Source organism: Aquamicrobium segne (assembly GCF_042656785.1).
In the GTDB taxonomy this organism is placed as follows: Bacteria; Pseudomonadota; Alphaproteobacteria; order Rhizobiales; family Rhizobiaceae; genus Mesorhizobium; species Mesorhizobium segne.
The window spans coordinates 1-51204 of record NZ_JBHSLL010000036.1 but is presented as its reverse complement, the minus strand read 5'-3'; the positions used below and the strand labels follow the sequence as shown (position 1 = coordinate 51204).

General features: G+C 55.5%; 45 protein-coding genes and 5 tRNA genes. 35 read left to right on the top strand and 15 right to left on the bottom strand.

Annotation, left to right across the window (positions count from 1 at the left end):
- Positions 1–128: 128 nt before the first annotated feature.
- Positions 129–350: a head-tail connector protein gene (locus tag ACFPLB_RS11465; protein WP_378229707.1), complete on the bottom strand. Its 222-nt coding sequence runs from the start codon at positions 348–350 to the stop codon at positions 129–131.
- A gap of 2 nt (positions 351–352) precedes the next feature.
- On the opposite strand from ACFPLB_RS11465, the gene ACFPLB_RS11460 reads away from it, so the two are divergent.
- The 9 genes from ACFPLB_RS11460 to ACFPLB_RS11420 all read left to right on the top strand — a co-directional run bounded on the left by ACFPLB_RS11460 (position 353) and on the right by ACFPLB_RS11420 (position 7066).
- Positions 353–853, top strand: a complete 501-nt coding sequence (locus tag ACFPLB_RS11460) for a DUF2924 domain-containing protein (protein ID WP_378229701.1) — start codon at positions 353–355, stop codon at positions 851–853.
- A complete protein-coding gene (locus ACFPLB_RS11455) occupies positions 850–2169 on the top strand; it encodes a recombinase family protein (RefSeq protein ID WP_378229699.1) in 1320 nt (439 codons plus the stop codon). Before ACFPLB_RS11460 ends, ACFPLB_RS11455 begins: the two co-directional genes overlap by 4 nt.
- Positions 2166–2564 (top strand): hypothetical protein, encoded by a 399-nt coding sequence (locus tag ACFPLB_RS11450; RefSeq protein ID WP_378229697.1) that lies wholly within the window; start codon positions 2166–2168, stop codon positions 2562–2564. Before ACFPLB_RS11455 ends, ACFPLB_RS11450 begins: the two co-directional genes overlap by 4 nt.
- A 136-nt stretch (positions 2565–2700) precedes the next feature.
- Positions 2701–3057: an ArsR/SmtB family transcription factor gene (locus tag ACFPLB_RS11445; RefSeq protein ID WP_332714007.1), complete on the top strand. Its 357-nt coding sequence runs from the start codon at positions 2701–2703 to the stop codon at positions 3055–3057.
- Complete coding sequence (locus ACFPLB_RS11440; RefSeq protein WP_332713234.1) at positions 3050–3574, top strand: arsenate reductase ArsC; 525 nt, start codon at positions 3050–3052, stop codon at positions 3572–3574. The genes ACFPLB_RS11445 and ACFPLB_RS11440 overlap by 8 nt, the downstream gene beginning before the upstream one ends.
- A 7-nt stretch (positions 3575–3581) precedes the next feature.
- The gene (gene arsC, locus ACFPLB_RS11435) at positions 3582–4007 is read left to right on the top strand and encodes an arsenate reductase (glutaredoxin) (RefSeq protein WP_332713231.1); all 426 of its coding nucleotides are present in this window, start codon (positions 3582–3584) and stop codon (positions 4005–4007) included.
- A gap of 30 nt (positions 4008–4037) precedes the next feature.
- Entirely contained in the window at positions 4038–5108 is a 1071-nt protein-coding gene (gene arsB, locus ACFPLB_RS11430; protein WP_378229694.1) for an ACR3 family arsenite efflux transporter, read from the top strand.
- Positions 5109–5119: 11 nt separating this feature from the next.
- Positions 5120–5872 carry an arsenical resistance protein ArsH gene (gene arsH, locus ACFPLB_RS11425; RefSeq protein ID WP_332713226.1) on the top strand — a complete coding sequence of 251 codons (753 nt, stop codon included), beginning with the start codon at positions 5120–5122 and terminating at the stop codon, positions 5870–5872.
- Between the two features lie 3 nt (positions 5873–5875).
- Positions 5876–7066, top strand: coding sequence for an MFS transporter (locus ACFPLB_RS11420; protein WP_378229692.1), 1191 nt, complete (start codon positions 5876–5878; stop codon positions 7064–7066).
- A 354-nt stretch (positions 7067–7420) separates the two neighbouring features.
- Here the strand turns inward: ACFPLB_RS11420 and ACFPLB_RS11415 are convergent.
- The 3 genes from ACFPLB_RS11415 to ACFPLB_RS11405 all read right to left on the bottom strand — a co-directional run bounded on the left by ACFPLB_RS11415 (position 7421) and on the right by ACFPLB_RS11405 (position 9718).
- Positions 7421–7510: transfer RNA gene (locus ACFPLB_RS11415), tRNA-Ser, on the bottom strand.
- A gap of 313 nt (positions 7511–7823) precedes the next feature.
- A complete protein-coding gene (gene glnA / locus ACFPLB_RS11410) occupies positions 7824–9233 on the bottom strand; it encodes a type I glutamate--ammonia ligase (protein WP_378229690.1) in 1410 nt (469 codons plus the stop codon).
- A 146-nt stretch (positions 9234–9379) separates the two neighbouring features.
- Positions 9380–9718 carry a P-II family nitrogen regulator gene (locus ACFPLB_RS11405; protein ID WP_378229688.1) on the bottom strand — a complete coding sequence of 113 codons (339 nt, stop codon included), beginning with the start codon at positions 9716–9718 and terminating at the stop codon, positions 9380–9382.
- A 249-nt stretch (positions 9719–9967) separates the two neighbouring features.
- Here ACFPLB_RS11405 and ACFPLB_RS11400 point away from each other — a divergent pair, with 249 nt between their 5' ends.
- The 3 genes from ACFPLB_RS11400 to ACFPLB_RS11390 all read left to right on the top strand — a co-directional run bounded on the left by ACFPLB_RS11400 (position 9968) and on the right by ACFPLB_RS11390 (position 15348).
- Positions 9968–12757 carry a valine--tRNA ligase gene (locus tag ACFPLB_RS11400; protein ID WP_378229686.1) on the top strand — a complete coding sequence of 930 codons (2790 nt, stop codon included), beginning with the start codon at positions 9968–9970 and terminating at the stop codon, positions 12755–12757.
- Between the two features lie 164 nt (positions 12758–12921).
- Positions 12922–14097 (top strand): OmpP1/FadL family transporter, encoded by a 1176-nt coding sequence (locus ACFPLB_RS11395; RefSeq protein ID WP_378229684.1) that lies wholly within the window; start codon positions 12922–12924, stop codon positions 14095–14097.
- Positions 14098–14487: 390 nt separating this feature from the next.
- A complete protein-coding gene (locus tag ACFPLB_RS11390; RefSeq protein WP_378229682.1) occupies positions 14488–15348 on the top strand; it encodes a tetratricopeptide repeat protein in 861 nt (286 codons plus the stop codon).
- 58 nt (positions 15349–15406) lie between these two features.
- Here the strand turns inward: ACFPLB_RS11390 and xth are convergent, their stop codons facing one another.
- Together xth and erpA are read right to left on the bottom strand one after the other, a co-directional pair.
- Positions 15407–16201, bottom strand: a complete 795-nt coding sequence (gene xth, locus ACFPLB_RS11385; protein WP_378229680.1) for an exodeoxyribonuclease III — start codon at positions 16199–16201, stop codon at positions 15407–15409.
- 60 nt (positions 16202–16261) lie between these two features.
- Positions 16262–16609 carry an iron-sulfur cluster insertion protein ErpA gene (gene erpA, locus ACFPLB_RS11380; RefSeq protein ID WP_378229678.1) on the bottom strand — a complete coding sequence of 116 codons (348 nt, stop codon included), beginning with the start codon at positions 16607–16609 and terminating at the stop codon, positions 16262–16264.
- A gap of 123 nt (positions 16610–16732) precedes the next feature.
- On the opposite strand from erpA, the gene ACFPLB_RS11375 reads away from it, so the two are divergent.
- The 10 genes from ACFPLB_RS11375 (at position 16733) to ACFPLB_RS11330 (ending at position 27580) form a co-directional block, all read left to right on the top strand.
- Positions 16733–17977, top strand: a complete 1245-nt coding sequence (locus ACFPLB_RS11375; RefSeq protein WP_378229676.1) for a deoxyguanosinetriphosphate triphosphohydrolase — start codon at positions 16733–16735, stop codon at positions 17975–17977.
- A 78-nt stretch (positions 17978–18055) separates the two neighbouring features.
- A complete protein-coding gene (argS, locus tag ACFPLB_RS11370; RefSeq protein WP_378229674.1) occupies positions 18056–19813 on the top strand; it encodes an arginine--tRNA ligase in 1758 nt (585 codons plus the stop codon).
- A gap of 102 nt (positions 19814–19915) precedes the next feature.
- Positions 19916–22504 (top strand): SPOR domain-containing protein, encoded by a 2589-nt coding sequence (locus ACFPLB_RS11365; RefSeq protein WP_378229672.1) that lies wholly within the window; start codon positions 19916–19918, stop codon positions 22502–22504.
- Between the two features lie 163 nt (positions 22505–22667).
- Positions 22668–23687 (top strand): beta-N-acetylhexosaminidase, encoded by a 1020-nt coding sequence (gene nagZ / locus ACFPLB_RS11360; RefSeq protein WP_378229670.1) that lies wholly within the window; start codon positions 22668–22670, stop codon positions 23685–23687.
- 100 nt (positions 23688–23787) lie between these two features.
- Positions 23788–24579: a segregation and condensation protein A gene (locus ACFPLB_RS11355; protein WP_378229705.1), complete on the top strand. Its 792-nt coding sequence runs from the start codon at positions 23788–23790 to the stop codon at positions 24577–24579.
- A complete protein-coding gene (scpB, locus tag ACFPLB_RS11350) occupies positions 24576–25307 on the top strand; it encodes an SMC-Scp complex subunit ScpB (protein WP_378229668.1) in 732 nt (243 codons plus the stop codon). The genes ACFPLB_RS11355 and scpB overlap by 4 nt, the downstream gene beginning before the upstream one ends.
- A 154-nt stretch (positions 25308–25461) precedes the next feature.
- Positions 25462–25677, top strand: coding sequence for a twin-arginine translocase TatA/TatE family subunit (locus ACFPLB_RS11345; RefSeq protein ID WP_378229666.1), 216 nt, complete (start codon positions 25462–25464; stop codon positions 25675–25677).
- Positions 25678–25706: 29 nt separating this feature from the next.
- Entirely contained in the window at positions 25707–26495 is a 789-nt protein-coding gene (tatB, locus tag ACFPLB_RS11340; RefSeq protein WP_378229664.1) for a Sec-independent protein translocase protein TatB, read from the top strand.
- A 56-nt stretch (positions 26496–26551) separates the two neighbouring features.
- Positions 26552–27361 carry a twin-arginine translocase subunit TatC gene (gene tatC / locus ACFPLB_RS11335; RefSeq protein WP_378229703.1) on the top strand — a complete coding sequence of 270 codons (810 nt, stop codon included), beginning with the start codon at positions 26552–26554 and terminating at the stop codon, positions 27359–27361.
- 144 nt (positions 27362–27505) lie between these two features.
- Positions 27506–27580 (top strand) — tRNA-Val (locus ACFPLB_RS11330).
- A gap of 65 nt (positions 27581–27645) precedes the next feature.
- Here the strand turns inward: ACFPLB_RS11330 and ACFPLB_RS11325 are convergent.
- Positions 27646–28326, bottom strand: a complete 681-nt coding sequence (locus ACFPLB_RS11325) for a phosphoglycolate phosphatase (protein WP_378229662.1) — start codon at positions 28324–28326, stop codon at positions 27646–27648.
- Positions 28327–28417: 91 nt separating this feature from the next.
- Here ACFPLB_RS11325 and rpiA point away from each other — a divergent pair, with 91 nt between their 5' ends.
- From rpiA to gor, 3 genes are all read left to right on the top strand, one after another.
- On the top strand, positions 28418–29116 hold the full coding sequence (rpiA, locus tag ACFPLB_RS11320; RefSeq protein ID WP_378229660.1) for a ribose-5-phosphate isomerase RpiA: 699 nt from the start codon (positions 28418–28420) through the stop codon (positions 29114–29116).
- 22 nt (positions 29117–29138) lie between these two features.
- Positions 29139–29699: a DUF2059 domain-containing protein gene (locus ACFPLB_RS11315; protein WP_378229658.1), complete on the top strand. Its 561-nt coding sequence runs from the start codon at positions 29139–29141 to the stop codon at positions 29697–29699.
- Positions 29700–29826: 127 nt separating this feature from the next.
- Positions 29827–31218 (top strand): glutathione-disulfide reductase, encoded by a 1392-nt coding sequence (gene gor, locus ACFPLB_RS11310; RefSeq protein WP_378229656.1) that lies wholly within the window; start codon positions 29827–29829, stop codon positions 31216–31218.
- A 39-nt stretch (positions 31219–31257) separates the two neighbouring features.
- On the opposite strand, the gene mgtE is transcribed toward gor, so the two are convergent.
- On the bottom strand, positions 31258–32622 hold the full coding sequence (gene mgtE / locus ACFPLB_RS11305; RefSeq protein ID WP_378229654.1) for a magnesium transporter: 1365 nt from the start codon (positions 32620–32622) through the stop codon (positions 31258–31260).
- A 389-nt stretch (positions 32623–33011) separates the two neighbouring features.
- Between mgtE and ACFPLB_RS11300 the strand changes: the two genes are divergently transcribed.
- The 4 genes from ACFPLB_RS11300 to gltX all read left to right on the top strand — a co-directional run bounded on the left by ACFPLB_RS11300 (position 33012) and on the right by gltX (position 38113).
- Positions 33012–34385 carry a class II 3-deoxy-7-phosphoheptulonate synthase gene (locus ACFPLB_RS11300; protein WP_378229652.1) on the top strand — a complete coding sequence of 458 codons (1374 nt, stop codon included), beginning with the start codon at positions 33012–33014 and terminating at the stop codon, positions 34383–34385.
- A gap of 180 nt (positions 34386–34565) precedes the next feature.
- The gene (locus ACFPLB_RS11295) at positions 34566–34925 is read left to right on the top strand and encodes a diacylglycerol kinase (RefSeq protein WP_378229651.1); all 360 of its coding nucleotides are present in this window, start codon (positions 34566–34568) and stop codon (positions 34923–34925) included.
- Between the two features lie 46 nt (positions 34926–34971).
- The gene (locus ACFPLB_RS11290; protein WP_378229649.1) at positions 34972–36654 is read left to right on the top strand and encodes an NAD+ synthase; all 1683 of its coding nucleotides are present in this window, start codon (positions 34972–34974) and stop codon (positions 36652–36654) included.
- Positions 36655–36739: 85 nt separating this feature from the next.
- Positions 36740–38113 (top strand): glutamate--tRNA ligase, encoded by a 1374-nt coding sequence (gltX, locus tag ACFPLB_RS11285; RefSeq protein WP_378229647.1) that lies wholly within the window; start codon positions 36740–36742, stop codon positions 38111–38113.
- Here gltX and ACFPLB_RS11280 read toward each other — a convergent pair.
- The 3 genes from ACFPLB_RS11280 to dgcA all read right to left on the bottom strand — a co-directional run bounded on the left by ACFPLB_RS11280 (position 38076) and on the right by dgcA (position 42808).
- Positions 38076–39089: a DUF2865 domain-containing protein gene (locus tag ACFPLB_RS11280; RefSeq protein ID WP_378229645.1), complete on the bottom strand. Its 1014-nt coding sequence runs from the start codon at positions 39087–39089 to the stop codon at positions 38076–38078. The two genes, gltX and ACFPLB_RS11280, sit on opposite strands and share 38 nt — an antisense overlap.
- A 66-nt stretch (positions 39090–39155) precedes the next feature.
- Complete coding sequence (locus tag ACFPLB_RS11275; protein ID WP_378229643.1) at positions 39156–41474, bottom strand: NADP-dependent malic enzyme; 2319 nt, start codon at positions 41472–41474, stop codon at positions 39156–39158.
- 350 nt (positions 41475–41824) lie between these two features.
- Positions 41825–42808 (bottom strand): N-acetyl-D-Glu racemase DgcA, encoded by a 984-nt coding sequence (gene dgcA / locus ACFPLB_RS11270; protein ID WP_378229641.1) that lies wholly within the window; start codon positions 42806–42808, stop codon positions 41825–41827.
- Positions 42809–42883: 75 nt separating this feature from the next.
- Between dgcA and ACFPLB_RS11265 the strand changes: the two genes are divergently transcribed.
- The 4 genes from ACFPLB_RS11265 to ACFPLB_RS11250 are packed head-to-tail and all read left to right on the top strand — an operon-like array spanning position 42884 to position 46648.
- On the top strand, positions 42884–44071 hold the full coding sequence (locus ACFPLB_RS11265; protein ID WP_378229639.1) for an ABC transporter permease: 1188 nt from the start codon (positions 42884–42886) through the stop codon (positions 44069–44071).
- A 23-nt stretch (positions 44072–44094) separates the two neighbouring features.
- The gene (locus tag ACFPLB_RS11260) at positions 44095–44895 is read left to right on the top strand and encodes an ABC transporter ATP-binding protein (RefSeq protein ID WP_378229637.1); all 801 of its coding nucleotides are present in this window, start codon (positions 44095–44097) and stop codon (positions 44893–44895) included.
- 8 nt (positions 44896–44903) lie between these two features.
- On the top strand, positions 44904–45989 hold the full coding sequence (locus tag ACFPLB_RS11255) for an MlaD family protein (protein WP_378229635.1): 1086 nt from the start codon (positions 44904–44906) through the stop codon (positions 45987–45989).
- Between the two features lie 59 nt (positions 45990–46048).
- Positions 46049–46648, top strand: coding sequence for an ABC-type transport auxiliary lipoprotein family protein (locus ACFPLB_RS11250; RefSeq protein ID WP_378229633.1), 600 nt, complete (start codon positions 46049–46051; stop codon positions 46646–46648).
- A 39-nt stretch (positions 46649–46687) separates the two neighbouring features.
- Here the strand turns inward: ACFPLB_RS11250 and ACFPLB_RS11245 are convergent, their stop codons facing one another.
- The 4 genes from ACFPLB_RS11245 to ACFPLB_RS11230 form a co-directional block, all read right to left on the bottom strand.
- Positions 46688–48199 (bottom strand): DEAD/DEAH box helicase, encoded by a 1512-nt coding sequence (locus ACFPLB_RS11245; protein ID WP_378229631.1) that lies wholly within the window; start codon positions 48197–48199, stop codon positions 46688–46690.
- Between the two features lie 250 nt (positions 48200–48449).
- Entirely contained in the window at positions 48450–49229 is a 780-nt protein-coding gene (locus ACFPLB_RS11240) for an NAD kinase (protein ID WP_378229629.1), read from the bottom strand.
- Positions 49230–49421: 192 nt separating this feature from the next.
- A tRNA-Thr gene (locus tag ACFPLB_RS11235) sits at positions 49422–49497 on the bottom strand.
- Between the two features lie 140 nt (positions 49498–49637).
- Positions 49638–50537, bottom strand: a complete 900-nt coding sequence (locus ACFPLB_RS11230) for a TrmH family RNA methyltransferase (RefSeq protein WP_378229627.1) — start codon at positions 50535–50537, stop codon at positions 49638–49640.
- Positions 50538–50729: 192 nt separating this feature from the next.
- On the opposite strand from ACFPLB_RS11230, the gene ACFPLB_RS11225 reads away from it, so the two are divergent.
- A tRNA-Tyr gene (locus ACFPLB_RS11225) sits at positions 50730–50814 on the top strand.
- 23 nt (positions 50815–50837) lie between these two features.
- Positions 50838–50911: transfer RNA gene (locus ACFPLB_RS11220), tRNA-Gly, on the top strand.
- Positions 50912–51204 lie beyond the last annotated feature (293 nt).

Genomic DNA, 51204 nt, shown 5'->3' with positions numbered 1-51204 from the left:
GAAGGTAATCTTGCCCCAGACCGTAAACTGGTCCTGCCAGTCGGGATCGCCCGGATGACCCGTCCAGTCAGGTTCGGCGACATCGCGCTGGAGGGTGAAGCGATTGTTGAGATCGCCTGCGCCAATCATCAGAGCTGCATCCTGCGATAGGGCGCAATCAGAGCTTCCACGGCAAAGGGCAGTGAAGCCATGCCTGCTGAACTGGTCGCCTCGCGGTTTTGATACCAGTGGCCGACTAGTAGCAGGATCGCGACTTTGAGCGGGTCCGGAACCGTGCTGGTCGAGGGTGGTCCCGGCTTGGTCTCGTACCCAGTGGTCGTCGCAAACCGAGCAACCGAGTTGGAGAGCAGGAATGAATCAAGCAGTCAGGAAACGCACTGGAAGCCGAAATAATCTGCCTGATGCCGACACGTCGGTCCTGGCGCGATTGGCGGCGCTGAAGCGGATGTCAGTCAAGGAGTTGAAACTGAAGTGGGAGGCGCTGTTCGACACGCCGGCACCGAACAACAGCCGCGGCAATCTGGAATTGCGACTTTCCTGGCGCATCCAGGAGCTGGCGCTGGGTGGCCTTTCTCGACAAACCACCAGGATGCTGGATCTGCTGGCCGACGAGATCGACGGCAAGTCCGGCAGCAAGGCGATCATCGCCGATCCGCGCAATCCCGTTGTCGGCACCAGGCTGGTGCGCGAATGGGATGGTGTCGAGCACACGGTGACCGTCCTGCGCGATGGCTTCGAGTGGCAGGGACGCCGCTTCAAGTCCCTATCTGCAGCTGCGCGCGCGATCACCGGCAGCAACTGGAATGGCTATCGGTTCTTTGGTCTTGGCAATGCGCGCAGGAGTGAACGATGAATATTCGACAGCCTCAGCGCCGTTTGCGCTGCGCGATCTACACGCGCAAATCTTCCGAGGAAGGCCTCGACATGGAGTTCAACTCGCTCGATGCCCAGCGTGAGTCCTGTGAGGCCTATATCGCCAGCCAGCGCTCGGAAGGATTTGCTGCCATTCGCGAGCGCTATGATGATGGCGGCCACTCTGGCGGCACGCTGGAACGACCCGCATTGCAGCGGCTGCTGGCTGATGTCGAAGCCGGACTGATCGACGTCATCGTCGTTTACAAGATCGACCGGCTGTCGCGATCGCTGATGGACTTTTCCAAGCTGGTCGAGATTTTTGAACGCAATCAGGTGACGTTCGTCTCCGTCACCCAGTCCTTCAACACCACGACGTCGATGGGACGTCTGACGCTCAACATCCTGCTGTCCTTCGCGCAGTTCGAGCGCGAGGTGATCGGTGAGCGTATTCGCGACAAATTTGCGGCCTCGCGCAAGAAGGGCATGTGGATGGGTGGCTATGTCCCGCTTGGTTATGATGTCCGCGACCGGAAACTGGTGATCAATGAAGAGGAGGCCAAAACGGTCAGGATGATCTTCGAACGCTTCGTGGCAATTGGATCGGCCACCACGATGGCGAAGGCGCTGGCAGCTGAGGGCATCGTCAACAAACGCGGCAGGCTGATCGACAAGGGCTTTCTCTACAAGCTGATCAACAATCGCATCTATATCGGCGAGGCTGTGCATAAGGGAACCAGCTATCCGGGTGAGCATGAGGCGATCATTGATCGTGAGCTATGGGAGGCGGTCCATTCCATTCTGAAGACCAGTCCTCGGCTACGTGCCGCCGCGTCGAGAAACCAGACCCCTGCGATGCTGAAGGGGCTGATTTTTACCGACACCGGCACCGCGATGACGCCGACGGCAACCAAGAAGGGCAGCAAGCTCTATCGCTACTACACTTCGATGGACCTGATCCGGAACCGGACGACGGATGCGGCTGGACCCCAGCGCCTTGCCGCCGGCATGGTCGAGGATGCCGTCATTGGTGAAATCCGCCGGATGGTCGCCACGCCCGAGCTCCGGGCGCGGGCGCTCGCCGCCCTGCAAGCCGACACGCCGGACGCCGACAAGAACGCAGTCATTGCCGCGCTCGGTGAGTTTGATGCGTTGTGGGCGTCGCTGTTTCCGGCCGAGCAGATGCGCATTGTCCAGTTGCTCGTGGCGCGCGTCACGGTTGGTGCATCAGGCCTTGCCGTCGATCTGCGCCATGACGGCATCAAATCACTGGCGCGGCAGATGATGGCGCCGCAGATCGAAAAGGATGCGGCATGACGGAAAACACCATCCGCGTGGTAATCCCGCTCACTGTTCGCAAGAAGAACGGTCGGCCGAAGATCCTGCCGCCAGCAGATCATGTGCCCGCCGAAGCTCGGATGCAGGACGCGCATGTGCTGCGCGCTATAGCTCGCGCCTGGAACTGGCGGCGCAGGCTGGAGCGCGGCGAGGCCTCGACCATTGCCGATATTGCCAAGGCCGACAATGTCAGCGATCGTTACGTCAGCCGAATGGTGCGGCTGGCCTATCTCGCGCCGGACGTGCTGGAGAAGCTCGTCATCCACCGCATTCCGCCCGCGTTGTCGCTCAACGATCTGATGGCCATCGCAGACCTGCCGTGGCCAGAGCAGATGGAGGCGGTATTCGGCACGGCATTAGGTTCTACGCCGTAAGGCAGCTTTCGACCCCCTTGCGGAAATTCCGAGCCAAACGGCTACGATCCGAAAGCGGCCGTAAGCTTCGACCGGGGTTGCCAAGCCTAACAAAGCTGCTTTATATCTCAATGGTCCTTGAAGCATTGAGACGATGATGAACGAGCAACAAGCCCTTACTGCATTTGCTGCACTTTCCCAGGAAACGCGACTGCGCATCGTTCGGCTGCTGGTGACGGCCGGTCCCGATGGTATGGCCGCTGGCGCGATCGGCGAGGCGATGGATGCCTCATCCTCGCGCATGTCGTTTCACTTGAGCCACCTTGAGCATGCCGGACTGATTGGATCACGCCGCGAGGGCCGGTCGATCATTTACAGCGCTACTTATCCGGCGCTTTCCGGACTCGTCGAATTCCTGATGCGGGATTGCTGCCAAGGTCATCCCGAAGTGTGCCAGCCAGCCGTTGCAGCTCTGTCGTGCTGTGACCCAATCACGAGTGATGCCCATGCCTGACCCAATTTATAACGTGCTATTTCTCTGCACCGGCAACTCCGCTCGCTCGATCCTTGCCGAAGCGATCTTGAACCAAATGGGAAATGGCCGTTTCCGAGCCTATTCAGCCGGTAGCCAGCCCAAGGGACAGGTTCACCCACTGGCGATCGAGACGCTTCAACACTTCGATTTTCCGGCCAATGGGCTTCGGTCGAAAAGCTGGGACGAGTTTTCCGGCCCATCGGCACCGGTCATGGATTTCGTCTTTACGGTTTGCGACAACGCCGCCGGCGAAGCGTGCCCGATATGGCCGGGCCATCCAATGACAGCGCATTGGGGCATTGAAGACCCGGCGGCGATTTCCGATCCGGTCGAACAACGGACGGCCTTTGTGACCGCCTTACGCTACCTGATGAACCGGATTTCGGCGTTCACTGCCCTGCCTGTCGCTTCTCTCGATAAGTCGTCCCTCAAGGTGCGGCTGAACGAAATCGGGCGAGCCGAAGGGGCGACCAAGCCCCGAGACAGTGCGGCGTGAGGGCGGCATGGATATTATCATCTACCACAATCCTGACTGCGGCACCTCGCGCAACACGCTCGGCCTGATCCGCAATGCCGGCGTCGAGCCGCACATTATCGAGTATCTGAAATGTCCGCCGACGCGGGCGCGCCTCGCCGACCTCATTAGCCGCATGGGAATAACCCCGCGCGACCTCCTGCGGGAAAAGGGCACGCCCTACGCCGAGTTGGGGCTGGACGATCCAAGCCTTGGCGACGATGCCTTGATCGACGCGATGATGGACCACCCGATCCTGATCAACCGGCCCATCGTCCTAACGCCCGCCGGGGTGCGCCTATGTCGGCCATCCGAAGCGGTCCTCGATCTTTTACCGCCACAGCGCGGGGAGTTCATCAAAGAGGATGGCGAGCGCGTCGTGGATCAACACGGCCGCAGGGTCGCGTCTGCCTGATCCTCATACTTATTGTATTGGAGAGTTCCCATGGCTTCCGTTGAGCCAACTTCACGGCTGTCGTTCCTCGACCGCTACCTGACGGTCTGGATTTTCGCGGCAATGGCCCTCGGCGTCGTCCTCGGCACGCTGTTCACCGATTTGCCGAACACGCTCGATGCCATGTCGGTCGGGTCGACGAATATTCCGATCGCGATCGGCCTCGTCCTCATGATGTATCCGCCGCTCGCCAAGGTGAAGTACGAGGAACTGCATCAGGTGTTTGCCGACAAGAGGGTGCTGATCCTCTCGCTCGTGCAGAACTGGCTGATCGGCCCGACGCTGATGTTCGTCCTCGCGGTCATCTTCCTGCGCGATCATCCGGAATATATGACGGGACTGATCCTGATCGGGCTGGCCCGCTGCATCGCCATGGTACTCGTCTGGAACCAGCTCGCGCGCGGTGACAACCAGTACGTAGCTGGCCTTGTCGCCTTCAACTCGATTTTCCAGATCCTGTTCTTCTCGACCTACGCATGGCTGTTCCTAACGGTTCTGCCGCCGCTCTTTGGCTTAGAAGGCAGCATAGTCGATGTTGGCTTCTGGACCATTACCGAAGCGGTATTGATCTATCTCGGCATACCGTTCCTCGCCGGCTTCCTGACGCGGCGCATACTGATCGCTCGCAAGGGGGAGGGCTGGTACGAACGCGAATTCCTGCCGCGGATCGGCCCGATCACACTGGTGGCACTGCTTTTCACAATCGTAGCAATGTTCAGCCTGAAAGGCGGCGACGTGGTGCGCCTGCCATTCGACGCCGTGATGATCGCGATCCCGCTGACGGTCTATTTCGTGGTCCAGTTCGTCATCAGCTTCGCCATGGGCAGGCTGATCGAGGCCGATTATCCCCGCACGACCGCGATCGCCTTCACCGCCGCCGGAAACAATTTTGAGCTGGCCATTGCCGTTGCCATTGCCGCGTTCGGCCTGGCTTCACCGGTCGCTTTTGCAGCCGTCATCGGTCCTCTGGTCGAAGTGCCTGTGCTGGTGCTGCTCGTTCACGTCGCGCTGCGTCTCGGCCGTCGCTGGTTTCCCGCGACTGCGCCAGCGACAGCCCGATAGGAGAGCTCATCATGCCACTACGAACACTCATCGCTCCCGATTACCTGCCTGCTCTCGATCCGCGTTTCGTAATAGAGCGGCCCGGAATTGGCTTGGGTCTGGCGGATAACCCGCCGCGTATCCTACTGCTCTACGGATCGCTCCGGCCTCGGTCCTTCTCCCGGCTGGCGACGGAAGAAGCCGCGCGACTGCTGCAATTCTTCGGCGCGGAAACCCGAATTTTCGATCCGAGCGAATTGCCGTTTCCCGATCAGGTGACGAAGGATGATCATCCCGCGGTCCATGAGTTGCGCGAGCATGCGCTTTGGTCAGAAGGCATGGTTTGGTGTTCGCCGGAGCGCCATGGTCAGGTCACGGGCCTGATGAAAGCGCAGATCGATCATTTGCCGCTCTCGATCGGCAGTGTTCGGCCGACGCAAGGTCGGACGCTCGCGGTCATGCAGGTATCAGGCGGCTCTCAGAGCTTCAACGCCGTCAACACGCTCAGGCTTCTCGGCCGCTGGATGCGCATGTTTACGATCCCGAACCAGTCGAGCGTCGCCAAGGCATACCAGGAATTCGATGAAAACGACCGTATGAAGCCGTCGAGTTACTATGATCGGATCGTGGACGTGATGGAGGAACTGGTACGTTTCACGATCCTCACGCGTCCGCATGCCGGTCAGCTTGTTGATCGATATTCAGAGCGAAAGGCGGCAGCGCTAAAGCACGATCCAACGACCGACAAAAGCGCAATTAGCGCACCTCAAAAGCAGCCCGCATAGACGATGGTCAGAGCGAATCGGCTGACGGTCCATGCTCTTGGCGTAGTAATGATCTTCACCTGGGGCAGCACCTACTATCTGATCGCCGTTCTTGCCGCGCCGATCGTTAACGATACGGGTTGGCCGCTTGAATGGGTGGTCGGTTCTCTTTCGCTCGGGTTGCTGGTCGCAGGGCTTTCCGCGCCTACAATTGGGGATGCAATATCGAGACACGGCGGACGGCCAATTCTGGCGCTTGGCTGTCTCATTATCGCCGTAGGTCTGGCAATGATTGCGGCCGCGCCAAACCTGGCGATCTTCATGGCCGGGTGGGCGGTTCTCGGCATTGGCATGGCCGCCGGGCTGTACGATGCCGCATTCTCGACCCTCGGCGGGATCTATTGCGAGAAAGCCCGCCCCTCGATCACGACGCTGACATTGTGGGGAGGCTTTGCGAGCACGGTTTGCTGGCCACTTTCAGCCGCTATGGTCGACGCGGTCGGCTGGCGCGGGGCTTGTTTCGCCTATGCGGCTATTCTCGTTGGCGTTTGTCTGCCCTTGATCCTCGCCATGGTGCCGCAAGCCACACGGCCGCTTAAACAGTCCAGTATCGACGCCGATGCAACGCTCGTGCTCTCGCCTCGGGAACGAGCCATGTTCTGGCTATTCGCCTTGATCCAGATCATCGCAGGCCTGTTCGTCACGATCGTCGCGGTACATCTGCTCACGCTCCTGCAAGCCAGAGGCATATCCCTGGCTGAGGCGGTCACACTCGGCGCGCTGATCGGGCCAGCCCAAGTCGGCGCGCGGGTTCTGGAAATGCTCGGTCGCGGTCGCCATCATCCAATGTGGACGCTAAGTGCAGCGGTTGTTTTATGCGCTGGCGGATTGATCGTTCTAGCGGCAGGGCTGCCGATTGTTGGGCTGGCGCTGATCCTCTACGGCGCAGGGAACGGCATCTTTTCGATCGCGCGAGGGGCGCTTCCGCTCAGTCTCTTTGGTCCGGAGCAATATGCACCTATCATCGGACGGCTTGCCCGCCCCGGCCTGATTGCTCAAGCTGCTGCCCCCATGATCGGAGCAATTTTGATTTCCAGGCTTGGTTATGACGCTCTGCTTCACGTCATAGCAGCATTGGCAACGATCAACGTCTTGATCGCCGGCATGCTTTGGCAGGTCGTTCGACAACGTCCGCTTGGAAGGGTTGACTGCTGAAAGCTGTCTTTCCGCTTTCCACCCCGTTGCCGACTTTACCGATATCGCCTCGTTGCACTGCGTCCTATTCCGCTCGGAAACGTCCATCTCGGGTGTCTCTGTTCAGGCTGGCTGGTGGCGGCACCCGTTACAACTCGGGCGTAGTTCTAAAGCCGCAAGACATTGAAATCATGCCACACTTTTCGACCGAACCGAATTGGCCGAGGTTCGCATGGTTTGAGACAAAAGCCGTTCAGAGACTAGAAACCGGCGTTCTGGCAGTCTCTGAGGTTCGGTCGCCCCTGCTAAACCCCTTTGAAATCGAAAGGATTTTGGGCGTTCAGGGCAGCATGTAGGGAGTTTGCAATCTGATAGTGGCGGAGAGAGAGGGATTCGAACCCTCGATAGAGTTACCCCTATACACGCGTTCCAGGCGTGCGCCTTCAACCACTCGGCCACCTCTCCGTAATGTGTGCAAGCACTGGCTGGTTTTGCCATGCTGGTCGGAAATACACACTTTCCCTGGATATGGGCTCAAACCCGTTATTTGCCCCTGACCGAAGGGCGAAATATCCTGCGTACATCGGCAAAACACCGTGTACGGGCTGCATCTAGTCGATCCGCGGCCAAATGCCAAGACATAACCGACAAACAATCTGTTTATGATCAAAATTTTGGTCTGTTGGTCGCCTCAAGCCCTTATGAAGCAGGGATAATGGGAGCGCCCGGCTGCATAAAGGGCGAGCGCTCCCGTTTCAGATGTACTCAGCCATCGGTTTTAGACTGAATAATACATGTCATATTCGACCGGATGTGGCGTCATTTCAAAGCGCATCACCTCGGTCATTTTCAGTTCGATGAAAGAATCAATCAGATCATCGTCAAACACGCCACCGGCCTTGAGGAAACCGCGGTCCTTGTCGAGGCTTTGCAAGGCTTCACGCAAGCTGGCACAAACGGTCGGGATTTCCTTCAGCTCTTTCGGCGGCAGGTCATAAAGATCCTTGTCCATCGGCTGGCCCGGATGAATCCGGTTCCTGATACCGTCAAGACCTGCCATCAACAGTGCGGCAAAAGCCAGATACGGGTTGGCGCCTGGATCGGGGAAACGGATTTCCAGACGTTTTGATCTGGGTGAGGAGCCGTGAGGAATGCGGCAGGAAGCCGAACGGTTGCGCGCTGAATAGGCCAGCAGCACCGGAGCCTCATAGCCGGGAACCAGTCGCTTGTAGGAATTGGTCAGCGGGTTGGTAAAGGCATTGATGGCCTTGGCGTGCTTGATGATGCCACCGGTGAAATACAGGCAGCTTTCAGACAGACCGGCATATTCATTTCCGGCAAAGGTCGGCTTGCCGTCTTTCCAGATCGACATATGCACATGCATGCCTGAGCCATTGTCGCCGAAAATGGGTTTGGGCATGAACGTGGCGGTCTTGCCATAGGCATTGGCAACCTGATGCACGACATATTTGTAAATCTGCATCTTGTCGGCATTGCGCACCATGGTGTCGAACTTGATGCCAAGTTCGTGCTGGGCAGCGGCCACTTCATGATGATGCTTTTCCACACGCACGCCCATTTCGGTGAGCACGGTCAGCATTTCCGAGCGCATATCCTGACAGGAATCGATTGGCGGAACCGGGAAATAACCACCCTTCATGCGGGGGCGGTGGCCCAGATTTCCTGTCTCGTAGCTGGTGTCATCATTGGAGGGAAGTTCGTTCGAATCGAGTCGGAACCCGGTATTGTAGGGATCGGCCTTGTATTTCACGTCGTCGAAAATGAAGAACTCGGCTTCCGGGCCGACAAAGATCGTGTCGCCAATGCCTTCCGACTTCATGAAGGCTTCGGCTTTTTTGGCGATGGAGCGCGGGTCGCGATTGTAGGTTTCGCCAGATATGGGGTCGAGAATATCGCATATGATATTCATGGTCGCCTGGGCAAAAAACGGGTCCATATGCGCCGTTTCGGGGTCGGGCATCAAAACCATGTCGGATTCATTGATCGCCTTCCAGCCGCCAATGGAGGAGCCGTCAAACATGACGCCATCGGCGAACATGTCTTCATCAACCTCGGCAACATCCATGGTGACATGATGCAGCTTGCCTCGCGGATCGGTGAAGCGCAGATCGACAAACTTTACGTCATTGTCCTTAATCTGGTTCATGATGTCGGCGGCTGTGGTCATTTTCGGGTTTTCCCTGGTTGGAGATTATAAAGCCTGTCTCCCGAATTTAAGAACCGGTTTCGGGATAAAGACATGCGTAAAACAAGGACTTAAAGCGTAGAAAGTGAACCTGAATGGTCACAATACGCTTTAGAGGGTAGCAGTTTCTAGATGGCGTCAGCGCCGCTTTCGCCGGTGCGAATACGGATGACATCTTCGATATTGGAGATAAAAATCTTGCCGTCCCCAATGCGTCCGGTCTGGGCGGCCTTGCGGATTGCTTCCACTGCGGCATCGACAGCATCATCATGAACAACAAGCTCTATTTTTACTTTGGGCAGGAAGTCGACGACATATTCCGCACCGCGATAAAGCTCGGTGTGGCCTTTCTGACGCCCAAAACCCTTGGCTTCCGTCACGGTGATGCCTTGCAGGCCGGCATCCTGCAAAGCCTCTTTTACCTCATCGAGTTTGAAGGGTTTTATGATGGCTTCAATCTTTTTCATATGTTGGCCTCCAAGGCGAGAAAAAAATTATCCGGGTAAAATTTTTGTGCAACAAAGCTTGCTAAAGCTCTTTGTCTGACTGTCCAGATGCCATTGCAGAAAATTTAGGACATGTGGTTATTTTATGCGCGCAGGCATCATCTTGCATCCTAGTACCCCGGATTGGTTGACTTGGCACGGCCCATCCGATTTACCGTGGTAATAAATTTACCGTGGTAACAAATTCCTGATATTCCGGGCCTCAACTCCATGCTTGAAAAAACTTACGACGCAAAAACCGTCGAGCCAAAAATTGCCAGAATCTGGGACGAGGCGGACGCCTTCCGTGCCGGAGCGGGTGCGCAAGAAGGGGCTGATCCTTTCACAATCGTCATTCCGCCGCCCAATGTCACCGGTTCGCTGCATATGGGCCATGCGCTCAATAACACCTTGCAGGATATTCTGGTGCGTTTTGAGCGTATGCGCGGCAAGAATGTGCTGTGGCAGCCGGGCATGGACCATGCGGGCATTGCCACCCAGATGGTGGTTGAGCGCCAGCTTGCAGAAAAAGGCATTCACCGCCGTGACCTTGGCCGCGAGCAGTTCATTGACAAGATATGGGAATGGAAAGCCGAATCTGGCGGCTCCATCTTTAACCAGCTCAAGCGGCTGGGGGCTTCCTGCGACTGGTCGCGGGAGCGTTTCACCATGGATGAGGGCCTGTCCAGGGCGGTGCTTGAAGTTTTTGTCACGCTTTACAAGCAAGGGCTGATCTACAAGGACAAGCGCCTTGTGAACTGGGACCCGAAGCTGCTGACCGCCATTTCCGACCTTGAGGTTGAGCAGCGCGAGGTCGATGACAATCTGTGGCATTTCCGCTATCCAATCGAGGGCGAGGTTTACGACCCGGAAAATCCGACCACTTATGTCACCGTGGCGACCACCCGGCCTGAAACCATGCTGGGCGATACGGGCGTGGCCGTTCATCCTGACGATGAGCGCTATGCCGGGCTGGTGGGGCGCAATGTCGTGCTGCCCATCGTTGGCCGCGCCATCCCCATTGTTGCCGATAATTATTCAGACCCTGAAAAAGGTACGGGTGCAGTCAAGATCACCCCGGCGCATGATTTCAATGATTTTGATGTGGGCAAACGCCACAGCTTGCGCGCCATCAATGTGCTGACCACGGAAGCGAAAATCGACATTTTGGACAATGAAGATTTTCTTGAAGGCATTGAGATCACACCATTGCGTGAAAGCGTGTGGGAACAGCTCCATGGCATGGACCGTTTTGAAGCCCGCAAGCTGATTGTGCAGATCATGGAGGAGGGCGGTTTTCTTGGCCGGATCGAGCCGCATCGCCATATGGTGCCGCATGGCGACCGGGGCGGTGTGCCCATCGAGCCTTTTTTAACCGACCAGTGGTATGTCAATGCAGCCGAACTGGCAAAGCCCGCCATTGCCTCGGTGCGGGAGGGGCGCACCAATTTTGTCCCCAAAAACTGGGAAAAAACCTATTTTGACTGGATGGAAAACATCCAGCCCTGGACGATTTCGCGCCAGCTCTGGTGGGGGCATCAGATTCCGGCCTGGTATGGTCCCGATGGCCATATTTTCGTGGAAAAAAGCGAGGAAGAGGCGCTGGAAACCGCCATTCAGCATTATCTGGCGCATGAAGGGCCATGGAAGGCATGGGTGGAAGAGCGGCTGGAAAACTTTGAACCGGGCGCCATTCTCACCCGTGATGAGGATGTGCTCGACACCTGGTTTTCCTCTGCCCTGTGGCCATTTTCAACGCTTGGCTGGCCCGACAAGACCCCTGAACTGAAGACCTATTACCAGACTGATGTTCTGGTGACCGGCTTTGACATTATCTTTTTCTGGGTCGCCCGCATGATGATGATGGGCCTGCACTTCATGGATGAAGAGCCGTTCCACACCGTTTATGTGCACGCCTTGGTGCGCGACAAGAACGGCGCCAAAATGTCGAAGTCGAAGGGCAATGTCATCGATCCACTGGATCTGATCGACGAATATGGGGCGGATGCGCTGCGCTTCACATTGACCATCATGGCTGCGCAGGGGCGCGACGTGAAACTCGATCCGGCCCGTATTGCCGGATATCGCAATTTTGGCACCAAGCTGTGGAACGCCACGCGCTTTGCGCAGATGAATGGCGTGGTGCGCAATGATGATGTGTGGCTGGGCGATGCCAGGCTGGCGGTCAATCGCTGGATATTGACGGAACTGACGCGCACGGCAAATGCCGTGACCGAAGCCATTTCCAGCTATCGTTTCAACGAGGCTGCCGGTGCTGCCTACCGCTTTGTCTGGAATTTCGTCTGTGACTGGTATGTGGAACTGTTAAAGCCGGTCTTTATGGGTGATGACGAGGAAGCCAAGGTTGAAAGCCGTGCCTGTTTCGCCTTCGTTCTGGACGAGATTTACAAGCTCTTGCATCCGATGATGCCGTTCATGACCGAGGAGTTGTGGGCGCAGACGGCAGGCGAGGGGCGCGAGCGTTCAACCTTATTGTGCCATGCAAAATGGCCACAGCCCGAATTTGAAGATGAGGACGCGGCAGCCGACATCAACTGGCTGATTGATCTGGTGTCCGGTATTCGCTCGGTGCGTTCTGAAATGAATGTGCCGCCAGCAGCCATTGCGCCGCTGATTGTGGTTGATGCCAATGCAACCACGCGCGAGCGTCTGACCCGGCATGAGGCGGCCATTCGCCGGCTGGCCCGCATTGGCGATACCACATTGGCAGATGCTGTGCCCAAGGGGGCGGCAGAGCTTCTTTTGGGGGAGGCAACCGTCTGCCTGCCGCTTGGGGAACTGGTTGATCTCAAGGCAGAGGAAGCGCGATTAAAGAAGGATGTCGCCAAGGCCACGCAAGAGATTACGCGTCTTGCCGGAAAACTCTCCAACGAGAAATTTGTCGCCAATGCGCCCGAAGAAGTGGTGGCGGCCGAGCGCGAAAAGCTGGCGGAGTTTGAAGAAACGCAAGCGCGGCTGGCGATGGCGCTGGAGCGGGTGCGCTCTGCTGCGCAAGGCTGATTTGTAAGGTTTCATTTACCTTGATTTGATTTATGTATTCGACAGATTCGGGGTGCGAATGCACCCTTGAATCTGTCGTGTATGGGGATGAAGCGTGCTGTGCCCGACCGGGTGCACAAAATCCATTCTGATTTGCTTTGAATAGTCTCGGGGGAGAAGAATTCATGCGTAATATGGGCTTTGCGGCATGTGCCGGAGTGATGGCGCTTTTCCTTCTGGGCATGACATCGGCGCAGGCTGGCGGATTTACGCTGGGTACTGCCGATACGGATATTTTGTTTCAGGAAGGCAATGCCGCCAGGGCCGGTTTTTCTGTGCTTAAATCCGAGCGCAAGCGGGCCAGTTTTGCAGGGCAACCTGTCGAAGGCTTTAAAAATCCGGTTCTGGTGGTCCCCACGCTGGCGGCCAAATACAAGATCAATGACGCATTCTCCTGCGCACTTACCTATACAATGCCGTTTGGTGGCCACACGGATTATTCTGGCGTGTCAATTGCGGGAATGCCGGTCGGTTTTGATCCTGCAACCGCATCCACGACCGGCTCTACAGAGCAAAAATTTCTGACGCATGAATTTGGCACCACCTGCGCTTATGGGATTGAAACGGGCAAGGGGAGGCTCAGCCTGCTGGGCGGGGTGTTTTATCAGCGTCTTGAGTTTGACCAGTGGCTTGGTGGGCCTGGTGGCCCGCTGCAATTGCATCTGGAAGATGGTCAGCTTGGCTGGCGTGTTGGCGCCGCCTATGAAATTCCTGAAATCGCTTTGCGTGCGCAACTCATGTACCGCTCGCAAACAAAAATCGATGCATCCGGTGACTTAAGTCTCACGTCCGGCGCTGTAACACTTGGCCCGGCGACCGGTTGGGGAGAATTTCCACAAAGTCTTGAGGCCAAGGTGCAGACCGGCATTGCTCCGGGCTGGCTTGTCTTTGGTTCAGCCCGCTGGGTTGACTGGAGCGTCATGGATGTCGTCAATTACAATACGACCCTGGACGGGGACCAGACTCTGAATTTCTTCTGGCGCGATGGCTGGACGCTTTCGGGTGGCGTTGCCCATGCCTTTACCGACAATCTGGTTGGCACGGTTGGCCTGTCCTGGGATCGGGGCGTCAGTACCGGCCATGATATTCAAACCGATATGTGGGCGCTGTCATTTGGCGGCACGTACAAGCACAGCCAGAATATCGAAATTCGTGGCGGCCTGAGCTTTCTTTTCTATCAAAGCGGTTCGCAGGATTTTATTCAGACAGGCCCGGGAACTTCGGCTTCTTTTCTCGGTCTTTGGACCGCAGATTCCGACATGGGTTATGTCGGCTCGCTGTCTGCCGTATTTAAGTGGTGATCAGGATTTTCTTTCAATTCCAGTTGGTTGAAGGCGCTGCTTGAATCATTTTCTGCCCAGAATTCACCAGTACTTTAACCGCATTTATGCAACGTCAGACGGTGCCGTCTGACTGCAAAATGCTCTGGTTTGGCAATGGCTGCAATTTGTGCTGATTCTGCAACAGTTGTTCAACTTCCCTTGTGCTAGGTCTGTGTTGATCAAAACTGCCCATTTCCCGCCATAAACACATAGCACTCCATGAAGGCCCCTAAAAAAGCAGTTTGGACATGATAAAGGGGTGCCGGAGAAACCGGCATAGTGGCAGGCGCAAGGAAGAATATGGACGTGCCGGTTATTTCCCGCTCAGGCTTGACAGCTCTCCCGATAAAGACGGGGGCGCAAGTCCGTATGTCAGTGCAGAGCAAAAAACCTGAAACTCAGGATCAGCCTTGCCTTGCGCGCGTGCTGCGCTGTTGTCTGGTTGGCGCTGTTGTGGCTTGTGCGACCATCACCAGTGCTGGTTCTGCGCTGGCCTTTGATGACAAGGTGTTTGACGACAAAACCGGGGTCAAACCAAAATCCAATCCTTTTGCCGTGTTCCGCTTCGGGTTTTCCGCCTATCAGAGCGGTCATAAGGATCAGGCTGTCGAAGCCTATCGCTATGCTGCTGAAAACGGCCAGATTGGCGCGACATGGAAATTGGCGCGCATGTATGCCGAGGGTGATGGTGTTGCCCGCAATGATTATGAAGCATTCAAGTTTTTCAGCGAGATTGCCGATCAGGACGTGGAACCCGGCTCGCCTGAGGAAAGCTATGTCTCGGATGCGCTGGTGGCGCTGGGCGATTATATGAAAACCGGCATTCCCGACACACCCATTCAGGCTGATTCGGTGGCCGCACAGGAATATTTCATGCGTGCTGCTGCCAATTACCGTAACCCTGACGCTCAATATGAAATGGGTGTCATGTTTTTAAAGGGTGATGGCGGCACGAAGCCCAATGCCCGGCAGGCTGGCCGCTGGCTGCAACTTGCGGCCGAAAAGGGACATGCGGCCGCACAGGCCACACTTGGCAATTTGCTGTTTCATAGCGGTAAGGGTGTGCGCGGCCTTGCCATGATGACGGCAGCCCTTGGTCTGGCCCATCCGCAGGATCAGGGATGGATCCGCACCATGCAGGAAGAAGCTTTTGCGCTTTCAAATGAAGCTGATCGACGCACCGCCATTGCCCTGGCCGATGATATGCTCGCCACCGGTTTTAATCAGTAGACTTATCAGTAAGATAAGCAGTCTTTCTGAATCACTTTATCAGCCGGCTCCTTGCCCTTTATGCGGCTTTCAGATCAAGCTGGATTGCCACTGGCACGTGATCTGAGGGCTTTTCCCATGCGCGCACATGCTTTTCGATAAAGGCTGATCCAAACCTGTTGGCCGCTTCCGGCGAAAGCAGCAGGTGATCAATGCGGATACCATTGTTTTTTTGCCAGGCGCCGCCCTGATAATCCCAGAAACTATAGATATCGGCCTCATCGGTGACCGCGCGTATGGCTTCGGTGAATCCCAGATTGATCAACTGTCTCAATGCCTGTCGGCTTTGCGGCTGAAACAGGGCGTCATTGACCCATGCCTGCGGGTTCCTGGCGTCAATCGGTTGCAGAATCACATTGTAATCGCCTGCCAGAACAAGGGCTTCTTCCAATTCCAGCCGCTCTTGCGCCCAGCGCTCCAGACGCGCCATCCAGGAAAGTTTATAGGGAAATTTTATGGGATCATCGATCGGATTTCCATTGGGCAAATAGAGCGAGACAACGCGCAATGCGCCCTCATTTGTTGAAAATACGCCTTCGATAAAGCGGGCCTGTTCATCCGTATCGTCGCCGGGCAGACCGCGATTGACCTCATCGAAAGGCAGTTTTGACAGTAGGGCGACGCCATTAAAACCCTTCTGGCCATGGGTTTTGACATTGTAGCCCAAAGCCTCGATCTCGGCGCGGGGAAACTGTTCATCAACCGATTTGATTTCCTGAAGGCAGACAATGTCGGGATCGCTTTCGCCCAGCCAGTGCACGAGATTTTCGATCCGGGCGCGCACGCCATTGATGTTCCAGGTAGCGATCTTCATGAAATTTCCGCAAAATGACCGGTCGGCTTGCCGCAGCATATGGGCGCGGCAAGAATAAATTCAGAGTGAAAAACTGGTGCCGCAACCGCAGGAGGCGACCGCATTGGGGTTTCTGATCTGGAAAGACTGACCCATCAGATCATCGACAAAATCAATGACCGAGCCACCCAGATAGATAAGCGAAATATCATCGACAAAAACAGTTGCGCCATCGCGCTCAATGGCGGTGTCGCCCTCGTCAGGGCCTTCGACCAGATCGAACTTGTAGGAAAAGCCCGAACAGCCGCCACCTTCCACGGAAACGCGAAGGGCTGTCTTGCCCGGCTCACCAGAAAGAATGCGGGCAATGCGCTTTGCGGCAGCTTCGGTTACTTCGACATTTGCAGTATGTGCGGCGTCGGCATCCATAGCATCACCTTGATTTTGATTTACCCTGATAGGTATGTAGCCCCTCGATAGGTATGTAGCCAAAGTGTGCAAGTCAACAATGGCATGTTTACACAAAGCTGTGTGCGGCTGTTTGGAAACGCTATGGACGAAGGAAAATTTACGCACGCAAGACCTGATGGTATCGGTTTTGGATACCGTCCACGCGCGGCCTATGCCACCGATCCGGCCCGCACGCGCGGGCGCCTGATGCCTGAGCCGGAAAGCCCGACACGCACCCCTTTCCAGCGTGATCGTGACCGGATCATTCATTCTACTGCCTTTCGTCGTCTTAAACACAAGACACAGGTGTTTATTGCGCATGAGGGCGATCATTATCGTACGCGCCTGACCCATTCCATCGAGGTTGCGCAAATTGCGCGAGCACTGGCCCGGGCCTTGCGCGGCGATGAGGATCTGGCGGAAGCCGTGGCGCTGGTCCATGATTTTGGCCACACGCCTTTTGGCCATACGGGCGAGGATGCGCTCAATTTGCGGATGAAGCCGTGGGGCGGGTTTGACCACAATGCCCAGTCGTTACGGATCGTCACCAGGCTTGAGCGGCGCTATGCCGGGTTTGACGGGCTGAACCTGTGCTGGGAGACGCTGGAAGGGCTGGTCAAGCACAATGGGCCGCTGATTGATGCCAAAGGCGTGGCGTTGCATGGCGCTCTGCCCGAAACCATCCGTTCCTATAATGAAATACATGACCTTGAACTTGATCGCTTTGCCGGGATCGAGGCGCAATGCGCGGCGGTGGCCGATGATATTGCCTATAACACCCATGATATTGATGATGGTTTGCGCTCTGGCCTGCTTGAGCTTGATATGCTGGAAGATCTGGCGCTGCCGGGCCGTATCCTGCGTGAGGTGCGGGCGCGCTATGCCAGGCTTGATGATGTGCGCATCGGACATGAATTGATGCGTCGGCAGATCACCCTCATGGTGGAGGATGTGATTGCGCAAGCCCATGCAAATCTTTCCTGGCTACGTCCCCAAACGGCCGAAGAGGTGCGTGGGGCAGGAAAGACAATTGTCACCTTTACCGCGCGCATGGAGAAGGAAGAAAAAGAACTGAAGGCGTTTTTATACAAGCATCTTTACCGGCACCCGGAAGTCATGCAGGTGCGCATCAATGCTGAGAAAATTGTGCTCGACCTGTTTGATGCTTATTTTGATGATCCGCGCACCATGCCGGAAGGATGGCGTGAGGGCTGGCCTGAAGGGCTGGATTTTGCGCAAGATCGCATCAGGGCGCGTCATGTGGCCGATTTTCTGGCCGGGATGACCGATAATTATGCGCAAAAAGAACACCGGCGCTTGTTTGACCGCACGCCGGATTTGAGTTAGGCGCAAGAAAAATCACCTTTACTGTGAAAGTCACATTAAAGGTGAAAACAATTTGGCGTCATTAACGAAAGCCCCGTCATGAACATCTTCGCCGACTTTAATGCGCGGATCACCAAGGCCGTACAGGCGCTTGGTCTCAAAGACAAGGACGGTAATACGCCTGATCTTTCGCGCCTCACCATCGAGCCGCCGCGCGATGCCAGTCATGGGGATCTGGCGACCAATGCAGCCATGGTGCTGGCAAAGCCTGCGGGACAGAACCCGCGCGCTTTGGCTGAGCGCCTTGTTGGCGCGTTAAAGGAAGATGCCGATATTGCCAGTGCCGATGTGGCCGGGCCGGGCTTTGTCAATTTGCGTTTAACCGATGATTTCTGGCGCGCGCAGCTTGCCGGTATCCTTGCAAGGGCAAGTGATTATGGCCGCTCTGATGCAGGCGCGGGGTGCTCGGTCAATGTTGAATATGTGTCTGCCAACCCCACCGGCCCGATGCATGTCGGCCATTGCCGGGGTGCGGTGGTGGGCGATGCGCTGGCCAACATCATGGGCTTTGCCGGTTATGATGTGACCAAGGAATATTACATCAATGATGCGGGCGCGCAGGTTGATGTGCTGGCGCGCTCGGCTTTGCTGCGCTATCGCGAGGCGCTGGGTGAAGATATAGGCGAGATACCGGCCGGGCTTTATCCGGGCGATTATCTGGTGCCGGTCGGGCAGGCTTTAAAACAGGAGTTTGGCGCAAAGCTGTTAGGGTTGCCGGAAGCAGAAGTGCTGGCGCTGGCCAAGGAGCGCACCATTGAGGCGATGATGGCGATGATCCGCGAGGATCTGGCGCTGCTGAATGTGCATCATGACGTGTTTTTCTCCGAACGCAGCCTGCATGCGGATAATGGCGGAGCCATCCAGACCGCGATCAATGATCTGACCTTCAAGGGCTTTGTCTACAAGGGCAAGCTGCCGCCGCCAAAGGGTGAAAAAACCGAAGACTGGGAAGACCGCGAGCAGACGCTGTTCCGTTCCACCGATGTGGGCGACGATATGGACCGGCCATTGGTCAAGTCGGATGGCTCCTACACCTATTTTGCCGGTGATGTGGCCTATATGAAAGACAAATACGGGCGCGGCTTCAAGGAACTGGTGTTTGTGCTTGGTGCCGACCATAGCGGCTATGTCAAACGGCTGGAGGCGCTGGCCAAGGCGGTTTCGGGCGGTGATCTGAAACTGACCGTTTTGTTGTGCAATCTGGTCAAGCTGTATCGCGATGGCGAGCCGGTGCGCATGTCGAAGCGCTCTGGCGATTTCGTTACCTTGCGCGAAGTGGTGGAGGAAGTGGGGCGCGACCCGATCCGATTCATGATGCTGTATCGCAAGAACACCGAACCGCTTGATTTCGATTTTGCCAAAGTCACCGAACAGTCAAAGGACAATCCGGTTTTTTATGTCCAATATGCCTCGGCGCGGTGCCATTCGGTTTTCAGGCAGGCGCGTGAACAGATGGGCATCGAACTGCCGGAGCGCGCCGCACTTGCCGCCCATGTCGCGCAACTGTCCGATGAGGGCGAGATCGGTCTGATTCGAAAACTTGCCGAATATCCGCGCCTGATCGAGCAGGCCTCCTCTGCGCAGGAGCCGCATCGGCTGGCTTTTTACCTTTATGATCTGGCCAGCAGCTTCCATGCACACTGGAATCGGGGCACGGATAATCAGGACTTACGTTTTGTTAAGGTTAACGATCCACAATTGACACTTGCCAGGCTAGGGCTGGTGCAGGCCGTTGCGGATGTCATTCGATCCGGTCTGACGCTTATCGGTGCTGATGCCCCGAAGGAAATGCGTTAGATCACCCGCAAATCACCGGTCAACATTTGCCCACATTGCGCTGGTAGGAGCTAACTTTACGCGACGTCGATGGCGTCCGATTGTGCGAGTTCGGAAACGGCGATGGCAGACAGAACCCAGATACGGACCACAGAGCGCGATGAGGATATCGCGCAGGATGATCCATTTGCGGAACTGACCCGGATCATGGGTTTTGATCCGCGCGTTCCATCACAGCCTGAGAGCCAGGCCCCGGCGCAAGGCGCACAGGCATCGGCGCAAGGCATTGCCGAGGCCGACTTTGCCATTGATCTGGAAAAAGAGTTGATGGGCGAATTTGGCGAGGAGTTTTCTGAGCCTGAAACACCTGAAACGCCTGAGATATTAGAAGAGATTTTGGCTGAAACGCTGGTGCCGGAAGCTGGCTATGCGCAGCCGCAGGAACCGCGTGTTGAGGCGGAACCGTTCATTGGCGGGCAGTTTGATCAGGCTGATCCGCTTGACAAGAGCCTTGCAGATGAGCTGTTTTTCGATGAAGCTGCCTTTGCCGAGGAGTTTGCAGCTTTAGAGGCTGCGCCAGCAGATTTTATTTCTGACGGTCAGCCCGATCTTGCTGAATTTGACGCGCTGTTTGCCGAAGAGGCAAGTACAGCACCTGTTGCAGAAGCCGATTTTCTGACAGGACTTGAGGATGCTTTAAGCCACGAGTTTCCTGAAACGGAAATGGTGCAGGATGAATTTCCGGTCTTTGATGATGCGGAGTTTTCTCTTGAGGCCGCAGAGCCGGACATGTCGGCCGCAGAGCCTGTGGAAGAGGCTTTTGACGAATCTGTATTTGGCGACTCTGTATTTGGCGACAATGGCGATGAATTCGAGCAGGCGCTGGCCGCTGCTGTTTTTAAGGGCGCTGTGGCCGAAGACAATCAGCCTGAGCCTGAGCCTGTGGTGCAAGCACAGCAGGTTTCGCTTGAAGATGAGCTGAATGCGCTGCTGGGCAGCATGTCATCCCCTGCACAGCCAGCCTATGAACCTGAATTTCAGCTTGAACAGCCGCTTGATGTTCACGCCGAACCAACTCCGCCATCTGCCAACCCGCCGTCTTCCTATGAGGCAACTTATGAAGAGCAGGAGCAGGAACCTGCGCCCGCGCCTTTTGCCGCTTCGGCAACTATGGCGGCAGCTTCGGTTTCTGGCGCAGCGGCGCAGAACTGGGGGCGCAGCACACCTTTTATCCGTCCCCAGCAACAGGAGCCGGAATTTTCTGATTTTGCGCAGGATTATGTGGCGTCCGCACCGGCCCACACAGCGTCTGCTCCTGCCCAGGACATGTCAATCGGGCAGCCTGTGTTGCGCCATACGATTGAAGAAATGCCGGAACTGGAAACCATCGACATTGCCGAAAAGGCTGTTGCGGTGGCCGATGATCTCGATATCCCCGATATTTCCTTCGAGGACGAAAAGACCGAAACACCAGCCTATGATGATTTCGATGCTGAATTTGCCAGTCTCATGAATGAGATGAGTGAAGCTGAACCGGCACCGGCAGCGTTTGAGGCGCCACCCCGGCATGTCAGCACATATGGGCAGGCGCCAGCCATGGCTGCAACATCAGACCAGCCCGTGGATGATGATGCGGACCCGGTTTTCAGTAATTTCGATTATCAGGACTATGCTGCTGCCCCTTATGATGAAGAGGCCCCCTATGCTGAGTCATCATTGAGCGATGATGGCTTTGATTATGAGCCGGATGCGGGCGAGATGGCACAGACGGCTGATTCTGCTGGTGAACCGCCTTCACGCAACCGCATGGTTCTGGTTGCTGCCGCCATTGGCGCGGTTGCGCTGCTTGGCGGGCTTGGTGCTTTTGCCCTGTCCTTTGGTGGCGGTGATTCCGGTGGAACACCGGTTCTGGTGAAGGCCGATGACAGCCCGATCAAGATCAAGCCGGAAAATCCGGGTGGTACTGTTATCCCCAATCAGGACAACAAGGTCTATGACATGGTGGCCAATGGCGCAGCGCCTGTGGCCCCGACGCAGGAAACGCTGGTGTCTGACGCCGAGCAGCCTGTCGATGTTGCTGCGCGCATGCCGCAAATTGTGGACAATGAGACCCCGGCAAAGTCTGAAGAGCGCGTTGCGCCGACATTGATTGAAGATGAAATTGCCGCAGATGCGACCCCGACCGTAGTTCCGCGCAAGGTTCGCACCATGGTTGTGCGCCCCGACGGAACGCTGGTGCCGCGTGAAGAGCCGCAGATTGCAGCAACCGAGCCAGCCGATCCGGCGCCTCAGCAGGTCACGGCTCCGGATGCTGCTCCCGATGCGGCCCAGACGGCTGCGCTCCCGCCTGCTGTTGCGCCCGATGCCGCGCCGCGCCCGGCTGAGCCGCCAGCACAAGATGTTGCTGAGGCAAGCTCCACCACAGGCCCCACCCAGGTAGCCGCACTGGATACGCAGGCGGCAGCACCTGGAACATGGGCCATGCAGATTGCCTCGCAGCCCAGCGCAGAAGCTGCGCAATCCACCTATCAGGACCTTGCCGGTCGGTATGCCAGTGTCTTGCAGGGCCGCAGCGTCAATATCGTCAAGGCTGAAATTGCCGGCAAGGGCACTTTTTACCGGGTGCGCGTTGGCGCAGAAACGCGTGCCGATGCCATCAGCCTTTGCGAAAGATACAAGGCCGCCGGTGGCGCCTGCTTTGTTTCGCAATAAAGCCTGCCGCTCGAACTTAAAGCGTGTCGCAATCTTTCAGATTCACGAAACCCGCTTTAAAATCTATTCAGTCCCGTAAGAAAAAGGCCGGTGTGCAAGCATCGGCCTTTTTCTCATAGGCAGATGGTTCCCACTTTTGTCCATGATGCTGTAGATTTCGGGCATGAGCGAATCAAAAGCATTTATTCTCGGCTGTAGCGGCCAGACTCTTTTACGTGAGGAAATACGCTTCTATCGGGGGGAGTGCCCGTGGGGCTTTATCCTGTTTGCCCGCAATATTTCCGAGCCGGAACAGATCCGTGATCTTGTTGCTGGATTGCGCGATTGTGTGGGGCGCGAAGATGCGCCCATATTCATTGATCAGGAGGGCGGGCGTGTGCAGCGGCTGCGTCCGCCACTTGCTCCCAATTATCCGCCCGCAGCAGCAATTGGCGAGATTTACCAGCGCGATCATGAAGCGGGACTGCGAGCTGCCTGGCTGCATGGGCGGCTGCATGGTTTTGATCTGGCGCGCTATGGTGTCACGGCTGATTGTCTGCCGGTGCTGGACGTGCCGGTGGAAAATGCCAGCGATGTGATTGGCGAACGCGCTTATGGGCGTGATCCTGAAGTGGTGGCGCGTCTGGGCCGGGCTGCGGCTGAAGGTTTGATGGCCGGTGGCGTCTTGCCGGTCATGAAGCATATTCCCGGCCATGGGCGGGCATTGGTCGATACGCATTTTGAGTTGCCAACGGTGCATGAGCCGCTGGAGCAATTGCGCCAGCATGATTTTATCCCGTTCAGGGCGTTGAATGATTTGCCTGCGGCCATGACTGCCCATGTGGTGTTTGATGCCATTGACCCAAAAGGGCCTGCCACCACGTCAGCGAAAGTCGTTGCAGACATCATCCGTGGCGAGATAGGCTTTGACGGATTGCTGATGAGTGACGACATTTCAATGAAGGCGCTTGCCGGAGATTTTTCTGACCGGGCAGCAGTCATTCTGAACGCGGGTGTCGATATTGTTTTGCATTGCAATGGTGTCATGGAAGAGATGAGGGCAATTGCCTCAAAGGTCAAAGCGCTGGAAGGCGAGGCGGCAAAGCGCGCTGAACGGGCTTTGTCCGTGATTGGCGCTGGCCATAAAGACAGTGAAGACGAATTGCGGGCTGAATTTGCGCAGTATTTTGCAATTATGGCCTGATTGATAATGTTGAGCGGGTGGTCGTGCCCGCCGACAGGTCAGGAGAATGACAAGCGTGACGCAACCAGTGGCAGGAGGAAAAAAACTTGCGCCTGCACCCATGGAACGGTTGTGGGGGCAAGAAAATCAGAGCGCAGATGATGCTGCGCTGCTTGTCGATGTTGATGGTTTTGAAGGGCCGCTTGATCTGCTTTTGCATCTGGCGCGGATTCAAAAAGTTGATCTGGCGCGGATTTCGGTTCTGGCGCTGGCCGAACAATATCTGTTGTTTGTCGATAAAATGCGCGCACAGCGTCTTGAGCTTGCTGCCGACTATCTGGTTATGGCGGCATGGCTTGCCTTCCTGAAATCCAGACTGCTCTTGCCAAAACAGCCGGGTGAGGAAGGCGAAAGCGGCGAAGAGCTGGCTGCTGTGCTCCAGTTTCGCCTGCAACGGCTGGAAGCCATGCGCGATGCGGCGGCTCGGCTGGTCAATCGCGACCGGCTGGGGCGCGATGTGTTTGCGCGCGGTCAGCCTGAACTGGCCATTGTCGAAAAGCGCAGCCAGTATTCGGCCACACTCTATGATTTGCTCAATGCCTATGCGACACAACGCCAGCGGCAGGCCACGACCCATGTGCAGATTGCCAGGCGCGATGTGTGGTCGCTAAAACAGGCGCGCGATATGCTCATGCGCATGATGGGGGATTTTTGCGACTGGGCAGAGCTTGATGGCTTTCTTGTCCGCTATCTGGTTGCCCCTGAAGACAGGCGCACGGCTCTTGCCAGTTCTTTTGCCGCTTCTTTGGAACTGGTTCGTGAGGGCAAGGCGCAGCTTCACCAGCAAGAGCCGTTTTCCCCGATTTATCTGCGCGGCCGCCCCTTATATGAGCAGGATGCGGCTCCTCCATGAGCAAGAACCGCGATGCTTCCGTGATTGTCTTTCCGGCTGAAAACAGCCTTGAGGCTGAAGGGTCGGAGCCCACTGTTCGTCTGACAGAAAACATGCGCATGGCTGAAGCGCTGGTTTTTGCCAGTGCCGCCCCTGTTACTGAAAGCCAATTGCGCGAACGGCTGCCTGAAGGGGCTGATCTTGCAGCCACCATGGAAGGCTTGCAGCAGATTTATGCCTTGCGTGGTGTCAATTTGCTGAAAATTGGCGAGGGCTGGGTGTTTCGCACCGCAAGCGATCTTGCCTTTTTAATGAACCGTGACACGGTGCAGCAGAAAAAACTATCGCGTGCTGCATTGGAGATGCTGGCTGTCATTGCTTATCATCAGCCGGTGACCCGTGCTGAAATCGAAGACATTCGCGGTGTCGAGACATCTAAAGGGACGCTCGATATTCTGCTGGAAACCGAATGGGTAAGAATGCGCGGACGCCGCAAGACGCCGGGGCGGCCTGTCACCTATGGCACGACGCAAGCCTTTCTCGATCATTTTTCACTTGAACATTTGCGTGATTTGCCAGGAATGGATGAATTGAAAGGGGCAGGGCTTCTTTCCGGTCGTTTGCCAGCGGGTTTTTCTATTCCGGTGCCGCCTGTGGATGCCGATAGTCTGGACGAAGACGAGGACCCGTTAAACGACATCGACCTTGAGGAATTGGGCCTGTTGACACCGCGCGTGACAGAAGATTGAGGTGACAGCCTTCCTGTCTGGTGCGCTTTTCCGGATTTACCGGCTAAAATCGGGTGACATTGGCAAATCATTCGTGAAGAGTGCTGCGAAGCGTTTGAAACGCGGCGCAAAATTGCATAGATCAGTTACGAGAACAGATACGAGAGAGAGTATAATGGGTTCGTTTTCAATTTGGCATTGGCTGATCGTTCTGGTGATTGTGCTGCTGGTGTTTGGCCGCGGCAAGATTCCGGAATTGATGGGTGATGTGGCCAAGGGCATCAAGAGCTTCAAAAAGGGCATCGCCGAAGATGAGACCGATACACGCACTGTTGAGCACCGTGCGGATGAAACGGTCGCGCCTTCCAAGGAAAAAGTTGACAAGAGCTGATTTCATTTCCGTGTTCAGGTTGAATAGCCATGCTTGATGTCGGCTGGTCTGAGATGCTGGTGATCGCAATCGTGATGATTGTGGTCGTCGGGCCCAAGGACTTACCCCAAATGCTGCGCAGCTTTGGTCGCATGACGGCCAAGATGCGCGGCATGGCCAATGATTTTCAAAAACAGTTCAACGACGCTTTGAAAGAAGCAGAGCTTGATGAAGTCAAGAAATCGGTTGATACGCTGCGCAACCTCAATCCGGCAGCAGAGATTCGCAAACAGCTCAACCCGTTTGAAAAGGCGGCTTCGGATGTAAAGGCCAGCCTTGAAGACGTTGCAAAGCCTAAGGTGACGCCTGAAAAAACAGCCCTATCTGCTGGAACGGACTCAGTTAAATCCGATGCGACCCCTTCAACCTCAGTCGAGACTATAAAATCTCCTGCCGGGTCAGAAGTAGAAAAATTGCCCAAAACAGCAAAGCCTGTGGTGGCGAAAACCAGAAAAACGGCTGCTGCCCGGACAAAACCAGTGATGGCAAAATCAGCCCAAGTGAAACCAGCTCAGGCAAAATCAGTGACGGCTAAACCTGCAACCGCGACTAAAACGGCGGCGGCGGGTAAGGCGGGCAATAAGGTGGCGGCAACAGCCGCTAAAACCACAAAAAAAGCCGCCAGCCCGGCTAAAACCGCTGCACCAAAGCCATCTGCGGCCAAGCCCAAGGCAGCACCGATAAAGGCAGCACCGATTGAAACGACAGAGGCTGCACCTGCTGCAGCCCGGCCGCGCAGACCCGCAACTGTGCGCAAGACGACGAGGACGCCGAAGTGAGCGCCAATGACAGGGATGAGGTTGATGCCTCGTCAGCCCCTCTGATTGAACATCTCATGGAATTGCGCACCCGGCTGATGTGGTCGATTGGCGGGTTTTTTATTGCATTTCTGATCTGTTTCTTTTTTGCCAAGGCGCTTTTCAACCTTCTTGTCATTCCCTTCAAATGGGCGACAAGCTGGGCCGGTCTTGATCCCACCAAGGTTGAACTGATCTATACGGCCCCGCAGGAATTTTTCTTCACGCAGATCAAGCTTGCCATGTTTGGCGGTATGGTCATTGCCTTTCCACTGATTGCCACGCAAATTTACAAATTCATTGCGCCGGGCCTTTATCGCAATGAACGCAATGCGTTCCTGCCATTTTTGATTGCCTCACCAATCCTGTTCCTGATCGGCGCTTCACTGGTTTATTTCTTTTTCACGCCGATGGTGATGTGGTTTTTCCTGACCATGCAGCAGCCGGGTGGTGAAGGTGCCGTGCAGATTTCCCTGCTGCCCAAGGTTTCGGAATATCTTAGCCTCATCATGACGCTGATCTTTTCCTTCGGACTGGTGTTTCAGCTCCCGGTGGTGACCAGCCTGATGGCGCGTGTAGGGATTTTGTCCTCGCAGGCGCTGGTGGACAAGCGCAAATGGGCGATCGTGATCGCCTTTGTGGTGGCGGCCGTATTGACCCCGCCTGATCCGCTTAGCCAGATCGGCCTGGCTGTTCCCACCATTATTCTTTACGAGATTTCGATCTGGATGGCGCGCATGATCGAGCGGTCGCGCGCCGAAAAAGAGGTTGAAGGCGAGGTTGAAGAAGCTGAGGAAGAGCTTGAATCTGAATCCGTCGCTCAAGAGCCTGAGGATCAGGAAAAATAAAAATAACAGACGGGTCTTGGCCTGAAGCATTTCATCTGTTTCCATAGAAACAAGAAATGCTTCAGTCATACGCAAGCAGTAGTTGACAGAAAGGGATCGCCCCTCTTATATCGCGGCGCGCTTGGCCGATAAGGCTTTAAGAGCGGGCGATTAGCTCAGCGGGAGAGCACACCCTTCACACGGGTGGGGTCGTAGGTTCAATCCCTACATCGCCCACCAGATTTTCAGGTTTTTAACCGGATATCTGGAACCTATCCATCTGTATTCACAAAATGCTCTAAACATCAATTTACTGCTTCCAGCAGATTTTGAACCAGATCGAGCGTGATCTCATCGAAGTGGGAAACCACTACGGATGGCTCAAACTCGCTGACATGCCGGTCCGTATAGCCAAAATCCACGGCGACAACCGGAATACCGGCTGCCTTGGCGGTATCAATATCGGTACGCGAATCGCCAATCATGACGGCAAGCTGGGGATTGCCACCGGCGCGCAAAATGGTTTCGGTCAGATGGCGGGGATCAGGTTTGCGAAAAGCAAACGTATCCTGTCCGCAATTGGCGGCAAAATGCTGGCTCAGGCCCAATGTATTGATCAGGTCCAGCGAATTGGCTTCATATTTATTGGTGCAGATCGCCAGAATGTAATTTTCCGCCTCAAAGCGGGCAATGGCGTCTCTTACGCCCGGAAAAGGTTGCGATCTGCCGGGGATATTGGCGCTATAATGTTTGAGGAAAACCTCAAGCAAATGGTCATGGTCCTGTGTTTCGAGGCGGCGGTTTTGGGCTGCAAAGGCACGCTCGATCATGACGCGGCCGCCATGGCCGACAAAGCGGCGGAAAGAAGGCTCATCTACCGCCGCAAGGTCTGCCTGCGCCAGCGTGTGGTTGAGGCTGTCCATCAGGTCTGGCGCGGTATCGACCAGTGTTCCATCAAGATCGAAGACGATGATCGGTCTGGCCATTTCATTTCCTGTGTTTTAAAGCGTGTTGCAATCTTTCAGATTCACTCCTTAGACTTTCAAACCCGGCATTGCAAAACAGAGCGCATTTTATATGGACCAGAAGCAACTGAAAGTTGAAGCCGCACGCAAGGCGCTAGAGCATGTCGCCAGCGGCATGAAGCTGGGCATTGGCACCGGCTCGACGGCAGAAGAGTTCGTGCGGCTTCTGGCGCAAAAACTGGCTGCGGGTTTACAGATTGTCGGGGTACCGACATCTGAGCGCACCGCCGCCCTTTGCCGCGAACTGGGTGTGCCGCTGTCTACGCTGGATGAGACGCCCGAACTGGATTTGACCATTGATGGCGCCGACGAAATAGATATGCATTTAAGCCTGATCAAAGGCGGCGGCGGCGCATTGCTGCGTGAAAAAATTGTGGCTGCAGCTTCCACGCGCATGATTGTCATTGCCGATAAATCAAAAGTGGTGGACACACTTGGCCGCTTTCCTTTGCCGATCGAGGTCAATCGCTTTGGCTTGCGGGCAACCGAGCACGCTATTGCAGCAGCAGCAAACCGGCTTGGCCTGTCTGGTGACATCAAATTGCGGATGACGGATGCGCAGCCATTTGTTACAGACGGCGATCATTTCATTCTGGATGCATCTTTTGGCCGCATTCCAGATACAAGAGCGCTATCTGATGCTTTACTTGCCATCCCCGGCGTGGTGGAGCACGGTCTTTTCATTGGGCTGGCGTCTGCGGCGATTGTCGCTGGCAGCGACGGCATCGAGACAATTCAAGCTGTCCGGTAAATCTCAAGGAGCCTCATTCGTCATGAAATTTCAGAACCGGATTTTTAGCTTTGCCGCAGTCTGTGCGGCAATTCTTGCCATAGCAGTGGCGACACCTGCAAGCGCGCAGGAAATTTCGGAAGGCCATATGAAGGCGGCTCGCGATACGGTGGCGGCAATCAATGCAACCGATAGTTTTGACGGGATTTTGCCGCAGGCAGCCGCTGCCCTTCAGGCAAGCCTGATCCAGAAGAACCCGGATCTGCAGGAACTGATCACCAGTACGGTGTCAGCCAAGGCACTGGAACTGGCAGCCCGCCGGGCTGATCTGGAGCGTGAGGCAGCAATTGCCTATGCCAAGGTGTTTTCTGAAGAAGACCTTCAGACAATCGCGACCTTTTACAATTCGGCTGCGGGCAAGAAGCTGCTTGAAAGCGGCCCTATCGTGACACGTGAACTGATTCGTGCCGCCGAAATCTGGCAAAATGGCATAGCGCGGGATCTGTCGCTGGAGGTTGGAGAGGCGCTGCAGAGCGCGGCCGGCGCACAGGTTCAGCAACCGGCCGAGGGCACGGAAACATCAGAGCCGGAAAGCGGCAACTGATCTTTCTTTTCCCTGATGGCATATTGTATCAAGCCCGGCTTCATGGCCGGGCTTTTCTTTTAAGATCACCCGCCCTACCTGTAGGGCCTGACCCTGGACAACATGCCGGCCTAAAGGATTGTTACGCATGACTGCTTATGATTACGACCTCCTGGTCATCGGTGGAGGTTCAGGTGGGGTGCGGGCCGCGCGCGTGGCGGCAGCCCTTGGCAAGCGGGTTGCCATTGCCGAAGAATATCGTTTTGGCGGCACCTGTGTCATCCGTGGCTGTGTGCCAAAAAAACTCTTTGTCTATGCCTCGCAATATAGCGAATTTTTTGAAGATGCGGCAGGCTATGGCTGGAATGTCGAGCCGGCGAGCTTTGAGTGGAGCAGGCTGCTGGCCAATAAGAACCGTGAAATTGCACGTCTTGAAGGCATTTATCGGCGCAATGTTGAAAATTCCGGAGCCACAATCTTCAATTCACGTGCCGAATTGGTGGATCGCCATACCGTGCGGCTGGTGAGTGAAGGGCGTAATGTGAGCGCCGATCAGATATTGATTGCCACTGGCGGATATCCGATGCCGCATCCGGCACTTCCCGGCCATGAACATTGCATTACCTCCAATGAGGTTTTTGATCTGAAAACCTTGCCAGAATCCATCATGATTGGCGGTGGTGGTTATATTGCGGTCGAGTTCGCCAATATTTTTCATGGTCTTGGCGTCAAAACCACACTGGTTTACCGCGGGACACAGATCCTCAATCATTTTGACGATGATTTGCGGGCCGGTCTGCATGAGGCCATGACCAATAAGGGTATTGAAATCATTCTTCATGCTGTGGCCGAGGAGGTTGTGCGCCGCAAGGATGGCCAGCTTGATGTGCAATTGAGCAATGGTGAAAAGCGAACGGTTGATCAGTTCATGCTGGCCATTGGGCGTATACCCAATACGCAAGGATTGGGGCTGGAAGCGGCGGGAATCAAGACGTCAACTACAGGCGCTATTGAAGTTGATCGCTTTTCGCGCACCAATATCGACAATATCTGGGCGATTGGCGATGTGACCAACCGGGTGCAACTGACGCCGGTGGCCATCCATGAGGCGATGTGTTTTATCGAAACCGCATTCAAGGACAACCCGACCGCTCCCGATCATGAGCTTATTGCGACCGCTGTTTTTTCGCAGCCTGAGATCGGAACCGTTGGTCTGCCCGAACATGAGGCTGCGCAAAAATTTGAGGAGATTGAGATCTATCGTGCCGCGTTTCGTCCCATGCGCAATACGCTGTCGGGACGTGACGAGAAAATGCTGATGAAGCTGATTGTGGATGGGGCCTCACGCAAGGTGGTTGGCGCGCATATTATGGGGCCGGATGCGGGCGAAATGGCGCAGCTTCTGGGTATTCCGCTCAAAAGCGGTGTCACCAAGGATGATTTTGACCGCACCATGGCAGTGCACCCCACAGCCGCAGAAGAACTTGTGACCATGTATACACCCAGCTATCGGGTGCGGAGCGGCAAGCGGATCGACTGATCCGCCTGCCACGCTTTTTTACAAGCCTGCATTTCTTTTTTACAAGATTGTGCCTGACAGGATGAGCGCTGCCACCGTGAAATAGATGGCCAGCCCTGTCACATCCACCAGCGTGGCCACAAATGGCGCCGAGGCGCTGGCGGGGTCAAAGCCGATGCGCTTTAAGGCAAAAGGCAGCATTGACCCTGACAGAGAGCCGAAAGTGACGATGCCGACAAGGGCTACCCCCACGGTTGCAGCAATCAGGTGCCAATAAGGGCCGTAATCGTAAAGACCCAGATATTGCCACAGCACGATGCGCCCCATGCCGATCAGGCCAAGCATGACACCAAGCACGACACCGCTTGGCAATTCGCGCAAAGCTACCCGCCACCAGTCGGCCAGCGATAATTCACGCAGCGCCATGGCCCGGATGACCAGTGAGGTTGCCTGTGAACCGGAATTGCCGCCTGAACTCATGATGAGCGGGATGAAGAGGGTCAGGACAATGGCTTTTTCCAGTTCAACTTCATAGTGCTGCATCACGCTGGCCGTCAGCATTTCGCTTAAAAACAGCGCGCTCAGCCAGCCGCCGCGTTTGCCGATCATGGAGAAAAACCCCATTTTCATGTAAGGCTCGTCCAGCGCCTCCATGCCGCCAAAGCGATGTGCGTCCTCGGTGTTTTCCTCAATCATCGTATCGAGTACGTCATCGACGGTGACGATACCGAGGATTTTGTCATCCTCGACCACCGGCACGGCCAGAAGATCATATTTTCGGATGAGATGGGCCACCTGCTCGACATCCATCAGCGGTGGCACGCTGACAGGTGCAGTGTCTGCCGCAATCGTGCTGATGAGTGCCTGCGGGTTGCTGGTGATGAGCTTTCTCAGGCCGAAAGCGCGCAGCAGATGTTGCGTATCGGGGTCCACCACATAGATAGCGTAAACGGTTTCTCGGGTTCGCTCGACCTGCCGGATGTAGTCTAATGTGCGCGCAACCGTCCAGTCGGGCGGTACGCTGACATATTCGGTGGTCATGATTGAACCGGCGCTGCCTTCCTCATAGCCCAGAATGGACAGCAATGAGTGCCGCAGTGCCGGGGGCATGGCATGAAGAAGCTCCAGACGTGCCGCCTCGTCAAGATCGCGCAGCACATCGGCAGCGCGGTCGGCAGACATGGCGGCCAGCAGCTTTCCGGCACGGTTGCGGGGCAGGGCTGAAATCAGCTCGGAAGCATCGTCCAGTTCCGGTTGGTCAAATATTTCAACGGTGCGCTCGAAGGGGGCCTGTGCAAGCAGGTCAGCGGCAAGTTTTCGGGGTTCATTGTTGAGAGCTTCAACGATGTCGGCAACGTGATCATTGGCAAGAATGCGTGCAATCACGGCGGCATTGCCGCTTATGGCGGACGAAAATCTGTTCATGGGTTCAATACTCCTGGCCGTCGGCCGGAGGTGAGCCCACAAGGCTTGCATCAGGCAGACGGCATCATTTCTCGACTGTAACTGTCGCCGGGCATGGCGTGGTTGACCTTTCCGCTGGCAAGCGTGTCTGGAGGCTGTAAGCAGGTGCAACATAAGAGGGTTTGGGTTCAAGTCAACGGGGCAGGTGCAGGGAGAAAAAATTGCGGCAATGTCCATGTCGGGACCAGTTTTGCCTAAATCTTGTGCAACTGGTTTTTGAGACAGGTCCGGCAGGTATGGATAGATTGCGCACTGGCGTAAAAACGCTGCTTCATGTATGGAGCGGCGTCCCTGTACTTATATATGGGAATGACGGGCCAAGCGCCCCCTGATAAAGAGTGGTTAAGACAATGACGAAGTGGTCCTTGAAATCCTGGAGAGAAAAGCCAATTCAGCAGGTTCCGTCCTATCCGGATGCTGATGCCTTGCGGGCTGTCGAAGCCCAGCTTTCCAGTTTTCCGCCGCTCGTTTTTGCAGGCGAGGCGCGCAAACTGAAGAAGCAACTGGCCAGCGTGGCGGCCGGAGAGGCTTTTTTGCTTCAAGGTGGCGATTGCGCCGAGAGCTTTCTTGAACATGGCGCGGACAATATCCGCGACTTCTTCCGCGTCTTTTTGCAGATGTCGGTGGTCTTGACCTATGCCGGTTCGCAGCCGGTGGTGAAGGTTGGCCGCGTTGCCGGACAGTTTGCCAAGCCGCGTTCTTCCGACTTTGAGACCCAGGGTGATGTGACGCTGCCGAGCTATCGGGGCGATATCATCAATGACAATAGTTTTGATGCGGCCGCCCGCACCCCTGATCCGCGTCGGCAGACGATGGCTTACCGCCAGTCGGCTGCAACTCTTAACCTTTTGCGCGCCTTTGCGCAGGGTGGCTATGCGAGCCTTGAAAATGTGCATAGCTGGATGTTGGGCTTCGTTTCCGACAGCCCGCAGGGTGCAAAATATGAATCGCTGGCCCAGCGCATTACAGAGACGATGGATTTCATGAAGGCCATCGGCATTACTTCTGATACCAATCATGCGCTGCGGGAAACGGATTTTTATACCAGCCATGAGGCCCTGCTTCTGGGCTATGAAGAGGCGCTGACCCGCGTTGATTCCACATCGGGCGACTGGTATGCGACCTCTGGTCATATGATCTGGATCGGCGATCGTACCCGTCAGCTCGATCATGCCCATGTCGAGTATTGCCGTGGTATCAAGAACCCGCTTGGCCTTAAATGCGGTCCCTCGATAACGGCAGATGGTCTGCTGAAGCTGATCGACAGGCTGAACCCGGAAAATGAACCCGGACGCCTGACCCTGATTGCACGTTTTGGCTCCGACAAGGTGGGCGATCAATTGCCGGATCTGGTTCGTGCAGTAAAGGCCGAAGGCCGCTCTGTCGTGTGGTCTTGTGATCCCATGCATGGCAACACCATCACCGCAGCAGGGTACAAGACGCGCCCCTTTGAGCGTATCCTCAAGGAGGTTCAGACCTTTTTCGAGGTGCACCGCGCAGAAGGCACGCATCCGGGCGGCATTCATATCGAGATGACTGGCAAGAATGTTACGGAATGCACGGGTGGCGCGCGCGCCATCACTGCCGAAGAATTGCAGGATCGTTACCATACCCATTGCGATCCGCGTCTGAACGCTGATCAGGCTATTGAACTTGCGTTTCTGGTTTCAGACTTGCTGCGCAAGAACAATCCCGCGGCAGAAAAACAGGCTGCATCGGCCTGATTGCCGGCAATGGAATAAATGTAATAAAAGGCGCGTCCCGAAGGGAGGCGCCTTTTTGCTATTAGAGCATTTTGCAGTCAGACGGAATCGTCTGGCGTCGCACAAATGCGGCTAAACAAGAGATTAGAGCATTTCGTCGTTTTCCGTGAAAACAAGAAATGCTCTGGGAGACATAATGACATGAAGCGGTTGATCGATGCGTTCTGGAATTCTGTGCGAGCCTTCCAGCGGCTGGCAGGCAGTGAGGCAGCTTTCCAGCAGGAGCTGATTCTTTTATTGATCGCCATTCCTGTCGGCTGGCTGGTGGCGGCGTCCTGGGTCGGTTATGCGCTTTTGATTGCTGCAATCTTGTTTGTCATTCTTGTGGAAGTGCTCAATACCGGTATTGAAGCAACCTGCAACGCGGTCAATCGCGAATTCAATATTGATATTCAGCTTGCCAAGGATTGTGGCTCACTGGCTGTTCTCATCTCTTTTGTGCTTGCCGGGGGGGTGTGGCTGTTTGCCATTCTGGAGCGGCTGTTTGGCGCGCCGGTTTAAACAGGCCGTTGTTTCCTTTGGCGCAAACACAGGCTAAACCAAAGCCATGACCAGCATGACAGTTCCTGATACTCTCCATATCGCCATTGCCCAGCTCAACCCGACGGTTGGCGATATTTTGGGCAATCTTGCCTTGGGGCGACAGGCACGGGCGCAAGCGGCGCGTGAAGGCGCAGACCTTGTTTTGTTTACAGAACTGTTTTTATGCGGCTATCCGCCCGAAGACCTGATTTTGAAACCGGCTTTCCTTCGGGCATGTGAACGTGCTGCTGCCGAAATTGCCGCAGATACAGCCGATGGCGGGCCGGGCATCGTGATTGGTGTGCCGTTAAAGCGCGAAAGCGGTATCCATAATGCGGTGATCGTGGCTGATGGCGGCAAGATCATTGCCGAGCGCTTCAAGGTCGATTTGCCCAATTATGGCGAGTTTGATGAACAGCGTGTGTTTCAGCCGGGACCGGACCTGCCGGGTCCGGTCAATTTCCGGGGTGTGCGCATCGGCATTCCGATTTGTGAGGACATTTGGGGTGAGCACGGCGTGTGCGAAACGCTGGCGGAAAGCGGTGCAGAACTGCTGCTGGCGCCAAACGGTTCGCCTTTTTGCCGGGGCAAGGTCGAAATCCGCCAGCAGATCGTCATCCGGCAAGTTATCGAAAGTGGTTTGCCGTTGATCTATGCCAATCAGCTTGGCGGGCAGGATGAGTTGGTATTTGATGGTGCATCCTTCGCCATTGGCGCTGACAAGACACTTGCCTTCCAGATGGGCCAGTTCGAAGAGGGGCTTGTCGTCACCACCTGGAAACGAAAGGGTGAGGGCTGGACCTGTGAACAGGGGCCGGTTTCAAAAATTCCGGGCGGGGAAGAGGCAGATTATTGCGCAGCCATGCTGGGCCTACGCGATTATGTGAACAAGAACGGCTTCAAACATGTCGTTCTTGGCCTGTCGGGTGGACTGGATTCGGCTGTTTGTGCAGCACTTGCGGTGGATGCGCTGGGCAAGGAGCGGGTGCATTGCGTGATGCTGCCCTATCGCTATACCAGCAAAGAATCGCTGCAAGATGCGCAAGCGTGTATCGATGCGCTTGGGTGCCGCTATGACAGCGTGCCGATATCCTTGCCGGTTGAAGGGTTTTTGCAGGCATTGGCGCCGCTTTTTGAAGGCACGCCAGCAGACGTCACCGAGGAAAATCTGCAAAGCCGGGCGCGGGGCACGTTGCTAATGGCGCTGTCCAACAAATTTGGCTCCATGGTGATAACCACCGGCAACAAGAGCGAAATGGCGGTGGGCTATGCAACGCTTTATGGCGACATGAATGGCGGCTTCAATCCGATCAAGGATTTGTACAAGACACAGGTTTATGCCATTTCGCGCTGGCGCAACACGAAAGTGCCTGCCGGTGCGCTGGGGCCATCGGGCGAGGTCGTTCCTGCCAATATCATCACCAAGATGCCAAGCGCTGAACTGCGCGAAAACCAGACCGATCAGGATTCGCTGCCGCCTTATGAGATATTGGACGATATTCTTGAGTGCCTGATCGAAAATGAGATGGATGTGGACGCAATTGTTGCGCGCGGATATGGGCGCGAAACAGTCGCCCGTATCGAAAATCTGCTTTATATTGCCGAATACAAGCGGCGGCAGTCGGCGCCGGGTGTCAAAATCTCACAAAAGAATTTTGGTCGCGACCGGCGCTATCCGATCACCAATAAATACCGCAATCATAACTGACACTGCGTGTGGCAGGTCAGACGATACAAAAATCTGTGCCAATGCTTGTCTTGTCAATGTCCATCCTATCGGTTAGGCCGCGAGAATGACTGTTACCGTTCGCTTTGCCCCTTCGCCCACTGGCCGTATTCATATCGGCAACACCCGCACGGCCTTGTTCAACTGGCTGTTTGCGCAAAACAACAAGGGTCGGTTTATCCAGCGTTTTGATGACACGGATCTGGAACGCTCGCGCAAGGAATATGCCGATTCCATTCTTTACGATCTGCATTGGCTGGGCATTTTTCCCGACAGTATCGAATATCAGTCAAAGCGTTTCGACATTTATGATCGGGCGGTTGAGAAGCTGAAGGCTCTTGGCCTGCTCTATGCCTGCTATGAGACGCCCGAAGAACTGGATTTGCGCCGCAAGGTCAGGCGCACACGTGGTCTGCCGCCGGTCTATGGGCGTGAGGCGCTCAGCCTGAGCGCTGATGAAATTGCCAGTTATGAGGCAGAGGGGCGCAAACCTCACTGGCGTTTTCTGCTGCCCAATTTTACCGATGACCCCTCCAGTCCGCAGCGCACCGAAGTGCAGTGGGATGATCTGGTGCGCGGCGAACAGACCGTTGATCTGGCTTCATTGTCCGATCCGGTTCTGGTGCGTGCCGACGGCACCTATCTTTATACGCTGCCGTCAGTCGTCGATGATATGGAGATGGGGGTTACCCATGTCATTCGCGGCGATGATCATGTCACCAATACCGGTGTGCAGATTGCCCTGTTCAAGGTGCTCGGGGCAGAGCCGCCGCTTTTTGGCCATCACAATCTGCTGACCACCTCTTCGGGTGAAGGGCTTTCCAAGCGCAGCGGTGCCTTATCGGTTGAAGGCCTGCGTGAAGCCGGTGTCGAGCCAATGGCAATTGCCTCATTGGCCGTGCTGATCGGCACGTCGGAAAATGTTCAGGCCATGGCTTCCATGGCTGAACTGGCTGCTCATTTCGATCTGTCCTCGACATCCAGATCGGCATCGAAATTCGATCCCGATGAATTGTTCGTGCTGAACCACGCATTGTTGCAGCATCTGGAATTTGAAGATGTGCGTGACCGGTTGCAATTGCTGGGAATTGAAGGCGAGCGTGCGCCCGCCTTCTGGAATGCGGTGCGGGGGAATCTGCAAAAGATTGCCGATGCGCGTGACTGGTGGCGCATTGTCGATGAGGGGTTGCTGGAAAATCCGGAATTCGAGGCCGGGGATCGTGAATTTCTTGCTCAGGCTTTTGATCTTCTGCCGGAATCTCCATGGGAAGCGGATGTGTGGAAGGCGTGGACGACCAGTGTGCGCGAAGAAACAGGGCGCAAAGGCAAGGCCTTGTTTGCTCCGCTGCGTCTGGCTCTGACCGGGCGCGCATCAGGCCCGGAACTGGCTGAGATTTTGCCGCTTATCGGGCGGGAAGGAACACTGGCCCGACGACCCTGACCTTGCGCTCATCGGTAAGGTTTTGTTCTTTTGAAGGCTGCGAAACTGCGGGTTGCGCAGATTTTTGACTATCTGTACTGCCTTGCATCCTGATCAGCGATGAGCCCGGGGTTTTTGTAAGCTGTGAATTGGCTATGGGGGCCTCGCCAAAAAAGGAAGAGGCTTGCGCGCTGGAACTGCCGCAGTGGCATCCGGGATCGGTTGGAATATCCAGACGGCGAAACACCAGAGCCTTGGGCAGGCTGGTATAGGGTTTTCCGGTAACCGCCGAGATCATGTTGGCAGGTTTTTCTGGGCTGCCTCCATAAAACATTTCCACGCGCGTACCCGGACAGGCCGCTTCACAGCGGGCCTGATCGCGCTGGAAATCTGCCGGTGTGCTCGATTTTGACATGGGAAAGAAATAGCCATCGCAAATGCGCACGCATTGGGTGAGGTAGGGCCGGTTTGCCGGATAAGAAAGAGCTGATTTGCCCGTGCCGCGTATGATGATATCGGCATTTTTTGCAGGTGGTAACACCATATCCCTTGCCGGGGCGGCGGCTTTTTGTGTCACTGGATTTTTCTGCGAGCGGCAGCCGCCGGCCTTTAAGGCCGCCAGAATGCGGGAACGATCAGGCTGTTTTGTGGTTTTGGCCAGCCCGGCGCGTGTAGCAGTCAGGTTTTTCAGATTGGCTTCCATGCGCTTGAGCGCTGCATTCAATTCTTCACATTGGGGTCTGTTGCGTGAAAAAACAGCAAAACCACAACCGGCCTTGCGGGTTCTAAGGCGCGTTTTTTCTATCTGGCCACGCTGGCGGACAATGGCGGCATCATATTTTTTTGTGGCTTTGCTGCTGGTGGCAGATGAAGCGCGCGCCAGTTGAGCTTCCAACTGTCGGCAGGAGGGGGCTGCCTCGACAGATGAAAGCAAGGTAAAATTGAGCGTAAAAGCCAGCAGCAGTATAAAAGCTGCCCTGTGAACCAGATCTGTCACCAAACCTCATAGCCCCTTGTTCAGGGCCAGGTCCTGACCCGAGGCTATGAGCCTAGCACTTGCCGGTTAATTTGCAGTTTCCCGCGCATTCTGGGCTGCTTCAACCACGGCAATGGCCGTCATGTTGATGATGCCGCGTGAGGTGACAGATGGTGTAAGAATATGAGCAGGCATGGCTGAACCAAGCAAAATCGGACCAATATGGAGTGCATCCATTATCTGCTTGACTGCCGTCATGGCGATATTTGCTGAATCCAGATTGGGAAAGACCAGGAGATTGGCCTCGTCCTTGAGGTTTGAATGCGGGTAGACGCGCTGGCGCAGCAGGGGCGACAGGGCCGTGTCGGCATTCATCTCTCCATCGCATTCCAGTTCAGGCGCAATCTCATGGATGATTTCAGCAGCGCGCCGCATCTTGTAGGCGCTGGGAGTATCGCGTGAGCCAAAATCGGAATGCGACAAGAGGGCAGCCTTTGGCTCCAGGCCGAAGCGGCGTACCTGTTCTGCGGCCAGAAGGGTCATTTCGGCAATTTCTTCTGCGCTTGGATCAAGTGTTGCATAGGTATCGGTGAAGAAAAGCGGTCCGCGCTGGGTGATCAGCATGGACAGCGTTGACAGGTCGCGATGCCGGACGTCGGGGCGGGAGCCGATAATGAGCGAAACATTGCGCAGATGCTTGCTAAAGCGCCCTTCCAGACCGCACAGCATGGCGTCGCCTTCACCGCGTTGCAGGGCCAGCGCTGCAATCACCGTATTGTCGGTGCGCACCATGGTGCGCGCAGCCTCCTGGGTGACGCCGCGGCGTCCTGTGATCTTGATGAGCAGTTCAACATAGTCACGATAGCGCGGATCATCCTCAGGGTTGATGAGGTCAAAATCCTTGCCGGGCCGGATGCGCAATCCGTAGCGTTGCAGGCGTGTTTCGATCACACCTGGGCGACCGATCAGGGTCGGATGTGCAATGCCTTCCTCAATCACCACCTGTGTGGCGCGAAGCACCCGTTCATCTTCACCATCGGCATAGATGATGCGGTTTTTCGGTGAGGTGCGGGCTGCAGAAAAGACCGGCTTCATGACCAGTCCGGAGCGGAAGACAAAACGGTTCAGCCTGTCGAGATAGGCTGGCATATCGGTAATCGGGCGGCTGGCCACCCCGGTTTCATGGGCAGCTTTGGCCACAGCCGGGGCAATCCGCAAAATCAGGCGCGGATCAAAAGGTGAGGGGATCAGATATTCCGGTCCAAAAATGGGTGTTTCGCCTGAATAGGCTTGAGCCGCGACTTCCGACGGTTCTTCACGGGCAAGACCGGCAATGGCGTGTACCGCCGCCATTTTCATGTCTTCATTGATGGCGGTTGCACCGCAATCGAGCGCGCCGCGGAAAATATACGGAAAGCACAAGACATTGTTGACCTGATTGGGAAAGTCGGAGCGACCCGTGCAGATCATGGCGTCTGCACGGGCCTGGCGCGCCACTTCGGGCATGATTTCAGGTGAAGGATTGGCAAGCGCCAGAACCAGCGGCTTGTGCGCCATCAGCTTCAACAGGTCGGGCGTTAAGACACCGGCAGCCGAAAGGCCTAAAAACACATCGGCGCCGCCGATAACATCGGCCAGTTTGCGGGCTTTGGTGTCTTTGACGTAGGGCTCTTTCCAGCGATCCATTTCCTCGATGCGACCCTTATAGGCAACGCCAAAGCGGTCTGTGACCCAGATATTTTCGATTTTTGCGCCAAGCGAAACCAGCAGGTTGAGGCAGGCAAGAGCCGCTGCTCCGGCGCCGGATGTAACAATCTTGACATCCTCGATTGTTTTGCCGGCGATGGCCAGCCCGTTGAGAATGGCGGCGGCAACGATAATGGCGGTTCCATGCTGGTCGTCATGAAAGACGGGAATATTCATGCGCTCCTTCAGGCGCTGTTCAACCTCGAAACATTCCGGAGCCTTGATATCTTCCAGATTGATGCCGCCAAAGGTTGGTTCCAATGCGGCAATAGTGGCAACCATCTGGTCGATTTCGGGCGTATCAATTTCAATGTCGAACACGTCGATATTGGCAAATTTCTTGAATAAAACCGCCTTGCCTTCCATCACCGGCTTGGAGGCCAGTGGTCCGATATTGCCAAGGCCAAGAACGGCTGTTCCATTGGAAACGACACCGACAAGGTTGGCGCGTGTCGTATAAAGCGCTGCTGCTTCAGGGTTTTCCTGAATTTCAAGGCAAGGGGCTGCCACTCCGGGTGAATAGGCAAGCGCCAGATCGCGCTGATTGTCTAAAGCCTTGGTTGCCCGAATTTCCAGTTTTCCCGGTACGGGGTGTTGATGGAAAAACAGCGCAGCTTTTTCAATGTCGGAATGCGTTCTTTTGCCATTGCCATTATCCATCTGGAAATTATCCCCTCAAGCCAATTGGGTATCGAGTCAAAGCCTGTCTCCCAAACCGGGCGCTGATTATCAGGATGCACCGGTTGTCGGGATAAAGACATGGGTAAAAACAAAGACCTGAAACAGGGGCCAGCGAATCTGATAGATTGTGATCCCGTTTCAGGTGGATTGTAAGCCTGTTCTAGAGCATTTTGCAGCCAGATGGAATCATCTGGCGTCGCACAAATGCGGCTAAAACAAGAGCTTAGAGTGTTTCGTCATGTTTCTATGAAAACAAGAAATACTCTAGCATGGACCATGGCAAATGCGAGGCAGCTCTTGCTTTGCAAGGCAGCAGCCTGACAGAATGACTATCCCCATAGTTGCGGGGTGGGCGCAAAAACCAGCGAACCTTGATATTCAAGGCCGGGCTGACGGTCGCGCGCCAACAGCAGCGGCCCATCAAGATCAACAAAATCGGCATCTGCGGCCAGCAAGACAGCCGGGGCCATGGCAAGGGAGGTCCCCACCATGCAGCCGATCATGATTTTAAGGTCGAGTTTGCGGGCGCGATCCCGCAGCATCAAAGCGCCAGTCAGGCCGCCCGCCTTGTCGAGCTTGATGTTGATGGCGTCATAAAGCCCGGCCAGCGCTTCAAGATCAGCCGCCTGATGCACACTCTCATCGGCGCAGACCGGCACAGGATGGCTGATCTGGCGCAGGATTTCATCCTGTCCTGCCGGTAGTGGCTGCTCAACCAGCGCCACGCCCAGTTCAGCGGAAACAGCAAGGTTGCGCTCGATATTGGCATTGGTCCAGCCCTCATTGGCGTCAATGATGAGCCTGCTTTTGGGGGCTGCTTCACGCACGGCGCGCAGGCGGGCGCTATCATCGCCACTGCCACCGATCTTGACCTTGAGAAGGGGGCGGAAGGCATTAAGCCGCGCCTGTGCGGCCATGGCGTCAGGCGCGCCCAGTGAAAGCGTGTAAGCCGTTTCGAGCGACGCAATCTTGGGGGCTATGATGCTGGCCACGCTTTGCCCGGAGATCTTGGCTTCCAGATCCCATAAGGCGCAATCGACCGCATTGCGTGCAGCCCCTGCCGGCATGGCCTCAAGCAGAGAGTGGCGATCGAGGCCGGCTGCAAGGTGCTGCGCGATCTTTTCAATTGCCGCCACAACGCCTTCGACTGATTCGCCATAGCGCGTGTAGGGAACACATTCTCCGCGCCCGCTATGTTGGCCGTCGGAAATTGTGCAGGTCACGACTTCGGCTTCAGTCTTTGAGCCGCGTGAAATGGTAAAATTGCCTGCAATCGGGAAGGATTCGACCTCGACTGAAATGACACGGACCATATGTTTTTTCCCTGACATGCTTTTGAAGCGCATCTGTAAATCGACAGCCCGGCCTTGCCGGGGTAAACAGAAACCATGTTGACCATTGGCAAACGCGACGCAAGCACGACAAAGACAGAAAATGACATGCAGGCCCCGCGTGTCGATTTTGTTGAGCGTGATGGCGTGCTTCAGCTTAATCTTTCAGGTGTGTGGATGACCCACACCGTGGCTAATGTGGACCGCGATATGCGTCAGGCTGAGCGCAGTCGGCCAGGCCGGGAACTGGTTATCGACCTGTCTGGCGTTGAAAAGCTTGACACGGCAGGCGCCTGGCTGATTGACCGGCTGATTGTGGCGCATGAGGCGCAGGCAACGCATTTGCGTGTGGTTGGGCAAAGCGATGCGGCAGCCATTTTGCTGGCTGCGGTGGGGGAGATTTCACGGCGCAAGACCGAACCCGTGCCGGACGTGCGGGTCAATGTCCTTATCCGCTTTCTGGAAGCTGTTGGCCGCAGCGTCTATATGATGCGCGATGATTTCATCGCCGCCATGAATATTTTAGGCGCAACCATCCGCGGAGCGCAAATGAAGCTGGGTCGCGGCCATGCAGTCAATCCTGCCGCAATTTTCAATCAGATCGACCGCATGGGGGTAGGGGCCATTCCCGTTGTGGTGCTGATGTCGTCGATTGTCGGCGCCATTGTTGCCCAGCAGGGCGCGTATCAGCTCAATTATTTTGGCGCAGATATTTTTGTGGTTGATCTGGTTGGTGTGCTGGTGTTGCGCGAACTTGGTGTCTTGTTGACCGCCATCATGATTGCCGGTCGCTCCGGCAGCGCCATCACCGCCGAGATCGGCTCAATGAAAATGCGTGAAGAGGTCGATGCGCTGAAGGTGATCGGTCTCAATCCGGTCGGCGTGCTTGTCTTTCCACGCCTGGTCGCGCTGGTGGTCGCCCTGCCATGCCTGACCATACTGGCCAATTTTGCAGCCCTTGGCGGCGGTATATTGGCAGCCTGGCTTTACTCCGACATTCCCCCTGCCGCCTTCATTGACAGGTTGCGCCTTGCCATTGACATCAGCACCATTGCCGCCGGTCTGATCAAGGCCCCGTTCATGGCCATCATCATCGGCACCATTGCCTCGGTGGAAGGCATGAAGGTGGGGGGCAGCGCCGAATCTCTGGGCCGACAGGTCACCAGTTCTGTGGTGAAGGCAATTTTTGTGGTCATCGTGCTCGATGGCCTGTTTGCCATGTTTTATGCAGCGATCGATTTTTGATGATGAGGGATGCTGAAAATCTGATGCAGTCTCATCAGGCGCAAATACAAAGCGAGATCGTCTTGTCGGCGCGCGATATCACGGTTGCTTTTGGCCCCAAAACCGTGCTCGAAAACCTGTCCTTGAATGTGCGACGCGGCGAGATACTGGGTTTTGTCGGGGCCTCAGGCTCAGGAAAATCGGTGCTGTTGCGTACCGTTCTGGGACTGACGCCCAAGCGGTCTGGCGCTATTTTTCTCTTTGGCGATGATGTTGACAGCCTGTCGGATGCACAGCGGATGCGCATTGATATGCGCCTTGGTGTGCTGTTTCAGCATGGTGCCTTGTTTTCGGCGCTGAGTGTCCTTGAAAATGTGCAGGTGCCGATGCGCGAATATCTCGACCTGCCCAAAAAGCTGATGAATGAACTGGCCATGCTCAAGATCGAACTGGTGGGTCTGCCAGCCGATGCAGCTTACAAATTTCCATCCGAACTTTCCGGCGGCATGATCAAGCGGGCGGCATTGGCGCGTGCGCTCGCGCTTGATCCCGACATTGTGTTTCTTGATGAGCCGACTTCGGGACTGGACCCGATCGGGGCGGCCGAATTTGATGAACTGGTCATCAAGCTGCGCGATACGATGGGTCTAAGCGTCTATATGGTCACCCATGATCTTGATTCGCTTTTTACTGCCTGTGATCGAATTGCGGTTCTGGGAAAAAAGCGCGTCATCGTTGAAGGTACGATTGAAGACATGCTCAAATGCGAAGAGCCGTGGGTAAAGTCTTATTTTCGCGGAAAACGGGCACGCCAGCTTGATCTCAAGGGGCGCATACAGCGATAAATACTGTAATGGAAACAAGAGCCAATTACGTCATTGTCGGCATCTTCACCCTGGTGGCCATTCTTGCTGCTTTCGGTTTTGTTTACTGGACGGCAGCCTTTGGCGATCGCGGCGAGACGGTGATGGTGCGGGTGCGCATTCCCGGCTCTGCCTCAGGGCTGGGGCGCGGCAGTTTTGTGCTGTTTAACGGTGTGAAGGTCGGCGATGTGCGCCGCGTCTATATCGACGTGAACAATCCAAGTGTGGCCATTGCCGATGCCGAATTGGACCGTTCGACACCGATCACCCGGTCCACACAGGCCGATATTGGTCTGGCTGGCCTGACCGGTCAGGCCAATATCGAATTGAAAGGCGCCAATCTCAACGAGCCGAAACTGCTGGATGAAGCTGAAAAAAATGGCACAATTGCCGAGATTACGGCCAATCCGTCAGCGGTGACCAATCTGTTGCAGACGGCGCAGGATATTTTCGGGCGCGCAGACAAGGTGATGTCGGAACTGGAAGGCTTTGCCACAGATGTGCGCGGACCGCTGACCCAGACAGTGCAGAATGCCCAGAAATTTTCCGAGGCTTTGGCGGGCAATGCTGATTCTGTCGAAAAATTCTTAAATAGCGTTGCCGCCTTGTCAGAGGAGCTTCAAGGGGTTTCGGGCAAGCTGGACGGCATGATCAAAACAGCCGAAGGGGTGCTTGATTCCGTTGATCAGGAGCGTGTGCGGCAGATCGTAACCAATGTTGATGATTTTACGAAAAACCTGAATGGGTCCAGAGAAAAATTTGATGACATCCTGCTCAAGATCGACAATCTGCTTGGTTCCGATCAGGCTGACGGCATGATGGCGGATGCGCGTGAAACATTAAAAGCCTTTCGCCAGATAGCTGATACGCTCAATGCGCGGCTGGGCACGATCACGGCCAATCTGGAACGGTTTTCGGGCAAGGGCCTGCAAGGGGTCGAGGCGCTGGTCAATGACAGCCGCCGCTCGATCAATCGGATCGAGCAGGCGATCAGCGATCTGCAACGCAATCCGCAGCGTATCTTGTCTGGTGGCGATGGCGAGGTCCGGCAATATGACGGGAGGGCGCGCCGTTGAATTTGTCTGATTTATCAAGCCTTGTGGGTAAGAAAACCAGTGCAGCCGGAACATGGCTCATGGCCGGAAAAAAATATCGTTTTGCGAGCCTCTTGCTTTTGTCTGCTGCCCTGACGGGCTGTGCGGCACTGCCCGGTGGCGGCCCGGCGCCGCTTGATACATATGAACTGTCTGCCGCGCATGTTGAGAAAGCCAGAAGCAGCCGCCGCCAGATATTGATTGCCGAGCCTTCGGCATTGAAAGCCTTTGACGGTCAAAACATTGTCATCAAACCTTCAGTGGGCTCCATCCAGTATCTGAAGGGCGCGCAATGGGCAGATCGGCTGCCGCTGATCGTACAGGCAAGGCTTGCCGAAACTTTTCAGCGTTCGGGCCGTTTTGCCGGTGTCGGCAGGCCTGGTGAGGGGCTGGCGATCGATTATCAGGTGATTGCCGAAATCCGTGCTTTTGAAATCCAGGTTTCGGGTACTGAGCGAGCGGTGGTGGAACTGTTTGTGCGCCTGCTTAATGACCGCACCGGCGAGGTGCGGGCAGGGCAGGGCTTTATTGCCGCGGCAGATGTTTCTGGCACTGGCAATCAGGCTTATGTGGCAGCCCTTGATCGTGCTTTTCAGGATGCGGTTGCGCAGATCGTGAACTGGACGGCAGGCAGGATCTGAAGCTCACATTATCTCAAATTTTGAAATGAAAACAAAAAGTCAGATTTTTGTTTCGATCAGCATAAAGGCTGGAATGTCGTCGCCAAAACCCACGGGTGTCGAGCCATTATCGTCGTCATAATGGCGGCGATGGTTGCGGCCATGTTCATGTGCCGGTTTTACGGGACGAGAATTGGTTTCTTCACGTGGCTTGCGTTCCGAAACAGATGCTGACGGCTTCTGCTGGTCGTTGCCTGCTTTGTCTGTGGTCGTTTCGCGCTGACGTTGGCTGCGTGACTTCTTCTCAGCACTCTCATCCTTGCGTGTGTCGCGGCGCGACGTGCCCCGACCCCGGCGAGGAGATTCATCCTCAGCACTTTCCTCAATGGTTGAGAGATTGCCGTCAAGCCACTCAATCGACTTGTTGATCAGCTTTTCAATGGCGTCGATATATTTGGTATCGTTCTTTGTGGCGATGGTGAAAGATTTACCCAGGCGGCCCGCCCGCCCGGTGCGCCCGATGCGGTGGACATAATCTTCAGCATGAATGGGCACATCATAGTTGAAGACATGGCTGACGTCGGGAATATCAAGACCGCGCGCAGCCACATCCGAGGCAACCAGTAGTTTTAGTTTGCCGTCGCGGAAATTGCTCAGCATGGTCATGCGCGCCCGCTGGTCCATATCGCCATGAAGCGCACCGGCATTGAATTCATGCCGTGTCAGTGAGCGGAAGAGTTCTGAAACATCGACCTTGCGGTTGCAGAAGATGATCGCGTTTTTCAGCGTCTCTTCTTCCTGCTTGATCAGTTGGCGCAACACATCGCGCTTTTCCCAGGGCTTGGATTTGGACGAGACCAGCCTTTGGGTGACGGTGGTGGCGGTACTGGCGGCGCGGGCAACTTCAACACGCACCGGGGCTTGCAGGAATTTTTCGGCCAGTTTGGTGATTTCGGGTGGCATGGTTGCCGAGAAAAACAGCGTCTGGCGCGTAAATGGGATCATTTCGCAGATACGCTCAATATCGGGAATAAAGCCCATATCAAGCATTCTGTCGGCTTCGTCGATCACCAGAATATCGACACCGTTCAGCAGCAGTTTGCCACGCTCGCGATGATCCAGAAGACGCCCGGGCGTGGCGATCAGCACATCGGCGCCGCGCTCCAGCTTCTTGTCCTGCTCGTCAAAAGAAACGCCACCAATCAAAAGGGCGATGTTGAGCTTGTGATTTTTGCCATATTTGATGAAATTTTCCTCAACCTGTGCTGCAAGCTCGCGTGTCGGTTCAAGGATAAGGGTGCGCGGCATCCGGGCGCGGGCGCGGCCTTTTTCAAGGCGTGTCAGCATGGGCAGCACGAATGAGGCGGTCTTGCCGGTTCCGGTCTGGGCAATGCCCAAAACATCCTTGCCTTGAAGGGCATGAGGAATGGCGCCAGCCTGAATAGGGGTGGGATGCGGATAACCGGCATCGGCCACGGCAGACAGAACTTTTGGCGACAGGCTAAGGTCTGCAAAAGTCAATACGTCTTGAGCAGGTTGGGCTTCTTGAGCGGTCTGGGTGTCAGAGGACAAATTCGCTTGCTGTCTTTGCTTGGTTCAGGGACTGTTCGGGGGCTGGTTCAGTGCCGGTTCGGAAAAGCACGGCGCTGTGCGTCGTGTCGCGCCATTCAGGCGCTCTGTAATGTGCAACGCGATATGCCCAAGCCTGCCTTTTGTCAACACAAACGGGCGTTATTGTCGCGTTTTGCGCAATTAAACTTAAGAGGACAGGTAAACCTGATCAAAATAACAGGTCCTGACCCTGTAAATGCTGCCGCAACCTTCAATATCTGAACTGTTCGGTCAAAATACGCTCATCCCAGGAATGATTGGGATCGAATAACAAGGTTGCGGTGGTTTTTCGCAATTGCCGTACCACGACCGAGCGCACACTTTTGACTTCAGTGTGGTCGGCAGCCGCGTTTACCGGTCGTTTATTGCCTTCCAGAATATCAAAACGTACCTGTGAGCGATTAGGCAGCAATGCGCCGCGCCAGGCGCGCGGGCGAAACGGGCTGACCGGGGTGAGCGCCAGAAGTGGCGCATCAAGTGGCAGGATCGGGCCGTGGGCCGACAGGTTATAGGCGGTTGAACCAGCCGGTGTCGCCACCATCACGCCATCGCAGGTCAATTCTTCCATCCGTATTTTGTTATCGATGGAAATGCGGATCTTGGCTGTCTGGTAGGATTGACGCCACAGCGCAACCTCATTGATGGAAAGTGCCTTAACTGTCTCGCCATCCATGGTGGTGGCGTGCATTTCAATGGGGCGGATGGTTTCGGCAGCAGCCGCAGCAATGCGTTCAGGCAGGTTGTCAACCATATATTCATTCATCAGAAAACCGATGGTGCCGCGATTCATGCCATACACCTTTTTAGGTGTTCCCATCGTGTCGCGCAGCGTTTGCAAAAGAAAACCGTCGCCGCCCAGCGCCACGACAATTTCGGCTTCCTCAACGCTGACATGGTCATATCTGGCGCAAAGCTCGATACGGGCTGCCTTGGCATCTTCTGCGTCCGATGAGATGAATGCCATTTGCCCCGGCTGCGTCGTTTTTGGCATGTTTGTCATTGTCCTGAATGAAAACGAACCCATAAGAACATTTTGTGAGTACAGATGGTTATATCTGACGCAAGCACAAATGCGGTTAAAACAAAGAGCTTAGAGCATTTCATCTGTTTTTCGGTAAAAACAGGAAATGAACTGCCTGCAAAACAGGCTTTGAGATGGCTTGTGAAAGACATGTGGAAAAAATGGTGCCCCCGGCAGGAGTCGAACCCGCGACCTTCGGTTTACAAAACCGCTGCTCTACCAGCTGAGCTACAAGGGCAATATGTTCCGGTTAGCATATTTGCTGCGCCAGTAAAGCCAAATCCGCGTTGAAACATTTAATAAATGGGCAAAATTCTCTGCCAGCTTCCAAAATATGGAGCAAAAGAGGATTTTTTCAATGTTTCCCTGTCCGATCGGTCAGTCTGAAGCCTGTTTGGCGAGAAGATGTTTGCCGGCAGCATAAAGGGCAATTGCTGCGGCATTTGAAACATTGAGCGAGCGGATAGCGCCGGGCATATCCAGCCGTGCCAATGCATTGACGGTTTCGCGTGTTTTCTGGCGCAGGCCCTTGCCTTCGGCGCCCAGCACCAGGGCTATTTTTTCACCCGAAAAACTTTTTTCCAGTTCAGCCGGGCCTTCCGAATCAAGGCCGATGCTGAAAAAACCTGCCTGATGCAGAATGTTCAGGCCCTCAGCCAGATTTCGCACCTCGATATGGTCGATATGTTCCAGCGCACCCGATGCTGATTTGGCTAAAACCCCTGATTCGGCGGGGCTGTGACGGCTGGTGGTGATCAGCGCACCGGCGCTAAAAGCCACTGCTGAACGCAAAATCGCACCGACATTATGCGGGTCAGTCACCTGATCAAGCACCAGAATCAATTTTGTGTCGCCGAGCGCTTCCAGCCGCTTCGGCTTCAAAGGTTCGGCTTCGATCAACACGCCTTGATGAACCGCTTCCGAGCCGGTCATACGCTCAATTTCGCGTGGCTCGGCAAGTCTGGCTGAAAAGGGCAGGGCATCCAGTGGGCCCAGTTCCAGCCGTTCTGCGGCATTGCGGGTGACCAGCATGGAGCGGATTTTGCGCACCGGATTGCCAAGAGCTGCGCGCACCGTATGCAGGCCATAAAGGTGGATGAGGCCGGCAGCAGGTCCTTCACCGGCGATTTCCGGGCGTCGGAGCCGATGGGTGGGCGCCCCGCCGGGTCTTTTGTCATGTCCGGCCCTGTCGTGTCCGGCTTTGTCGTCCCGATAGGCACGGCGCAGGCGTGCATAGTGAGAATCTTTTGGGGTGCCGGTTTTCTTAGCGTCGCTCATTGTCGTTCTATAGCGCCAGTGCCGGGCTTTGCCTATGTGCTGTGTGTTGATAAAAAATCTGTCATGAAAACCACTCTTGCGCAGTTGACACAAAACGACCTTGCGGCCATAAGCGCATCGCTGATGACCGGCGGCTTAAAAAATCAACGGTATCGGTTGAGAATGCTTTGCAGCAGACTCCGTCGGCAGACTGGAGGAGTGCCCGAGTGGTTAAAGGGGGCGGACTGTAAATCCGCTGGCTTAGCCTACGTTGGTTCAAATCCAACCTCCTCCACCACTGCCGGACCGGAGATCTGGAGCGCGGGTGTAGCTCAATGGTAGAGCAGCAGCCTTCCAAGCTGAATACGTGGGTTCGATTCCCATCACCCGCTCCAGCTTATTTATCAAATTTTTATGGTGAAATGTCGCGGGCAGGCAATATTGCGCCCTTATAATTTGCCCTGCACATTCTTATATTGCGCCCGTATCGGCGCTATTCCTGTGATTTGGGGTATGGCTATGACCCGTCTGGTCAAAAGATGCTTGTGTTTTGCCGCTGTTGTGGCTAATCGCCCCGCATGAACTGAACCAAAGGTCCCCGCGCCCAAGGAAAGAGACTATGGCAAAAGGTAAATTCGAGCGCAATAAGCCTCATGTGAACATTGGCACGATTGGTCACGTTGACCAT

What these genes read in the sequence shown, in the direction of transcription:
- ACFPLB_RS11460 (WP_378229701.1), top strand. Translation starts at nt 353, where the DNA reads ATGAATCAAGCAGTCAGGAAACGCACTGGAAGCCGAAATAATCTGCCT.
- ACFPLB_RS11455 (WP_378229699.1), top strand. Translation starts at nt 850, where the DNA reads ATGAATATTCGACAGCCTCAGCGCCGTTTGCGCTGCGCGATCTACACG.
- ACFPLB_RS11450 (WP_378229697.1), top strand. Translation starts at nt 2,166, where the DNA reads ATGACGGAAAACACCATCCGCGTGGTAATCCCGCTCACTGTTCGCAAG.
- ACFPLB_RS11445 (WP_332714007.1), top strand. Translation starts at nt 2,701, where the DNA reads ATGAACGAGCAACAAGCCCTTACTGCATTTGCTGCACTTTCCCAGGAA.
- ACFPLB_RS11440 (WP_332713234.1), top strand. Translation starts at nt 3,050, where the DNA reads ATGCCTGACCCAATTTATAACGTGCTATTTCTCTGCACCGGCAACTCC.
- arsC (WP_332713231.1), top strand. Translation starts at nt 3,582, where the DNA reads ATGGATATTATCATCTACCACAATCCTGACTGCGGCACCTCGCGCAAC.
- arsB (WP_378229694.1), top strand. Translation starts at nt 4,038, where the DNA reads ATGGCTTCCGTTGAGCCAACTTCACGGCTGTCGTTCCTCGACCGCTAC.
- arsH (WP_332713226.1), top strand. Translation starts at nt 5,120, where the DNA reads ATGCCACTACGAACACTCATCGCTCCCGATTACCTGCCTGCTCTCGAT.
- ACFPLB_RS11420 (WP_378229692.1), top strand. Translation starts at nt 5,876, where the DNA reads ATGGTCAGAGCGAATCGGCTGACGGTCCATGCTCTTGGCGTAGTAATG.
- glnA (WP_378229690.1), bottom strand. Translation starts at nt 9,233, where the DNA reads ATGACCACAGCCGCCGACATCATGAACCAGATTAAGGACAATGACGTA.
- ACFPLB_RS11405 (WP_378229688.1), bottom strand. Translation starts at nt 9,718, where the DNA reads ATGAAAAAGATTGAAGCCATCATAAAACCCTTCAAACTCGATGAGGTA.
- ACFPLB_RS11400 (WP_378229686.1), top strand. Translation starts at nt 9,968, where the DNA reads ATGCTTGAAAAAACTTACGACGCAAAAACCGTCGAGCCAAAAATTGCC.
- ACFPLB_RS11395 (WP_378229684.1), top strand. Translation starts at nt 12,922, where the DNA reads ATGCGTAATATGGGCTTTGCGGCATGTGCCGGAGTGATGGCGCTTTTC.
- ACFPLB_RS11390 (WP_378229682.1), top strand. Translation starts at nt 14,488, where the DNA reads ATGTCAGTGCAGAGCAAAAAACCTGAAACTCAGGATCAGCCTTGCCTT.
- xth (WP_378229680.1), bottom strand. Translation starts at nt 16,201, where the DNA reads ATGAAGATCGCTACCTGGAACATCAATGGCGTGCGCGCCCGGATCGAA.
- erpA (WP_378229678.1), bottom strand. Translation starts at nt 16,609, where the DNA reads ATGGATGCCGACGCCGCACATACTGCAAATGTCGAAGTAACCGAAGCT.
- ACFPLB_RS11375 (WP_378229676.1), top strand. Translation starts at nt 16,733, where the DNA reads ATGGACGAAGGAAAATTTACGCACGCAAGACCTGATGGTATCGGTTTT.
- argS (WP_378229674.1), top strand. Translation starts at nt 18,056, where the DNA reads ATGAACATCTTCGCCGACTTTAATGCGCGGATCACCAAGGCCGTACAG.
- ACFPLB_RS11365 (WP_378229672.1), top strand. Translation starts at nt 19,916, where the DNA reads ATGGCAGACAGAACCCAGATACGGACCACAGAGCGCGATGAGGATATC.
- nagZ (WP_378229670.1), top strand. Translation starts at nt 22,668, where the DNA reads ATGAGCGAATCAAAAGCATTTATTCTCGGCTGTAGCGGCCAGACTCTT.
- ACFPLB_RS11355 (WP_378229705.1), top strand. Translation starts at nt 23,788, where the DNA reads ATGGAACGGTTGTGGGGGCAAGAAAATCAGAGCGCAGATGATGCTGCG.
- scpB (WP_378229668.1), top strand. Translation starts at nt 24,576, where the DNA reads ATGAGCAAGAACCGCGATGCTTCCGTGATTGTCTTTCCGGCTGAAAAC.
- ACFPLB_RS11345 (WP_378229666.1), top strand. Translation starts at nt 25,462, where the DNA reads ATGGGTTCGTTTTCAATTTGGCATTGGCTGATCGTTCTGGTGATTGTG.
- tatB (WP_378229664.1), top strand. Translation starts at nt 25,707, where the DNA reads ATGCTTGATGTCGGCTGGTCTGAGATGCTGGTGATCGCAATCGTGATG.
- tatC (WP_378229703.1), top strand. Translation starts at nt 26,552, where the DNA reads ATGGAATTGCGCACCCGGCTGATGTGGTCGATTGGCGGGTTTTTTATT.
- ACFPLB_RS11325 (WP_378229662.1), bottom strand. Translation starts at nt 28,326, where the DNA reads ATGGCCAGACCGATCATCGTCTTCGATCTTGATGGAACACTGGTCGAT.
- rpiA (WP_378229660.1), top strand. Translation starts at nt 28,418, where the DNA reads ATGGACCAGAAGCAACTGAAAGTTGAAGCCGCACGCAAGGCGCTAGAG.
- ACFPLB_RS11315 (WP_378229658.1), top strand. Translation starts at nt 29,139, where the DNA reads ATGAAATTTCAGAACCGGATTTTTAGCTTTGCCGCAGTCTGTGCGGCA.
- gor (WP_378229656.1), top strand. Translation starts at nt 29,827, where the DNA reads ATGACTGCTTATGATTACGACCTCCTGGTCATCGGTGGAGGTTCAGGT.
- mgtE (WP_378229654.1), bottom strand. Translation starts at nt 32,622, where the DNA reads ATGAACAGATTTTCGTCCGCCATAAGCGGCAATGCCGCCGTGATTGCA.
- ACFPLB_RS11300 (WP_378229652.1), top strand. Translation starts at nt 33,012, where the DNA reads ATGACGAAGTGGTCCTTGAAATCCTGGAGAGAAAAGCCAATTCAGCAG.
- ACFPLB_RS11295 (WP_378229651.1), top strand. Translation starts at nt 34,566, where the DNA reads ATGAAGCGGTTGATCGATGCGTTCTGGAATTCTGTGCGAGCCTTCCAG.
- ACFPLB_RS11290 (WP_378229649.1), top strand. Translation starts at nt 34,972, where the DNA reads ATGACCAGCATGACAGTTCCTGATACTCTCCATATCGCCATTGCCCAG.
- gltX (WP_378229647.1), top strand. Translation starts at nt 36,740, where the DNA reads ATGACTGTTACCGTTCGCTTTGCCCCTTCGCCCACTGGCCGTATTCAT.
- ACFPLB_RS11275 (WP_378229643.1), bottom strand. Translation starts at nt 41,474, where the DNA reads ATGGATAATGGCAATGGCAAAAGAACGCATTCCGACATTGAAAAAGCT.
- dgcA (WP_378229641.1), bottom strand. Translation starts at nt 42,808, where the DNA reads ATGGTCCGTGTCATTTCAGTCGAGGTCGAATCCTTCCCGATTGCAGGC.
- ACFPLB_RS11265 (WP_378229639.1), top strand. Translation starts at nt 42,884, where the DNA reads ATGTTGACCATTGGCAAACGCGACGCAAGCACGACAAAGACAGAAAAT.
- ACFPLB_RS11260 (WP_378229637.1), top strand. Translation starts at nt 44,095, where the DNA reads ATGCAGTCTCATCAGGCGCAAATACAAAGCGAGATCGTCTTGTCGGCG.
- ACFPLB_RS11255 (WP_378229635.1), top strand. Translation starts at nt 44,904, where the DNA reads ATGGAAACAAGAGCCAATTACGTCATTGTCGGCATCTTCACCCTGGTG.
- ACFPLB_RS11250 (WP_378229633.1), top strand. Translation starts at nt 46,049, where the DNA reads ATGGCCGGAAAAAAATATCGTTTTGCGAGCCTCTTGCTTTTGTCTGCT.
- ACFPLB_RS11240 (WP_378229629.1), bottom strand. Translation starts at nt 49,229, where the DNA reads ATGCCAAAAACGACGCAGCCGGGGCAAATGGCATTCATCTCATCGGAC.
- ACFPLB_RS11230 (WP_378229627.1), bottom strand. Translation starts at nt 50,537, where the DNA reads ATGAGCGACGCTAAGAAAACCGGCACCCCAAAAGATTCTCACTATGCA.